Here is a 55,489-nt window from a genome sequence, read left to right on the forward strand (position 1 = left end):
AGCTACCAACGAGGTATTATCATCTCCCAATTGCATAACTTCGTTTTTGTTATTCTGAGCAAATGAAAGGTTTGCAGCGCAACATGCAGCTGCGGCAATCAGCATTATTCTTTTCATACTTCTTTAAATTTAGGTTTTCTAAAATGGACATAGGCAGAATTGCCAATACTTTGCAACACAAAAAATAAGCGCGAAAAAACGCTATGCCGGAAGTTCTGAAAAGTCTGAAAGGACAGGAAAACAGATCTGAAGGATTACAGTTTCAGGATTTACCTGTAAGATTTGAAAAAAAGGAACACCGGCAAACAAAATGTCTGCCGGTGTTCTTAAGTGGTTCCTTATAAAGGGTTCTTTTTAATTGCGGGTTTTTAGTTAGTCTGGTGAACAAAGCTGCCGTTACCATTGCCAATCTGCAGTACATTGCTAGAGTGGAAAGCACCTGTCTGAATTACTGCAGAACCGTTGCCATCGCCATACTGACCTACGCTAGACCAGTTGTCATAACCAGCCTGTAAAACCAGTGAGCCATTGTAGTTACCGTCCTGCTCAACGCGAGAGCCATTCTCCTCGCCCAGCTGAACAACTAACGATCCGTTACGACGGCCATCCTGCTCAACTCTAGACCAGTTATCATCACCTAACTGACCAACCAGGGAAAGGTTGTCGTGGCCATCCTGATAAACCCGAGATTCGTTATCATCGCCAACCTGAGCTACAGCAGACAAGTTATTCGAGCCATCTTGTTCTACGCGAGAAATGTTGTCCTCACCAAGTTGAATTACGAGAGATCCGTTAGCGTAACCATCCTGCTCAACATCAGATCTGTTGTCGTCACCAAACTGTGCTACGATCGATCCGTTGCCAAAACCTTTCTGATCTACATCAGAATCATGGCTGCTTCCAACCTGCACTACTAAAGATCCGTTGCCTGCACCGATCTGATCTACGTGAGATTCGTTTCGGGTACCGATCTGGGCAACCAGAGATTCGTTGAATCCGCCATATTGGCCTACAGTAGATTCATTGTCTTTTCCAGCCTGGAAAACTCTTGAGCCATTCAACAGGCCATGTTGATCAACCAGAGATGTGTTATCATCTCCATACTGCAACACATCGCTATCGTTTCCTTGAGCGAAAGATGTGTTTACTGCGAAGAACGCAACGGCGGCAGCTAGCATTACTTTTTTCATAATAGTTTTTGGTTTTTGGTTAGAAATAAAGATTTATATGGTCTTATACTTCTGACAACCTCGAAGGTTATATTTTTTTTTATATTTTTTTATGTTTTTGGACAATTTATTAACCTTTTATTTACATTTAAACAATATTTTATATGATATTAGTCATTATACATGAAAATTTTACAATATGTTTGCACTAAAAAACCCAAAAAATATTAGTATTTTTTTTATTAATAAATATTCTTATTCCAATTTTTAATTAAATTATGAATATATATTACACTTCATTGAGAAATTAATTAAGTTATATTTCACAATTTTATAGTTCACTTATAGCTAAAGCATTAATTAATATTAATAAAACTTTAAGTATGTGTTATTTTATTATCAACATTTACTTATTAATCTTTATCCAACCATCTCCGAAATTCGATAGCAAAAAAAAATGGCCTCTTAAGGAGGCCATTGAAACGTGTGTAGTAGTTAATCATCAACGGGGGGCAGATTTATTTTTATTTACGAAGAGAGGCCCCAAGTACCAGTTTATTCCGAACTTTCCGCTCCAGTAATAGTCGTTGTATTTTCCCTGCTCCAGCCCATCCAGATTATCGCTGAAGAGATAATGATTCTGGAGCGACAAATTTAACCCGAGCCGGTCTTTCACCAGGAATTCCAAACCAACGCCGGCATTTACCGAAGGGAACAATTCATAATTCGTGGCAGAAAGCAGATCCTCCTGCGTAGCAATAACGCCTAAACCACCAATTATATAAGGTGTATAGCGGTCTTTCGGGAAGAGCCGGTACAACATACCTACTTCTGCGAAAGAAAGATCAGCGTTAAAAGCATTGGTAGCAAAAAGTTTTCCCCGGCCCACTTTCATATAATAACCCAGGTAATTGCGGGTGTTTAAAGTCAGCATGAGATCGCCGATGGGCCTTATCTGGGAATTGGCAAAATCACCGTCGTAATCTACGCCGCCGGCATTAAAACCAATGCTCAATAAACTGCGACGATCTACCAGTAAACGGCCTAACTCATCGGTAAAGCGGTTCTCGTTTTTCTCGGCCATGTATTTACTGATAACCGATTTGTTGATTTCTGCCCGGATCTTCGTAGCATTTATGGTATCGCTTCCTAAAGATTTGGAGCGTTCACCTGCTTTAAATTGCCACATGCCTTCAATTACGCCTTCAATGATCAAACTTTGCACGGCTTTTTCAATTGCTTCTTTCACCGCCATTTCCGAAGGTTCGTTATACGTAAATCCTGTTTCGGTTTCAAGCAATCGTTTGAATTTTACGAACCGGAATAAACCAACATCTACCTGTTGCGAAAGTATCGTTTTAGAAGTGTAAACCGTTTTTAAGATCCGGCCATTGCTGGTTGAAATGGCACGTAAATAAATAGTTACCCGGTCTTCGCGATATTGCCCGGAAGCACCGGCACCAAAATACCGCAAACCGGCGCCACCCGTCAGCATGTTCGCATCGTAAGAAATAATGCCACCTTCCAGCACAATGCCGGCAAAAAGCAAGGGCGGTAGCATGGGTTCTTTTCTACCGGTTTGTTCCGCATATTCGGCGCGGCTGGAACGAATGATCTTGCGTTCGTTCAATAAGTTGCCCAGATTTTCGCGTTCTATAACGGTAAACCAACCAGATTCTTCCAGCGCCCGGAGTAAAACTGAAGTTGCGCCCTGTGTAACTGCCGTAGAAAAACTGGAGCCTGTGGGCGAAGGTTTATACTGGCCAGTCTGATCACGGAATTTATAAACTGCGGCCACGATCTTTTCTTCCGGAGCCGGCAGGTCTATTAAATTATCGTGGCCAGGAGCTTCCGCACCGATCCGGGCTTTTGATGTTTTTAAAGGCTGATGGAAATACGGCGCACAGCCAAAACTCAGGCCGGCCAGCGCTACAAAAAGAAACAGTTGCCGGAAGTAATTTCTATTTACGTTTTTCATTGGAGCAGCTTCGGAAGTTATCGGATCAGGATTAGGTTAGCAGGAATTTTATTTGAGAACTAATGCGAGTTTTCAGCCTAAAAAGGATACCATTTTCAACTGAAAGGAAGGCCATTTGGTAAAACAGCCTTCGGCAAACTTGCTTCAGAAAATACTCAGGGCATTTTAGGAATGGTAATAGTAGTCTGGTTGCCGGTTACAATATCCTGCACCACCACATTCACCCCATCGGAAGCCGAACTGATATCGATCTCATAATCACCGATCGCGAATTTACCGTCCTTTAAACCGGAATCGCCAAACTGCTGCGCAATAAGCCTTCTGGATAATTCGCTCAGTATCTGCTGGTTAAGCCGGTCCTGAAAACTTTTAAGCGGATCGTTATCTAAAAGATCTTTGAACTGACTATTCTCGTCTTCGAGCTTATTCTGGGCTGTGGCCGAACTTTGCAGCCATTGGTAATTGAAGGTGTTTCCACCGAAAGCCGGATTTTTGGGTTCGTACACAAAATCCTGGGCAGATACTTTTTGGGCGAGTAAAAAGAACCCGATCAGGCAGATCAGGATAAAAGCAAGCTTTTTCATAATTTCATTTTTCGGAAGATTAATTATCATAGTTAAGTATAGTTTTAATTAGTTTTCAGGCCTAAAAGCATAGCGTTTTTAAAACAGGCCGGTGCCTTGCTGGTCATCGCTATCTATCTGGTTTTTCAGGTTTTCGTAATTTAAAAGGTAACCCCGCGTAGATTCCACGGCATTTAAAGCGGCGGCTTCCAGCATATCGTAGCGGGGTTGCAGGTTTTCTTCAATGATCTCCACATCGTTAACCGCAACAATGATCTGAAATCCACGGCCGCGCAATGGACGTTCAATGATCCGGACGGTGTAATTGTTAACCTGTTCGGGTGCTTCCCAGCTGCTGTAAAAAATATCGTAGAAATCGTGGCCGGTTTTGGTGAGGGTTTCATCTATCAGCAAGCCGTCTATTTCAAAAATGAGAGCACTTTCGGCTTTCTGCTGCTTGTCTTTTAAAACTTCTTCGAAGATCTTTTTGAGTGCATCCGGGGCTGGTTGAATGGCTTTCTTCTTATTTTTATTCGTGGCCTGGGCTTTATTATTTTCGGATGCTTTAGGTTTTACGGTGTTGCCAGATTTCCCAACCGGGGCTGCCTGGGTTTTGGTTTTAGAAGGATTTTGTTTCGGAGCAGTTTTGGGAGGAATTTTGCTACCGTTTTGCTGACTGAATGCACAGAATGGCAGCAGCATAACCAATAGGCCGACAACGATAGCTTTGAAAGGAAACATAACAATCCGGAAGTTAAAAGCGCGTAATCTGAGAGTAAGTTCTGCGTATACGAACCTTACTTAATATTATGTTTCCAATATTATTTTTAACTTAATGGGTATTACTAAGATAATATGACGGTTAGCAGGCACATTCCGGACGTTCACCTGCACCGGCGGGTTCTATACAAAAAATGCAGTTATTTTTATTGCGAATTAAATTTGTTTACAAGCTCGAGAAAGGCGTTCCACAATTCATAAAACAAAAAAGCCTTTCCATTGCTGGAAAGGCTTTTTCATCTTAAAACGATAGCTTTATTAAACAAGCATCCGGATCGGATCTTCGAGCAGATTTTTAAAGGTTTGCAGGAAAGCAGAACCAACCGCACCATCTACCACGCGGTGATCGCAGCTCAAGGTTACTTTCATTACATTACCTACTACAATCTGACCGTTTCGTACCACCGGTTTCTGCGTGATCGCGCCAACTGCCATGATGCAGGCATCCGGCGGATTAATGATAGCGGTAAATTCTTCGATGCCGAACATGCCCAGGTTGGAAATGGTAAAGGTATTGCCTTCCCAATCTGATGGTTGTAGTTTTTTCGACTTTGCTTTTCCGCCCAGGTCTTTCACTTCGCCGGCGATCTGGCTCATGGTTTTAACGTCGGCGTTGCGCACAACCGGCACCAATAAACCTTCTTCTACGGCCACGGCTACACCAATATTGATCTGCTTGTTCAGACGAATCTTATCGCCGAGCCATGAAGAATTAACGTATGGATGTTGCTTTAAAGCAGCAGCAGCGGCCTTAATTACCATATCGTTGAAAGAGATCTTCACCGGTGAAATTTCGTTCAGGCTGGTGCGCGCAGCTACCGCTTTATCCATGTCAATTTCCATGGTGAGGTAGAAGTGCGGCGCAGAGAATTTGCTTTCGGCTAAACGCTTGGCAATGATCTTACGCATCTGGCTTACCGGAATTTCCTGACCTGGCTCACCTGCCGGAGCAGCTGCGGCTTGGGTTGGAGCAGCTTGCGGAGCTTTGGCAGCCGATGGCTGAAAGTTCTCGATATCGCGCAGCACAATTCTGCCGTTATCGCCGGAACCTTTAATTTCAGATAAGTTATAGCCTTTTTCTTTTGCTACTTTTTTAGCTAAAGGCGAAGCTTTTACGCGGCCGCCTTCTTCTGAAGTTGTTTGCTGTGCATTTCCGGCCGGAACAGATTTTGTTTCCTGGGTTTCAGCGCCTTTCTGCGTTTTGCTGTCAGTTTGCGCGTTTTCAGTTTCGGCTTCAGACTTAGAACCAGATTTAGCTTCAGTTTTTTCTTCCGAATCGCTACCGTTTCCGCCGTCTAACAATTGTTTGTAATCGGCACCTGCTTCGCCAATAATTGCTAAAACGCTGTCTATCGGAGCGGCATTTCCGGCTTCTACACCTATATATAATAAAGTGCCGTCTTCGTAGCTTTCCAGGTCCATGGTGGCTTTGTCGGTTTGCACCTCGGCCAGCACGTCGCCAGATTTTACTTTATCGCCTACTTTTTTATTCCAGCGCTCAATTACACCTTCCGTCATGGTGTCGCTCATTTTCGGCATCCGGATAACGGTGGCATTTACGTTCGCAGCAGCTTTCTTTTCAGCGGGTTTGCTTTCAGCTTTTTTCTCTTCTTTCGGAGCTTCTTCTATTGAAGTTTCTTCCTTAGAGGTTTCGTTTTTTGGTGCTTCTTCGGTTTTTGCAGCGGCTTTGCCGTTACCACCTTCTTTCAGCAAACCGGAAATATCTTCGCCTTTTTTGCCCACAATTGCCAGAATGCCGTCAACAGCAACCGCATCGCCTTCTTTGGGACCAATGTATAACAGGGTGCCGTCTTCGTAATTTTCCAGCTCCATCGTGGCTTTATCGGTTTGCACTTCCGCCAGAATATCGCCAGATTTTACGGTATCGCCCTCTTTTTTCAGCCAGGAAGAGATAACACCTTCGGTCATGGTGTCGCTCATCTTAGGCATTCTTATTATTTCGGCCATAAATTTTGTATCGCTTTTAAATCGCCCCAAAAATAGGCCGAAAATTAGTTTATTCAAACTTCCGGCCTGCTTTTGTTCAGCTTTAAGTTTTTCTGAAGGTTTACAGGAGTTTTTTGGTTGAAAAGGATAGTGTTTTTGGATCAGGATTAGTAAGATTTAACAGTTTCCAGCTATTAAAATGCTTCAGCCAATTTAAAATGGTAAGCTTGAGGCGGGAAATGATCAAATTCTTTAATTCGGATTTTTGCTTTGAAAATACTTGATAATTTTGAGATAGTATTCGGCTTCTTTCTCGGTTACACGTTTAAGCACGGGCTTTCCATCTCCTTTAACGCTCAGGTTACACTGTAAATATAAAACCTGACCTTGAACAGGCGTTATTTTCTGGCAAATTCTTTCATTGGCTTCTACGCAGATATTTTTCTCGGAAGACGAATTGTTAAAAATAAATTCGGAATATGCCCTGGTATTAATTTCCGCTGCCAGCGAATCGTTTATGTAGATGTTGAGTGGCTCCGGCTTTTCATGCTTAGAATTCCGGTATACCACAATTTTGCTGATTTTCGACTCATCGGTTTCATCCCTTGCTTTTGGAACCGGATTGATCATACCGGTTAAAGGATGTATGGAAAATTCAATTGCATGGGTATTTGCGGTTAAGCCTTGGGCTATTATTCCGCCGGCTACGCCACCAAGTGCACTACCAATTGCTACAGCTGTTTTATCGGTAGTAGTTACATTGGCAACAAACGTAAACTGGTCTTTTCGCTTTGTCAGAAATAAGAGGCTAGGCTTACCACCGAACCGGATATACGTTTTTTTACCATCAGAATAACCCCAGAAATCTTTGATCTTTTTACCGGAATAGGTTTCAAAGTAGTTCCCGAATTTGTTAAAAGTAACTTCCACCTCCGAATAACCCGGAGCATTATTTTTAAACTCCTGAAAATTCATAAAAACGCCGCTTTGAGGAGTTTTTGCTGCAAGCATGGGAATTGTTTGCGGATCAACTTTATTGTAGGTATTTACTTCCAGAAAGGAAGGCGGCACCTGTTTTTCGGCAGCGCATAAATCCGTAAAATTCAATTCGCTGAATTGGGTAAAACAATCTTCCAGAACCCTGGCCAGCAGATTGGCGTGGCCGCCCGCCTCGCTGGTTAATGTAGTGGTTTGCAGCGAACTACCGGTTTGCAAAAGCAGGCAATAAAGAGGCTGACCGGTTTCCTGCGCTAAAAACTCCAGGGCTACTTCTGCAGCCTTATATTCGATGTCGCCAATGTCGCTTTCGGTAATTGAAAATTTATTTACTTTAACAATAACCGGTACTTTTTTCCCTTCTTTAGCAGCATTCGTTATTAAAAACCATTTTAATTCTTCCTTTAACCCCGCCGCAAATTCTATCTGAATTCTTTTATTATTCAGCCCTTTCTGCACCCAGCCAATATTGGATTTATCATCTCGCACATCAATAACTTCTGCTATTTCTATGTTCTGAATAGGTTTTAAAGTACGCTGCCCTGCCAGGCTGATCATTTTGGTTTGGGCAACAACAGAAAAATTAAAAAGTACGCTTAAAAAGATTATTAAAGTAGGCTTCATCTTAAAGAACTAAGATTCAAAGATATGTTTTTCAGGTTATAATAGTTTTTGAATGGAAAACCCTACCGTTTTTAAGCGTACTTTTCTTCAAAATGCTCCAGGTTCAGATATTCCGCCACCCGGAAAAAACTGCCGGTATAATGCAGCACGTATAAGCCCAGGTTTTTATGTTCGAAGGTATCCATGCAGCGGAGCGGGTAATTTAAAATCTGCGCCAGGAAAACCCGCATCGCCCGGCCGTGCATACAAACCAGGACATTTTTTTCTTCCGGCCGGTTTTTAAGCATTTCTATAACCGATACCTGCCGCCGCGCCACATCTTCCGGACTTTCGCCGCCGGCTATTGGAATGTGCGTGTTGCCGGCCTGCCAGGTCGCGATCATATCGTGGTAATATTTATCTTCTTCCAGCGTAATTTTCGTGCCTTCGCGGCTGCCCCAGTTTATTTCGTTCAAGCCAACAAACGCTTCGTGCGGAATGCCATCGTTAATAAAACCGGCTACCGACTGCTGGGCGCGCTGCAAAACGGAAGTGTACACTTTATCGAAAGGAAAATCGCGGTAATGTTTATAGAATTGCTCGGCCTGCCAGTGTCCGGTGGCATTTAAAGGCGCATCTACCCCACTACCCTGCACAATGTTCTGCAGGTTGTAGTCGGTCTGGCCATGGCGGATCAGGTAAACTTTTTTAACAGTCAATTTTCTTCTACTTTTGTCTCAAACTACAATATTACGGTTTTTACGGCCCTACGCATGGAAAATTCAGCAAACACCCTGGAAAAAATTAACGCCTGGCGCAAAAATACCATGGTAGAACATTTAGGAATTGAGCTTACCGAAGTAGGCGAAGGCTACCTTTGCGGCAAAATGCCCGTGGACCACCGCACGCATCAGCCGATGGGTTTATTGCATGGCGGTGCTTCTGTAGCACTAGCCGAAACGTTAGGCAGCATTGGCGCGCAACTAGCCGTAGATCAAAGTAAATACGCCTGCGTGGGTCTGGAAATTAATGCGAACCATATTAAAGGTGTGCGCTCCGGGTTTGTATTTGGCAAGGCAACGGCTGTGCATATTGGCCGCAGCACGCAGGTTTGGGAAATTAAAATTACCAACGAAAAAGATGAACTGGTTTGCCTGAGCCGAATTACCATGGCCGTAATTGAGAAAAAATAAACACCGTGCCCAAGCTTTTAATCGAATCTTTTTATACCGAATTCTCTGTTTCAGAAATTATTGCGGCGCTTTTTAAAACGGCCGTTTCGAAACAGTTTTCTTTCTCCGCCTGGCGTTTGCCGCTTCAGGAAAACCTTCAGATCAGCATTACTTTTCAAACCGAAATTATTCCGGAAAACTTTCCGCTCGAAAATGCTCCGGCTGGTTTCATCATGCATCCGTTTTCGGTTTCAGAAAAAAATAAACCCTACTTTCTGAAAGCCGATCTTTTGTTTGAAGCCGATTTGAAAGCCGAAGAAATTTCCGGCGATGACCTAACTAGTTCTCCTCTGGCCGACGACTTTTTTTCGGCGCTGAAAGCTGCTTTACAAACCCCCGAAACAGACACGAAATGGCACATAGCCGATTCAGAAACAAATGCGACTCCACGCGCCGGTTTTGAAGAACTGGTTGAAAACGCTATCCATTTCATTAAAAAAAGTGAAACCGAAAAAATCGTTCCTTCGCGGGCCGCAGAGAAGCATTTACCGCCGCATTTTTCCCCGGTAAACGGTTTTCTGAAGCTCACGCAGCAATATCCGCTGGCTTTTGTTTCGCTGGTTTCGGCGCCGGAAATTGGTACGTGGCTGGGCGCTTCGCCGGAAATTCTGGTGCAGAAAGATCGCAACAATATTTTCAAAACCATGGCGCTGGCCGGCACGCAAAAACTGGTTTCCGGGCAGAATGCGGCCGATGCGATCTGGCGGCAAAAGGAAATTGAAGAGCAAAGCATGGTGGTGCGTTACATCATAAGTTGCTTTAAAAAGATCAGGCTGCGCGAATACGTGGAAACCGGCCCGCGCACGGCGGTAGCCGGTAATTTACTTCACCTGCGCTCCGACTTCTGCGTGAATCTGAACGAACAAACCGATTTCCCGACGCTTACTTCCGATATGCTGCATCTGCTCCATCCTACCTCGGCGGTTTGCGGGCAACCCAAAGCTGCAGCTTTAGCGTTTCTGAACAAACACGAAAATTACGACCGCAGGTATTACAGCGGTTATTTAGGTCCGGTAAATGTGAACGCGGAAACGGCTGTTTTCGTAAACCTGCGCTGCCTCGAACTGCGGCAAAACGAAGCCATTTTATATGCCGGCGCCGGCGTAACGCAAGATTCCGACCCGCAGAAAGAATGGCTGGAAACCGAACTGAAAATGCAAACTGTAGCCAAAGCGCTGCAAATTTTAACCATGCCCGATGATACTGCAACCGGTTACTGATATTGCTGAAATTTGCGCCCGCCTGGGTTTAAAAAACGTGGTGCTTTCGCCGGGTTCACGCTGCGCACCACTAACCATTGCCTTTGCCCGCCACCCGGAAATGCAGGTAAAGACCGTTTCCGATGAACGTGTAGCAGCTTTTACAGGCCTGGGAATGGCTCAAATTTCCGGGAAAGCTTCGGTGTTGGTTTGTACGTCCGGCACGGCTGCTTACAATTACGCACCCGCCGTGGCCGAAGCGTTTTACCAGCAAATTCCGCTGCTTGTTTTAACCGCCGACCGGCCGAATGAATGGGTAGATCAACAAGACGGACAAACAATACGGCAAACGAATATTTATCAGAATCACATCAAGCAAAGTTTCAATTTTCCGGCAGATCTTACGCACCCTGATGCTATCTGGCACGCGCACCGTTTGGTTTCTGAAGCTATCAACCTGGCGCATGCATTTCCTGCCGGGCCGGTACACATTAATATTCCGTTGCGCGAGCCTTTTTACCCGAAACCGGACGAAGTTTTTGGTTACACAAAGAATCTGAAAATCATTCAGGAAACGGAAAATGCGTTTAAGCTTTCAGATTTGCAAGCCGAAGTTTTAAAAGCGGAACTGCAGCAATTTTCCAGAATTCTAGTGGTGGCTGGTCAGCAGATGCCGGATGCAAAATTGCAGGAAGCGGTTGCGGGTTTTTGTACCCAAAACCATAGCGTTTTGGTAAGCGATGTGATCTCGAATTTTAATGCGGAAAATGCGATCAAGCACCAGGACGTTTTTCTGAATGCGAAAAATCCGGCGACGGAAAATCTGCATCCGGAATTGCTGATCACGTTTGGCAAATCGGTTATTTCAAAGAACCTGAAATTGTTTTTACGTAAGTCGCCCAACCTGCAGCACTGGCACATTCAACCTGCTGGACAAGTAGCCGATACGTTTCAGGCTTTAACGAAAATTATCCGTTGCGAACCTTTGAGTTTTTTCACCAAAATCGGTAGCGTTTCGGGCTTGAAAACTGCTCCGGAATTTGCCGAAAACTGGCAGAAACAAGAAAAACGGGCTGCTGATCATTTAGCCAGTTTCTTTCAAAATAAACCGTTCAACGAATTTTCAGCCTACTGGCTGACAATGCAGAATTTGCCCGAAAACAGCATTTTACACGTGGCTAACAGCATGGCGGTGCGTTACGCTAATTTAATTGGCTTACCAGCTGAAAAGAATATTAAGGTAATTGCCAACCGGGGCACCAGCGGCATAGACGGCTGCACCAGCACGGCTGTAGGAAATGCGTGGCAAAGTGGAAAATTAACTACCCTTTTCACCGGCGACCTGGCTTTCTTTTACGACCGTAACGGCTTGTGGCACAATTATCTGCCGGAAAATTTACGAATTATAGTTTTTAATAACCAGGGCGGCGGCATATTCCGGTTAATTGATGGGCCGGGAAGTCAACCGGAACTTGATGAATATTTCGAAACGCGGCAAATGCTGCAGGCCCAAAACACGGCTAAAGATTTCGGGTTACGGTATTTTAAGTGCGCAACCGAAGCAGAACTCTTACAGATCCTTACGGAATTTTATAAACAAAATGGCGCAACTATTCTGGAGATCATGACCGAAAATTTAGCCAATGCTGCTGTATTCAGGGAATTTAAAAACAGTTTCGAAACGAATTAATGTAGCTTTCAGAAAACGGTTTATTTTCAGAGAATCCGTTACTTTTTCATTTTAAAGAAACCTCACAATTTTGAATAAGTTGTGAGGTTTCTGATTTTTGAAGCAATTCCTTTCGCTTCTTTAAAATACTCTTTAACTAAAATTCCAATATTATTCCGGAAGTTTTTTAGAATGTCTCGTACACAATAGTCAGTAAATCATGGTTTTAAACTTAAATTTTATTGGTTATGCATGTTACAGACGATATCAACCACATGACCCGGAATATTGACAAATGGGCCGTAAAACACCATCCTTACGTGCTCGAATATTTACGCATTGCGCTCGGGGTATTCATATTTATTAAAGGCATCATGTTCGTTTCAGATTACCGCAGTCTGCAACACATGATCGAGATCAGCCAGTTTAAAGGGTATGCTAGCGGCATTGCTCACCTGATCGCTTTTGCACATTTGGCCGGCGGCCCGATGATCGCGCTTGGCCTGAAAACCCGTTTTGCGTGCCTGGTACAAATTCCTATTCTTATAGGCGCCGTACTTTTCACCAGCTTTGGTAAAGGAATTTACGCCGAAAATTACTACCTCGTAGAAGCAGCAATTACCCTTATTCTGCTGATCTTTTTCGCATTTTACGGCTCCGGATATTTATCTTTAGACCGCAAACTCCGCGATAATACTAAAGACATTTTATATTGAGCACTAAAACTGCTCTTCCCCGATAGCCCGGCCCCTAGGAACCGGGCTATTTTTTTGCCTTTTATCCAGTGGTTGTGAAAGCGCGGCAGAATTGCTTACTTTTGACGCTGAAATTTCTGTTTGCAGAACGGTAGCGTTTTGCAGCGAAAAACTCCGAACTTCAAAAAAATAAAGTATGGAAAGTAAATACAACTGGCAACCGCTCAAAGAATACAAGGAAATCCTGTTTTCGTATTACGAAGGCATTGCCAAGATCAGCATCAACCGTCCGGAAGTGCATAATGCTTTTACCCCGCGCACCGTTGCTGAAATGATCGATGCGATGGAACTGGCGCGCCAGAACCCGGATGTAGGCGTAATTATTTTAACCGGCGAAGGCGGCAAAGCGTTCTGCAGCGGCGGCGACCAAAGCGTTCGCGGCCACGGTGGTTACGTTGGCGAAGATACCGTTCCGCGTTTAAATGTACTTGACCTGCAAATGCAGATCCGTCGTATTCCGAAGCCGGTAATTGCGATGGTAGCAGGCTGGGCCATTGGTGGGGGCCACGTATTGCACGTAGTTTGCGACTTAACCATTGCCGCAGAAAATGCCCGTTTCGGCCAGACCGGACCTAAAGTTGGTTCTTTCGATGGTGGTTTTGGTGCTTCTTATTTAGCCCGCATCGTTGGTCAGAAAAAAGCCCGCGAGATCTGGTACCTTTGCGACCAGTACAATGCCGAAGAAGCGCTGGAAATGGGCCTGGTAAATAAAGTAGTGCCGCTGGTAAATCTGGAAGAAACAACCATGGAATGGTGCCGCAAAATGCTGGCAAAAAGCCCGCTTGCGCTCCGTATGCTGAAATCTTCTTTCAACGCCGAATTAGACGGACAAGCCGGAATCCAGCAATTAGCCGGCGATGCAACGCTATTATATTATTTATCGGATGAAGCCAAAGAAGGCAAAAATTCCTTTATGGAAAAACGCCAGCCTGACTTCTCGAAATACCCGAAATTCCCTTAATGGTTGTTGGTTGATAGTTGTTGGTTGTTGGAGATCAATAACTTCAATTTTCGAGTTACTATTTTTAAAAAGCAGCCGGTTTTTGGCTGCTTTTTTATTTTCCCGAAAAATGAAAACCGTCGTAACTTTACCGGTTAAATCTTTGTACCAACAACCAACAACCAACAACCAACAACCAACAACCAACAACCAACAACCAACAACCAACAACCAACAACCAACAACCAACAACCAACAACCAACAACCAACAACCAACAACCAACATGCAAAGCCTGCTGCTAAACGGAAAAGTTTTTTATTACGATGAAATTGCGGTGTATTCGTTTCGCAACAGTATTCCGCTTAACGGTTATGAATCTAAAACGCTGGAACTTTGCCGCGACTGGCTGAACGGCGTGCAGGAATTTGCGATCCAGACTTCGGGTTCTACCGGAGCGCCTAAAGTAATTACCCTCACGCGCCAGCAACTCGAAGCCAGCGCAAAAGCAACCATAAAAGCGTTACAAGTTCAGAAAAATGACCGCGCACTGGTTTGTTTAAATGCTGAAACGGTAGGCGGCTTGATGTTGCTCGTACGCGGTTTCTTAGGCGAAATGCAGCTTACCATTATTGAACCGACCGCTAATCCGCTCGCCGTTCTATCTCCGGAAAGTTCGTTTGAATATGCATCTTTTGTACCCATGCAGATGCAGGAAATGTTAGTTTTCAGCCCTGATAGCATAGCGTTTTTTAACCGTATAAAAGCCATTTTAGTGGGCGGCGCACCGGTTTCTTATAATTTGCAGCAACAAATTTCGCAGCTTGCCGTGCCGGTTTATCATACGTATGGCATGACGGAAACCGCTTCGCACGTTGCGCTAAAACGATTAAATGGTCCGGAAGCTTCGCCTTATTTTAAAACCTTGCCCGGCGTAGAAATTTCAACCGATAACCGTAATTGTTTGATCATTAAGGGTGCGCAGACCAATTTCGAAACGGTTACTACTAACGACCGCGTTAACATCATTGATCCTGAAACGTTTGAATGGCTCGGCCGCGCTGATTTCGTGATCAATTCCGGTGGGGTGAAAATTCAGGCTGAAAAAGTGGAAACGGTGCTGGAAACTGCTTTAGCGCAACTCGGAATTACCGCCAACAGTTTTATAACTTCGGTGCCCGACGAAAAATTAGGCGAAAAAGTAGTGGCAGTGTTAGAACTCAATTTCCTGGATCAGGTTCGGGAAGCACAGCTGAAAGAAAAACTACAGAATCTCCTCTCCCGCTACGAAATTCCCAAAACCTTTCTTTACCTTCCTGAATTCAAAAAAACTGCTTCCGGAAAATTAGACCGTAACCAAACCCTGAAACTTGCTTTAGCTTTCAGCAAAAATGCCCGGTATTAAAATTGGGTTACTTGGGAAATTTGTAGCTCTACCAGAAAATTTCAGAATAGCCAAATCGAGTTTTTTGATCGAAAAGGATACCGTTTTTACTAACAGTCTCAATCTTTCAATTCCAGTTTTCAAATATAGTCACTCAATTTCAGTCACTCAACCGCGGTCACTCAACCGCGGTCTGTGGCGCACAGACCGAAGCAGTACCTTTCCCGTTTTAAACCGCAATAAAACGGCTTTTCTATACAGTCGAAAGTAAAATTCTGCTTCAACATCAATCCAAAACGCTATCTTTTCAAGGCAGAAAACTCAAATCCCTTTCATTTCATTCTTCAATTTCCTCATGCTTCCATTCAATCATTTCAAATTCCTTCGCCCACTTTCGGACAAACGGCTGTAAAAACGGTATCGTTTCCGGACAAAAAAGTCAGAAATTCAGGTAGTCTTTGTATAATAAATATCAAAGTGTTTCATTTGTATAGTTAATAGAATTCTTCTGACTTAAAACAAAATATGAAGTTCACTAAAAATTCTGCTTCCGCGCTAATAATTGCAGGTATGCTTTTAGCCGGTTGCACCAAAGCTACTGCTCCTACGGCGTCCGAAACCACAAGAGTAGGTAAAGATCTGCGCATCGACGCAGCCGATAAACCGGAATCCCGGACAATTCAGATTGAAGAAGCATCTTTCGAATATATTGCTGACCAGTTTGCCGATCTGCGCGTTTTACGTTATCAGGTACCTGGTTTTGAGCAATTAGAGCCGCAACAGAAAGAAATGCTGTATTATTTATACGAAGCTGCTCTTTCGGGCCGCGATATTATTTACGACCAGAATTTCAAGCATAACCTGCGCATCCGCCGCACCTTAGATGCTATTGTAGAGAACTACAAAGGCGACCGCAATTCCGAAGATTTCAAGAAATTCATGACTTATACCAAACGGGTTTGGTTCTCGAACGGTATTCACCACCACTATTCTACCAACAAGTTTTTACCGGAATTCAGCCAGGCTTATTTTGCTGAACTGGTAAAAAATTCTTCAAACGCGAAATTCCCGCTGAAACAAGGCGAAACCGCCGACCAACTGGTAAAAACGCTTACGCCGATCATGTTCGATCCGAAAATTGCTGCCAAACGCGTAAACCAGGCCTCCGGTCAGGATCTTATCACGACTTCGGCCAACAATTTTTACGAAGGCGTAACGCAGAAAGAAGTGGAAGCTTTTTATGCGAAAAAAGAAAATAAAAACGATGCTACTCCGGTTTCGCACGGGCTGAACTCTAAACTGGTGAAAGAAGGCGGCGTCATAAAGGAAAAAGTATGGAAAGTAGGCGGCATGTACGATCCGGCTATCAGCAAAATTGTTTACTGGCTGGAAAAAGCACATGCTGTTGCAACCGATGAAGCTCAGAAAAAATCGCTGGCGCTGCTGATCCAGTATTACAAAACCGGCGACCTGAAAACCTGGGACGATTACAACATTGCCTGGGTGAACGATGTGAATTCGCCGATAGATGTGGTAAACGGTTTTATTGAAGTTTACGGCGACCCGCTGGGCATGCGTGCTTCTTACGAATCGGTGGTTTCTTTCAAAGACATGGAAGCAACCAAACGCATTAAAGCCATCGGCGATCAGGCACAGTGGTTCGAAGATAACTCGACTTTACTGCCGCAGCACAAAAAGAAGAACGTGAAAGGCATTACTGCCAAAGTTATTACCGTAGTAGTAGAAGCCGGTGATGCCGCTCCAACCACACCTATTGGTATTAACCTGCCAAACGCCAACTGGATCCGGAAAGATCACGGTTCTAAATCGGTTAACTTAGGCAACATTGTAAATGCTTATAACCAGGCTGCTTCTAAAGGAAGTGCGCTGAATGAGTTTGCCTGGAGCCCGGAAGAAGTTGAACGCGCTAAAAAATATAGCGGCCTGGCCGGCGATCTGCACACCGATATGCACGAAGTTATCGGTCACGCTTCCGGACAAATTAACGCTGGTGTTGGCACGCCAAAACAAACGCTGAAAAGCTACGCATCTTCCATTGAAGAAGGTCGCGCCGATTTAGTTGCTTTATATTACGTAATGGACCAGAAACTGGTGGATATTGGCGTAATGCCGAATCTGGAAGTTGGTAAAACCGAATACGATGGCTATATCCGCAACGGTATGATGACGCAGTTATCGCGTTTGGCACCGGGCGAAGATGTGGAAGAAGCGCACATGCGTAACCGCCAGATGATCGCCAAATGGGCTTTCGAAATGGGTAAAAAAGATAACGTAATCGAAAAGAAAACCCGCGATGGCAAAACCTATTTCGTAATTAACGACTACAACAAACTGCGCACAATTTTCGGAGAACAGCTGAAAGAACTGCAACGCGTAACTTCCGAAGGCGATTACAAACGTGCCGAATACCTGATCGAAACGTACGGCGTAAAAGTAGATCCGGAACTGCACAAAGAAGTATTGGCCCGTTACGAAAAACTGAACATTCCGCCTTATTCCGGTTTCATTCAGCCTAAATTAACGCCGGTTATGCAGAACGGTAAAATGGTAGATGTTAAAATCGAATATCCTGCCGATTTCACGCAGCAAATGATCGAGTTTGGTAAAAACTACTCGCACCTGCCAAACGTGAACTAAAAACGGTAGCTTTTTAAGCACTAAAACTAAAGCCCCGGAAGAATTTATCTTCCGGGGCTTTTTTATTTCGTAGCACTCTGAATTTCTTTCTAACCAGTACCAAAGCATTTATAATGTATCTTTTTTATTTAAAACTGTCCGCCAGAATGTTGATATCCTCCAAATTCTAATTCAACATTATATGTTACTGAAATTTAATATTCATTTAATACAATACTCATCTAAGTGAAGTAATTTTGAACAAATTAATTACGGTAATGGAAGGTTAACAATAAAATACCGGAGCAGACCAAATTTTGTCTATAAAAGCTTGATATTTAAAGAACAAAATTTTAATTTAAACCAAAATTCAGGAATTTCAATTTCTGTAAATACACTAAATCGGTGCTTTTACTCCGGGATTTATGCTATTGGCGTAAAAAATTTCCTGGTAAAATATAAAATAGCAACCTTTGCATGTGTAAAGTTTACGATTAAACCACGAACACCTGAATTGTTCTGAACCGATCTGCTGCTCTTTACTACTTTGAAAATGGATCTTAAAACTTTTGAATTTGTCGTGTATGGATATCAAGACCCAAAATCAAGCGGAAGTAAGCATCGTAAAATTAAGCGGCGAATTAGATGCCAGTAACGCTGTACTGGTAGATCACGAATTGGTGCGCCTTACGCAAAAGAAACCAAAACAGATCTGGATAGATGGCTCCGAGATCAGCTATATTTCGTCCGCTGGCCTGGGCGTATTTCTTTCGCATTTAAATAACTTTAAACTTTTAAACATAAACCTGCTTTTCTTCGGCCTGAACGCTAAGATCAGAAACGTATTTACCATTCTGGGCTTAGACGAACTGGTACGCATTGTGCCAAATTTAGAATCTGCCCTCGATCAGTACGCACAAGCTTAATAGTTTTTCAGCGAAAAAACGCTATGCTTTTCAGCTTAAAAAGTAAGGTTAATTACTCATCTAAATTTTAAACCTGTAACTGCTGCCTTCCGGTTATGTGTGCGTTTAATAAAATAAAAAAAGCTGTTCCAAATTAACGGAACAGCTTTTTTTTGTGTTAAAATGAAGCTTTAATCTACCAGCACCCGCCGGTCCTGAATCGTTTTAAAATTCTCTACCATTTTCACGGCTTCGCTTACATCGTCCGTAAATATTGAAATGAATGAGCCGCGGCGGGCATGTTCCAGACTGAAAGCAATAGCGCGCATTTCATTATCAATTTCGATCACTTTTTTGTTCGGATCAACGCTGAAAATGCCTTCTTTCAGCAAGCCGTTTATTTCTTCGCCGCTTCGCCCCCGCAGGTCGCGATCCTGACGGATAATGATCTCATCGAAAAGTTGTGCTGCCAGTTTACCAAGTTCACGGGTATCTTCGTCGCGCCGGTCTCCTATGCCGGAAATAACCCCAATCTTCTTATTGGCGTCCGTCCGTTTCAAAAATTCGCCAACAGCCTGTAAACCAGCAACGTTATGCGCATAATCTACCAACACTTCAAACGTAGGGAACTGGAATAAATTCATGCGGCCCGGCGTTTTAGTGGAAGATGGAATAAAGGTGCGCAAAGCCATTTTTATATCATCTATGCCGAACTTATTTACATAACCCGCCAGCACGGCTGCCAGCACGTTCTGAATATTGAAAGTAGCGCGACCGCCAAAAGTAAGCGGAATATCCGCAGCGCGGTCTATCCGGATCTTGTAGGTGTTTTTATAAATACTGATGTAACCATTCTCATAAACGGCAGCTAGACCACCTTTGGCAATATGGCGTAATATCCGCGGGTTCACTTCATCCATACTGAAAAAGGCAACTTTGCATTCCAGGTCTTCGGCCATTTTATAAGTATAATCATCATCGGCGTTCAGAATGGCGTAACCATCTTTGTGAACCGTGCGTGGAATTACAGATTTTACCAGCGCCATTTCCTCTACCGAATTGATACCGCCTAACCCCAGGTGATCGGAAGCCACATTGGTTACAATACCCACGTCGCAGGTCCGGAAACCGAGCCCGGAGCGCAGCATACCGCCGCGGGCGCATTCCAGCACCGCAAAATTTACACTCGGGTCGCGGAGCACAAATTCTGTACTTTTAGGGCCGGTAGTATCGCCTTTCACCAAACGCTTTTCCTGTATGTAAATACCATCGGTAGTGGTAAAACCAACCCGGAAACCCATGTATTTTACCATGTGCGCAATTAAACGGGAAGTGGTAGTTTTACCATTAGTACCGGTTATAGCTACAATCGGAATACTTGGTTTGCTGCCTGCCGGGAATAGCATATCAATAACCGGTTCGGCCACATTACGCGCTAACCCCTCGGTAGGCGAAATATGCATCCGGAAACCAGGCGCGGCATTCACTTCTATAACGGCACCGCCGGCTTCGTCTAAAGGTATGGCAATGTCCGAAGTCATCACGTCGATGCCGCAAATGTTCAGGCCAACAATTCCGGCAATGCGTTCGGCCATTAAAATGTTGTATTCATCGCAAAGGTCGGTTACATCGGTAGCCGTTCCACCGGTACTCAGGTTGGCCGTGGTCTTCAGATACAGCACTTCATCCTTTGCAAGCACACTTTCCAGCGTCAGGTTTTTATTTTCCAGAATGGTGTAAGTATCCTTATCTAAGTGTATCTGGGTCAGCTCCTTTTCGTGGCCAATGCCGCGGCGCGGATCTTTGTTTACTTCATCTATCAGCTCTTTGATCGTGGACTTTCCGTCGCCGGTAATAGCGGCCGGTGTGCGTTTGGCAGCAGCTACAAATTTGCCGTTTATAACCAGCATGCGGTAATCGAAGCCTTTAATGTATTTTTCTACAATCACGGCATCAGAAATTTTCTTTGCTTCATGAAAACCGGAGACCACATCTTTCCAATGGGTAACGTTAATGCTGGCGCCTTTTCCCTGGTTTCCATCTAAAGGCTTTGTTACCAACGGATAACCAATTTCTTCAACCGCTTCTTTCAATTCTTCTTCGGTATGAATAATTACGCCTTTCGGAACCGGAACACCTGCACTATCAAGCATGCGTTTGGTCAGGTCCTTATCGCCGGCAATGGCCACGGCAAATTCGCCGGTGCTGCAGGTCATGGTGCCTTTTATGCGCTTTTGGTTTACGCCGTAACCAAGTTGAATAATAGAAGTATCGGGAACGGTCAAGTATGGAATTCCACGACTAACAGCTTCGTCTACAATAGATTGCGTACTCGGCCCGAAGTGCTCCGATTCCCGGATCTCGTGCAATTCATGAATATCCAGGCTTACATCGTAGTCTTCATCTTTATAAAGGGCTTCGGTAATGCGCATGGCCGCTTTAGCAGCGTATTCTCCGGCCCGTTCTTCCTGGTAAGAAAAAATTACGGTATATATGCCATGAATATCGGTTTTACACGAACGGCCGAAACCACTGTCCATACCGGCCATGGTTTGTAGTTCCAGGGCCACGTGCTGAATTACTTTGCTGAAATCGGTGCCTTCGCGTACTTTTTTAAAGAAACCTCCTACCATTTCCTCGCTGGAGCGGTGCTTATACATGGCCGGAAACCAGGCTTCGAGGCGGTCGGCAAATCCAGGAATTTCGTTGGTTTTTACGTCTGCTAATTCCTCCAGATCAACTTTCAGAACAATGATTTTTGGGTGTTTAACCGACCAGTAGTTCGGTCCGCGCATAATGCGCAATTCTGCAACTTTCATGAAAGAGCGTTATGTAGAGTTTTTTTAAGATGTGTAGCGTTAGTAGCGTTTACTGCACCGCCGTACGGCAGTCCGGTAATCCGGGTTACAGGTTTTTGGGTCAAAAAAGATAGCGTTTTCGGGTAATAGAAGCATTGTTGATCAGTGTCAGATCAATAGGCGGCCTTTCTTTTTGGGTGGAAATTCTGGTAGAACTCAATAATGCCTATACGCAATAACCGGGGCATTTAGTTATACTTATTTCTTTCGGGCTGAATTTGCGGAACCGCAGAAAAAACGGTATGCTTTGTGAAGAAAAAAGTATTTCCGGGGATTTTCCAATATAAACGTTACCTTTGCAGTCCATAAGACAAACAGCAAACTTGTGGCTTCAAAATTCATCTTCGTAACCGGCGGCGTTACCTCCTCTTTAGGAAAAGGCATCATATCAGCATCCCTGGCTAAGCTTCTGCAAGCCAGAGGTTTTTCCGTAACCATTCAGAAATTCGACCCTTATATCAATATCGATCCGGGAACCCTGAACCCGTACGAACACGGCGAATGCTTTGTAACCGACGATGGTGCCGAGACCGATCTGGACCTGGGTCATTACGAACGTTTCCTGAATACTGCAACTTCGCAAGCCAATAACGTTACTACTGGCAAAATTTATCATCACGTAATTACTCAGGAACGTCAGGGTGCTTACCTGGGCAAAACCGTACAGGTGGTTCCGCATATTACCGACGAAATTAAACGCCGAATGTTGCTTTTGGGCCAGAGCGGGGAATTTGATGTGGTAATTACCGAAATTGGTGGCTGCGTAGGCGATATCGAATCGTTGCCTTTTATAGAATCGGTGCGTCAGCTGCGTTGGGAATTGCCTCCGAACGATTCCCTGGTAATTCACCTGACTTTATTGCCTTACCTGAAAGCTGCGGGTGAACTGAAAACCAAACCAACCCAGCATTCTGTGAAAGCGCTTTCGGAAGCCGGTGTTCAGCCCGATATTCTGGTTTGCCGTTCCGAATACGCCATTCCGATGGAAATGCGCAAGAAAATTGCCTTGTTCTGCAACGTGCAGATCAATTCGGTAATTGAAAGCTTAGACGCAGAAACCATTTATGACGTGCCGCTGCTCATGAAAAAAGAGAAGCTGGACGAACGCGTTATCAAAAAACTGAAACTTACCGGCGGAACTACAGATCCGGATCTGGATGCCTGGAAAGAATTCCTGGGCCGCCTGAAAAATCCTACCGAAGAAGTAACCATTGGTCTGGTAGGGAAATACGTGGAATTGCCGGATGCTTATAAATCGATCATCGAAGCGTTTATTCACGCAGGTGCACAAAACGAATGCAAGGTTAAACTGAAAACTTACCAATCAGAACATCTTGATCGTGAAACGGTAACTTCGCAGCTTAAAGATCTGGATGGCATTCTGGTTGCTCCGGGTTTTGGCCAGCGTGGTTTCGACGGTAAAATTGAAACCATCCGCTTCGCACGCGAAAACAACATTCCATTCTTCGGTATTTGCCTGGGTATGCAATGCGCAGCCATCGAATTTGCCCGCAACGTACTGAATATCAAAGACGCAACTTCCACCGAAATGGAACCGGAAAGTAAAAATCCGGTTATAGATATGATGGAAGACCAGAAACAGATCACCCAGATGGGCGGTACGATGCGTTTAGGTGCCTACGTTTGTGAACTGAAAAAAGGCTCAAAAGCGTTTGCTGCTTATGGCAAGCATAAAATTACCGAACGCCACCGCCACCGCTACGAATTCAACAACAAGTACTTAAAGGCTTTTGAAGACAACGGAATGGTTGCTTCGGGCATAAACCCTGAAACAGGCCTGGTAGAAGTGATCGAGTTGCAGAACCACCCGTGGTTTGTAGCGGCACAATACCACCCGGAACTGAAAAGTACGGTGCAAAATCCGCACCCGCTGTTCGTGAAATTTGTTCGGGCCGCTATACAATACGCCAAATCAAAAAAGAATATTGCTTAATTTTAAATTTAACTAATGGATCGTAACCAGGCAGTCGGATTATTTCTGATATCCGCGCTCTTACTAATTTACCTTTTTGTTTTTCCGCCCGATAAGGACGTAAAACCAAAAACTGAAACCAAAGCTCAGCCAACCGCTACTACTACTGCTACCACAGTACAGGAAACCGGCGCTCCGCTTGATTCAGCTACCATGGCACAACAACGGGCTGCTCTGGGCTCTTTTGGTGCGGCTGCAACCGGCGAAGCGAAAACGGTATTGCTTCAGAACGAAAATCTGCAGGTAACGCTTGCAACCAAAGGCGGCGCTGTAGAAGAAGTTTTACTGAAGAACTACAAAACCTTCGATAAAAAGCCGCTGATTCTATTCGACAAAATAAGCAGCCACACCGATGTTGCTTTCAAAACCCGCGATGGCAAGGAAATTAAATTATCAGATCTTTATTTTACAGCTGGTCCGGTAAATACCATTTCTGCAAAAGCCGGAAAAACGCAGGTACAGACTTTTCGTGCTACGTTGGGCGAAGGCCAGTACGTGGAGCAAACCTATAGCCTGACCGATGGTACTTTCCTGTTGGGTTATGAACTTACGTTTAAGGGCGTAGAGCAATTGCTGGCAGCCAACCAGCCACTGACCTTTACATGGAAAGATCGCCTGAAAAAACTGGAATTCGACCTGAGCCAGAACCGTAACCATTCTTCCCTGAACTTCATGACCATGGACGAAGACGTTACGAAACTGACCGGCAACAGCACCGAAGAAGAAGATTTGCAGGAGCCGGTAAAATGGATTGGTAACAAACAAAACTTTTTCACGGCTGGTATTATTGCCAAAAACCAGTTTGAGAACGGTAAATTCACCAGCTCTTTGAACGAAGCCGATTCTACCGAAGTAAAAACTTTTGCTTCCAGCGTTTCTATTCCACAAAAAGATGCTTTAAGTGGCGCCCAGTTCACGTATTATTTCGGCCCGAACGACTTTTCCATTTTAAAGCACGTTTCAGATAAGTTCGAGAAAAACCTGGAATTAGGCTGGGGTGTGTTTGGTTACATTAACCGCTTTGTGGTTATTCCGGTGTTCCATTTACTGGAAGATCACATTGCCAGCTACGGTATCATTATCGTGATCCTGGTTCTGCTTATTAAATTGATCCTGACGCCGCTTACTTACAAGTCTTACCTTTCAATGGCAAAAATGAAGGTGCTGAAACCGGAAATTGATGCCATTAAAGAAAAACACGGCGACGACATGCAGAAAACGCAGTCGGAAACCATGAAGCTTTACTCAAGCGTAGGTGTGAACCCGATGAGTGGCTGTATTCCAATGGTGTTGCAGATCCCGATCCTGTTCGCCATGTTCAGCTTCTTTCCGAACTCCATTGAGTTGCGCCAGGAAGCGTTTCTGTGGGCGCATGACCTTTCTACTTACGATGTATTTGCGCGTTTGCCATTCACCATTCCTTTCTATGGCAGCCACGTAAGTATGTTCACGTTGCTGATGACGGCTTCTACCATTCTTTATACCTGGGGCAATAACCAGGTAAGCACCATGCAGGGCCCGATGAAATTCTACAGCTACCTGATGCCGTTCATTTTCATGTTCATCATCAATACTATGCCGGCTGGCCTGAGTTTCTACTATTTCGTTTCTAACCTAGTAACGTTCGGGCAGCAGGCGGTTATCCGTAAGTTTGTAGATGACGATAAGATCCGGATGCGCCTGGAAGAAAACAAAACCAAGCTGAAAGACAAAAAGCCGGGTGGTTTTGCGGCCCGTATGCAGGAAGCCATGCGCGTAGCTGCTGAAAAAGAAGCAGAGAAAAACAAACAGAAAAAAGCGAAGAAATAGTTTTGCACTATTCCATTTTAAAAAAGCCTTCCTGAAAGTTCAGGAAGGCTTTTTTATTATTTTATTGTTTTGAGGTACAGTTTTTGCGACTAGTAGTATAGCGTTTTCCGAATAATTGATTTTATTTGTAAACTCACTCTTACTAAAACCTTACGCTATGAAACAGTTCCGGACCGGATTTGTAATGTTCACATTACTTTTCACCCTGCTCATCATCGGGAAAAACAGCAACATCAATGCGCAATCTTCCCGGAAACACAGTCCAGCCAAAACCTTAATCGTGTTCGAGAAAAAACCATGTTTTGGCTTCTGCCCTGTTTACCGCGCCGAGTTCATGACAGATGGCAATGTGCTGGTAACTGCGCAACCGGCCGCCAAACCTAAAGTAAAAAGCACGTTCCGCATCTCCCGAAAGGAAGCGCAGGAACTCTGGAAGCGCGGCGAACAACTGGGTTTCTTTAAACTGAAAGCCAACTACGAAACGCTTAAAACCGATTTCCCGGTTAGAGAAATTACGCTTTATAAAAACAATAAACCGAAAAAAGTAACTTACACCGAAGGCGGCCCGCAGGAATTTAATACCTATTTAACCGACCTGGCCCAATTAGTTGAAAAGAACCTGGATGTAAATTTCGGGCCGCCGGAAGAAGAATAAAACCCCAAAGTACACAATAAAAAAAAGCCACTCTAAAATGAGTGGCTTTTTCGTTTCTGACTTTTTAAGGCTTAAATCCTAGCGTTTTTTAACAGTTTCCAGTTTCAGCGTATTCATGGGGTTGGCGGTTAAGCCTTCAATATTATTTTGCGTCAACATGAGCACTTCGTCGTAGAACAACACAATAACCGGACATTCTTCCACCACGATCTTATCCATTTCCTGGTACAGTTTCCAGCGCTTTTGCAGATTTTGCTCTAACTTAGCTTTTTCGTAAAGTTCGTCGAAGCGGGCATTTTTAAAATGCGTTTTGTTCGGGCCGGCCGGCGAAAAATTCTTGCTGTAAAAAAGTGCCAGGTAGTTTTCTGCATCCGGATAATCTCCTAACCACGATTTCATGAAGAACGCAGAACGTCCGTTATCTACCTGTTCCTGGTGCGCCGGCGCTTGGTTTATCTCGATCTCACATTTTACACCCACGTCGCTCCATTTTTTCTGAAAATATTCGGCCAGTTCTTTGTGCTCGGCAACAGTACTCAGTTTTATTTCAAACGGATTACGGGCATCATACCCGGCGGCTTTCAGTAACTCGCGCGACTTTTTCGGGTCAAAACCATAGCCTTTTACAATACTGTCGTTAAAACTTGGCAGCGAAGGCGGCACCATACCCGAATTGCCCGGAATACCCAAACCGTTACGATAGTACCGGATCATTTCCTTTTTGTTGATGGCATAGTTCAAAGCCTGCCGCACGCGCTTATCCGAAACCGGTTTGGTTTTCAGATTGGCCTGGTCGAGCTGGAAACCGATGTATTCAGTATTTAAGTAAGGCGCTTTCTGAACGGTGAATTTGCCGGAGAAATCGGGTTGCAAACTGCCGTCGGGTTGCAGAATAATATCGCGGGTACCTTCTTTAATACCGGAAAGGAAATCGAGTTTCTTTTGCTGGAAATTGATGAACTCCATTTTCTTATCGGTGATAAAAGAAATATGCACCGCATCGAGATAAGGCAACTGATTTCCGGCTTTATCTTTTTTCCAGTAATTCGGGTTTTTATGAAAGACGAGTGCATTGCCTTCATCCCACATTTTAAACTGAAACGGCCCCGTACCAACCGGATGCTCCCGGAAATCTTTACCGTATTGCTGCACCGCTTCCTTCGGAATTACGAAAGCATACGGCATACTCAGGATCTCGGTAAACGCTATAAAAGGTTCGTTCAGGTAAACCAATAACGTACTGTCGTTTAAAGCCTTGAACGCCGTGTCTGAAACTATTCCTTTAGGTTTTTCCAGTACTTTCCCGTTAAAGATCCAGGCGCCGGTACTTGCTGTGGCGGGGTCTAATATACGGTTAAAGCTATATACGAAGTCCGGGGCAATAACCTTGCGGCCTTTGCCGTTGGGAAAAACGGGGCTGTCATGGAAATGAACATCCTGCCGTAAATGGAAGGTGTACCGCAAACCATCCGCCGAGATTTCCCAGCTTCGGGCAATGGCCGGCGCGGGTTTCAGGCTATCGTCGAGTTCGAGCAGGCCGTTGTAAAGCTGCGTGATGGCCCGGATGTTGGCCTGGTTACGGGCAAAAGCCGGATCGAGCGAACTAAGGGCTTCGGGTTGGTTGTAGCGGAAAACGCGTTTATCATCTTCGGCTTTTTTCTGGCTGTTACAAGCCGAAAAAGCGAGGAAAATGGCACCACTTAACAAGGTACTTATACCCCGTTTGTTGAAAACTTTTGTTGAAAACTTTACTTTCAATTGTCTTAACTTTGTGCAAGTTTAAAGCATATTCCCGTGATAACGGTGCATTAAAGCTAAATTTTTTATGGAACTAACGTACTACGGCCATTCCTGCTTTTTATTGAAAACCGGCGACACCGGAATTCTGTTCGACCCGTTCATTTCCCAAAACCCTTTGGCAAAAAACATCGACCTGAAAAGCATTAAAGCCGACTATATTCTGCTTTCGCACGCGCATGGCGATCATTTAGCCGATGCTGCAACGATCGCAAACCAAAACAACGCCAAAATTGTAGCCCAGCCTGAAATTACGGATTGGTATGCGAAGCAGGATATTACCGATACCATTCAGATGAACATTGGTGGCACGGTTAAAATCGGCGCTGCAACAGCTAAAATGGTAGTTGCCATTCATTCCAGTTCGTTGCCAGATGGCACCTATGGCGGTCACCCGGCAGGTTACGTAGTGCAGGTGGAAGGTAAAACTCTTTACTTTGCCGGCGATACAGCCCTGACTTATGACATGAAAATTATCGGGGAGCAGTTTGCGGTAAATTATGCGTTGCTGCCAGTTGGCGGCCATTACACCATGGATGCTCAGGATGCATTGGTCGCTGCCGATTGGGTGAAAGCCCAACAGGTTATTGCCATGCATTACGATTCTTTCCCGCCCATTAAAATTGAAAAGGAAACGGTATCGGAAATGGCGAAAAAGTCGGGCAAGGATCTGAAATTCATGGAGATCGGCCAGACCATTACACTATAAATCAAAGCGAGAAGAACGATTAAGATGGGAAAAATAATTGCTGTAGCGAACCAGAAAGGTGGTGTTGGCAAGACAACTTCAGCTATAAACTTAGCCGCCAGCCTGGCCGCTTTAGAATTTAAAACATTACTCGTAGACGCCGATCCACAGGCAAATGCCACTTCGGGTATAGGTTACGATCCCGGCGATATTTCCAAAAGCATTTACGAATGCATGGTAGATGGCATAAAAATAGAAGATATCATCGTAAAATCGAATATCGATTATTTAGACCTCGTACCGTCGCATATTGACCTGGTAGGTGCCGAAGTTGAAATGATAAACCTGCCGAACCGGGAGGAAAAAATGCGGGAAGTATTGCGAAGTGTAGCTGATAATTATGATTTTATCATCATAGACTGCTCTCCTTCCCTTGGTTTGATCACGGTGAACGCTTTAACGGCCGCCAATTCGGTAATTATTCCGGTGCAGTGCGAGTATTTTGCGCTGGAAGGTTTAGGTAAGTTACTGAACACCATTAAGATCATTCAATCGCGTTTAAACCCGCAGCTGGAGATTGAAGGCATTTTGCTGACCATGTACGATGTGCGTCTGCGTTTGAGCAACCAAGTAGTGGAAGAAGTAAAACTGCATTTCCAGCAGATGGTTTTCGATACCATTATTCCGCGGAACGTAAAATTAAGCGAATCGCCGAGCTTTGGCTTGCCAGCCATTATGCACGATGCTGACAGTAAAGGTGCCATCAGTTACCTGAACCTGGCCCGCGAAATTGCCGAGAAAAACGCCGTTCTGGCGAAGTAAATTTAATGGTTAAATGGTTGAATTGTTAAATGGTTAAAATTTGTTAACCTAAAAACAATTAAGCCATTTGACCATTTAACAATTTAAATAAATGTCTGAGAACAAGATTCAAGTTAAGAAAAAAGGCGGCCTGGGCCGGGGTTTGAACGCCCTGATCGAAGGCAGTTACGATAAAAAAGTAGATCCGCAAATCCTTCACGAAGTAAATACCATCGCAGAGATCAAATTAACCCAGATCGAAACGAACCCGTTTCAGCCCCGCTCCCACTTCGACCAGACAGCTTTAGAAGAACTGGCCGAATCTATTAAGGTTCAGGGCATTATCCAACCGATCACTGTGCGTCAGTTAGACGTTAATACTTTCCAGCTGATTTCCGGGGAACGCCGTTTTCAGGCTTCGAAACTTGCTGGCTTAGAAACTATTCCGGCTTACATCCGCAAGGCCGACGACCAGCAAATGCTGGAAATGGCCCTGATCGAAAACATTCAGCGCGAGCAGTTAAATGCCATCGAAATAGCCTTGAGCTACCAGCGTTTGCTTTCGGAGTGTAATCTGAAACAGGAAGAACTTGGCGACCGCGTGGGCAAAAAACGGACAACCGTAACCAATTACCTGCGCCTGTTAAAACTTCCGCCGGATATTCAGATCGGTTTGCGCGACCAGCAGATCTCGATGGGTCATGCACGGGCTTTGATCAACATCGATAATATTGAGTTGCAGCTGGAAGTTTACAACAAAACCGTAGCGGAAGAACTTTCAGTGCGTAAAGTGGAAGAGCTGGTGCGTAACCTCTCCAAGCCGAAAAAGGAAACTGTTGACCGCGCGGATATTCCGGCTGAACATCAGGCAGAATTAAAAAAGGTAGAATCGCGGCTTTCCAGTCACTTTGGAACCAAAATTTACGTTAAAACCTCTAACGCCGGCAAAGGCGAAATTAAGATTCCGTTCGTATCTACCGATGACCTGAACCGGATCCTGGAGCTTTTAAACTACTAAGAATTTATGCGGCTGAAAGCAGTACTGTTTGGTTTTATTACTTTTTGCGGCTTAAACTATAGCGTTTTTGTTTCCGCCCAAACCGTTACTGCCCGCACAGATTCAACCGTTGTAGCTACTCCTAACCCCGACCCCAATAAAGACCGCATTGTAAAAACGGAGAAAGACAAAGGCCTGAGTAAACCGGGCCGGGCGGCTTTGTTTTCGGCAGTTCTTCCAGGTCTGGGGCAAGTTTATAACGGGCATTATTGGAAAGTACCGGTAATTTATGCCGTTGGCGGTACCCTGGGTTATTTTTACTACACCAATAACCAGAATTACCAGGATTACCGCACTGCCTACGAAAACGAAATTGACGGAGATCCGAATACGGTTCAGCAAATAAAGAATAACGATGGGCAGGTTGTAACGTTAAGTGTTAACGCTTTACGAAACAATCGGGATTTTTACCGCCGCAACCGCGATCTTACCGTTATATTTTCGGTGCTGGCTTACGGCCTGAATATTATGGAAGCCAACGTTGGTGCACATTTAAATGAATTCGATATTTCCGATGACCTGAGCATGCACTGGCAACCATCGGTACAATTTGCATCTTTTGGTGCGCAGCCGGCTCCCGGCCTTTCGCTTCACTTCAGACTAAAAAACTAATGAAAATTCTGCTTATCGGCTATGGCAAAATGGGTAAAACCATTGAGCAATTAGCTTTAGCCAAAGGCCACGAGATCGTCGGCAAATTAGACCATACTTCGGCGTCGCAGCTTACTTCTTTTAACGCTCAAAACACCGACGTAGCCATTGAATTCACTCATCCGGAGGCGGCTTTCAGTAATATTTCCTATTGCCTGGAAAACGGTATTCCGGTGGTTTCGGGTTCTACGGGCTGGCAGGAGCGCATGCAGGAAGCCAGAGAACTTTGCGAGAAAAACGCAGGAAGTTTTATGTATGCTTCAAATTTCAGCATCGGGGTTAACCTGTTTTTTCATTTTAATGAATATATTGCTTCGCGAATGCAGCAATACCCGGAATATGCTGTTGGCATTCGGGAAATTCACCATACTCAGAAAGTAGATCACCCAAGCGGCACAGCAATTACAACCGCTGAAGGCATTCTGCAAAGCTACCAGAACCTGGATGGCTGGGTGAATGAAGCTCCCGAAACCGAAGGGAAATTACCGATTGTTTCGGAACGTACCGACGATGTAATAGGAACGCACATTGTGCGTTATGCTTCTGCCATTGACGAAATTGAACTGAGCCACGTAGCGCATTCCAGAACCGGTTTTGCGGCCGGCGCTTTAATGGCTGCGGAATGGCTGCCAGGCAAAAAAGGGGTTTTCGGTATGAAAGACCTGATGAACTTATAACAAACTACTGAAACTATGAGCGTAACTTTTTGGAAGAAAAAAGAAACCAGACCACAGGAAAAAAAAGGCTTCTTCCGGGAATGGGGCGATGCCATTATGTTTGCCGTGGTGGCTGCTACGCTTATCCGCTGGGCTACGTTTGAGGCTTATACTATTCCAACGCCATCCATGGAAAGTTCGCTTTTGGTAGGAGATTACCTTTTTGTAAGCAAACTGCATTACGGCCCACGCACCCCGATCACACCTTTGCAGGTTCCTTTAACCCACCAAACCATCTGGGGCACCAGCATTCCTTCTTATTCCGACTTAATTCAGTTAAAACAATACCGTTTACCGGGTTTTACCAGTGTAAAGAATAACGATGTTGTGGTATTTAACGTGCCTTTCGAAGACCAGCATCCGGCGGACCTGAGAACGAATTATATTAAGCGTTGCGTGGGAATTGCCGGTGATGTGCTGGAATTACGCGATATGCAGGTTTATATTAACGGCAAACCAGCAGAAAATCCGGAAGGCATGCAGAACCGCTACCTGTTAGAAACCAGCTCAATGCTGGACGCTGATTTTTTCCGGAACCTGGGCATTAGTCTTGCCGGCATTCAGCCGATACAGGGTGGTTACGTGGTAGATTGTACGCCGGAACAGGCTGAAAAATTCAAGAGCATGGACTTTATTAAAACCGTGCATTTAGACAAAGATGTTCCCGGCCGGGCCGATGCTGAAGTTTACCCGCATGCGCCAAGCCTGCTGAAATGGAACCGCGATAATTACGGCCCTATCATGATTCCGAAAGAAGGCCAGACCATTAAACTAACCGCTGAAACGACTCCGATCTACGAGCCGGTGATCCGGAAATATGAAGGCAATAAAAATGTAGGCTATGAAAACGGGATTATCTCGGTAGATGGCAAACCAATTACAGAATATACTTTCAAACAGGATTATTACTTTATGATGGGTGATAACCGCCACAATTCCGCTGACTCACGTTATTGGGGTTTTGTACCGGAAGATCATGTGGTTGGCAAGGCTGTTTTAGTCTGGATGTCGATGGATCCGAATGGCGGTGTATCAGGTAAAATTCGCTGGAACCGTTTGTTTAACCTTATTGATTAAGTTAAATTGTTAATTGAATAAAAAAAGCGCTGGAGAAATTCAGCGCTTTTTTTATTGAGTTTTGGTGGCTAAAAGGGTACCGTTTTTTGAGGAATTCTTTCTTTTGTAGCGTAGGGTTTAAATCCTACGCTACGGAAAAAATACTTTAACCAACAATTTAACAATTAACTATCAAACCTACCAGTCAATTTCCTTTTTGCCGTGGGCTTTTAAATAGGCGTTGGCTTTGCTGAAATGGTGCGTACCGAAAAAACCTTTATCGGCGGCAAAGGGAGATGGATGCGCTGCTTTTAAAACGAGGTGTTTAGTATCGTCGATAATGGCGCCTTTCTTTTGCGCGTAAGCACCCCAAAGCAGGAAAACCACGTTCTTTTTCTCGTCGGAAATTTTCTTAATTACGGCATCTGTAAACGTTTCCCAACCTTTATTCTGGTGCGAACCTGCAGTATTGGCCCGAACCGTAAGCGTAGCATTCAGCAATAAAACGCCTTGCTCCGCCCAACGTTCCAGGTTTCCGCTTGCCGGAATTTCTTTACCCAGGTCGTCTTTAATTTCTTTAAAAATATTGCGCAGCGAAGGCGGGGTTCTGATGCCTTCGTTCACAGAAAAAGCTAAACCATTCGCCTGACCCGGACCGTGATAAGGATCCTGGCCCAGGATCACCACTTCTACTTTATCGAAAGGGCATTCTTCAAACGCGTGAAAGATCTGTTTACCGGGCGGAAATATCTGCTGCGTGGCGTATTCCTGCTTTACAAACGCAATAAGATCCTTAAAATATTGCTTTTCAAATTCCTGGTGTAATACTTTTTGCCAGCTTTCTTCTATCTTTACATGCATAAGCAGTTTTACTTTTTCGGATTAAAAGGATACCATTTATTTTTTTCGCGCGTAATAATACGTAAACTTATCACGGGCAATAGCTGTTTATAAAACAAATATACGCTGCTTTTTTATATGGATACCCAGACAACTCAAGGCGTTCAAGTAACGGTTACTACTAATTATCTTCCCGATTATTCGAGCCCGGGTCAGCAGCACTATGTTTTTGCCTATAAGATCAATATTCAGAACAACAGCGAATTTACCGTAAAACTGCTGCGCCGCTACTGGCAGATCTTCGATTCTAACGGTACGGTGCGGGAAGTGGAAGGTGAAGGTGTAGTGGGTCAGCAACCAACGTTAGAGCCCGGCGAATCGCATCAATACGTTTCGGGTTGTAATTTAAAGACCGGAATTGGTAAAATGACCGGCTTTTATACCATGGAACGTCTGGTAGATGGCCGCGAATTTAAAGTTGAAATTCCGGAATTTGTTTTGATCGTACCTTATAAACTGAATTAAAATTTCGTGTTTCCACTTCGGCTTGCTGCAAAATATGCGCAACATTTAACCCGCTCTTTCCGCCTGCATGGCATTCATTCGCCGTTCGTTTTCAATCTGCAACACCAGGTTATAGACCACAAAGGTACGTTTGCCGCTTACCTTTTAATTGAAGACCTGCGCCATGTATTACTGGAAGATAACCGGAAAATTACGATCAAAGATTTCGGGGCTGGTTCTAAAACCAATGCCGGCCGCACCCGCAAAGTAAAAGACATTGCCAGAATTTCGGCAAAAGCTCCAAAACATGCACAGCTTTTATTCCGGCTGGTTAACCATTTTGCACCGGAAACCATTTTTGATCTCGGGACTTCGCTTGGTTTAACTACAGCTTATTTAGCTTCCGCACGCCGCAGCAGCACCGTTTATACCTTCGAAGGTTGCCCGGAAACGGCTGCTATTGCCCGCGAGAATTTCAAAAGCCTGAAGCTTGGCAATATTCACTTAGTAGAAGGAAACCTGGACGAAACGCTATCAGAAACGCTTAAAAAAGTCGATAAAGTAGATTTCGTTTTCTTCGATGGGAATCACCGTTACGAACCAACCATGCGGTATTTCCGGCAGTGTTTAGCCAAAGCACACGAAGATACCGTTTTTGTAATTGATGATATTTACTGGAGCGCTGAAATGGAACGCGCCTGGAAAGAAATTGCCGCCATGCCGGAAGTTACGGTTGCGTTAGACCTATTTCAAATCGGTATCGTTTTCTTCCGAAAAAGTCAGGTGAAAGAATATTTTACGATCAGGTATTAACGATTGTAGAGACGCTATACTTTGCGTCTTTTTTATGCCCGATCATTTCCGGAATAATAAATTTTAAAATAAAAAAGAGACGCAAATTATTGCGTCTCTACAAAAGGGTTTACAACAGTTTTTCATTTACCGAATGGCCTGCCGGATTTTCACCAGCTTCGTCAGCAACATTTCCAGGTTATCGAGCGCCAGCATATTCGCGCCATCCGATTTTGCTGTAGCAGGCGTTGGATGCGTTTCAATGAACAAACCTTCGGCGCCCACCGCAATAGCAGCTTTGGCAATCGTTTCAATTAAAGCTGGTTGGCCACCGGTTACGCCGGAAGTCTGGTTTGGCTGCTGCAAAGAATGCGTTACATCCATCACTACCGGAACGCCAAAGCTTTGCATGATCGGTAAATTCCGGAAATCTACTACCATATCTGAATAGCCAAAAGAGTTACCGCGGTCAGTCAGAATAATATTTTCGTTACCGGAATCGCGAAGTTTTCCAACGGCAAATTGCATGGCTTCGCCGGAAAGGAATTGGCCTTTTTTCACGTTCACCGTTTTACCGGTTTTGGCTGCAGCAACCAACAGATCGGTCTGGCGGCAAAGAAAAGCCGGGATCTGCAGCACATCCACGTATTCAGCCGCCATAGCCGCTTCCGCACTTTCGTGGATATCCGTTACGGTTGGAATGTTGAAGGTCTCTCCCACTTTCCGCAGAATTTTCAGGGCTTTTTCATCGCCAATGCCAGTAAAAGAATCGAGGCGCGAACGGTTGGCTTTGCGGTAAGAACCTTTAAAAATGAACGGAATCTGCAGGCGGTCGGTAATGGCTTTAATGCGTTCCGCAATTTCCAGCGCCATTTCTTCCCCTTCTATGGCACAAGGCCCGGCCATTAAAAAGAAATTGCCGGATTCTGTATTTCGTAAATTAGGAATATTCATTTGAGTGATTAATATTTAGTGATGAATGAATAGTGAATAGTTTTCAGAATAATTAAATCTGAAAACGCTATAGTTTTGGCCTTGGAAAGTCAAAAAAGCAAATTAATACGGGTCTTGATTCCAGTATAATTCTCAATTCTCTTTCCGTTCCAGAATCATAAACAATTCGCGGCCGGCTCGTGGCTTTACCGAGTTGTAAGCTGGTGCAAAGGTACGGAAATGAAAGTAAGGCTCGAAATAAACGCGGTATTCTTCGGCACTGCCACCAAAGGGCGGACCAGGATTTTCAAAAGTAGTATTAAACAGTAAACCCACCAGTTTTCCGCCTGGTTTTAGCAATTCAGCGCATTTTTTGGCATAAGCAGGCCGCAGCTCCGGGTTTATGGCGCAGAAAAAAGTTTGCTCCAGAATCAGATCGAAAGTATCCTGGATTTCAAAAAAATTCTGGTGCAGTAAATGCTCAGCTGGAAAATCCGGAACGCGTTGTTTTAATGCTTGTAAAGGCGATTCCGCAATGTCGGCCACGTACACTTCCGTAAATCCCAACTGGTGCAGATACTCGGCTTCGTAGGCATTTCCGGCTCCTGGAATCAGGATCTTCAATTTCTGGCTCGATAATTGGTGAGTGTAGGCCTTCAATGGAGGTGAAACCGCACCCAGATCCCAACCGGTTTGGGCGTTCTTATATCGGGTCTGCCAATAATCAGGACTCAAATTCGTTTCCATTTTATATTTTTTTTGCAAGCTAAGTAATTTTAACGGCACGTTTGCAATAGCGGCATATAACCGTATTTTTGCAAACTGCGTAACCGCAGATTGACCAATGAAAACCCTAAAAGAAACACCCATGAGTGAAACCAATTCTGAACGCGACGGCAACCGTAAACTTCTGGTAGTCGGTTTAATTATTGTTCTGCTGAGTATTAACGGTATTCTGTTTTACATGCAGCATCAAACCAAAAAGAAAATCGACCAGCAGGACGAAACCATCCGGCTGAAAAACACTGAACTCGAAGACAGGATCAAACAATATGAAGCCCTAAAAGCTGATTTTGAACGCCAGAGCCAGGAATTACAAGGCATGGGCCTTACCAACGATTCTTTACAAAGTAAATTAGAGGCTTTAAATGCCGATCTTAAGAAACTTCGTTCTTTCCGGAATACCAGCTTCAGCCTGGCAGATCAGCGTAAATTTAAACAGCGCGCTGCCAATTTCGAAGCCCAACTAAAGAAAAAAGACGAAGAAATTGCCCGCCTGAAAGAAGATAACGAAGCCCTTTACGGTGAAAACACCAACTTAAAAACGGCGCAAAACCAACTGAACGACACCATTATTACGGTGAAACGCAACAACCAGGCGCTGTCGCAGAAAGTAGCAATTGCCTCGCGCTTAGAGGCTCAGAATATTAAGGTTACCACAATTAACCAGAAAGGCAAAGAACGCGAAGACAGCGACGAAGAATTCCGGGCAAAACGCGTAGATAAAATTAAAGTAGCTTTCCGTTTAGCGAAAAATGAAGTAGCCGAAAAAGAGAACAAAGAGATCATGATGCGTTTGATCGAACCGGATGGCGCGGCTCTGTATAACCTTTCTACCGGTTCTGGTACCTTTATGGTAAACGGCCAGGAAACCTTCTACACCGCCAAACGCGATCTTTTATTCGATAATTCTGGTCAGGAAGTATCGTTTATTTACTCGAAAGGCGCTCCTTATAAAATCGGTCAGCACACCATTGAGCTTTACGCCGAAGGCCACCTTATCGGTAAAACTACTTTTACACTGAAATAAAACGGTATCGTTTAAAGGCGAAAAAGCCGCAGCTGAAATTCAGTTGCGGCTTTTTTTATGGGAAAAATGGTATGGTTTAGGTTGAAAAAAGTCAGGAAATATTCTAACCTTAGTTACGATTCCAGCGTCTTCCGAACTTTAATTTAAGATATACAAAGCTTTCATGTTGTTCATTATAAAAACTATCCGGATCTAAATTGAAGCAGAAGCCCGGGTTTATAGCCAACATAAATTTCTCCGATAATGCATGATGAACTTCCAGGCCTGCATGCAAATAATGCGCCTGCCAAACAGAATGAAAGTCTGTAAACCCCTTGCTAATTGCTCCGGAATGGAGATTCGTTGTTTTCCGATAAATTAACCTACTATAATTATAGCCAAACAAAAGATATGGTTTCCAGGCTTGCGTTTCCCTGAAATTAAAATTAACCATTAAATTTAACGGAAGATCCAGGTAAGTATATTTTAATACATTCTCACCATGAAAAGGTGAGTAATCAAAAAACCTATAATCTCTATTCTCCTCGAAGGTTCGCACTTGTAAACCTGTGCTTATTCCAAGCCTTTTGCTAAGCGCAATATCGTAAAAAACACCGCCCAGAGGGAAAACTTTGGTTTCATATTTATCTTTAACACCAACCTGTTTTACTTTTGATGCATTAGCCCCAAATTGAATTCCTAAAGTATGTTCGCCTTTTTGAGAAAAGGCGAACTCGGCAGAAAAAACACCGAGAATTATAAGTACAGCTTTTTTCATTGTAATTATAATTATTGATCTAAACTTCTAAACTCCAAAATTGAACAATGTTAGCAAATAAAACCCAAAATCGCTAAGCTTTCCGGCTTAAAAAACAAAAAGCCCTGCATAATTACTTACACAGGGCTTTTGTAAATCTCAGAGGTGACGAGCGGATTCGAACCGCTGTAGCAGCTTTTGCAGAGCTGAGCCTAGCCACTCGGCCACGTCACCGTTTTGATGATGCAAACATACGCCTATTACGCAATATTTCAAATATTCGGGCCGAAATTTTCGCACATTTTTACTAAAACGCTCGCGTTCAGGCATAAAAAAACCCGACCTTTTGGCCGGGTTTTTTCTATTATCAGAATTTCAGGAATTAACCTTCAGTTTCTTCAGAAGCAGCTTCTTCGTTAGAAGCATCTTTTTTCGCTTTCGCGGCAGCTTCCAGTTTCTGAACACCAGCTTCTTTTTCGTTGCTCATCATTTTGTCTTTCAACGCAGATAAAGCATCTAAGTCACCAAGAGTTGATTTCTCAACTTCTTTCGTTTTCTTCTCAGCTTTAGGCTCTTTTTTCTCACCGGCAGCAGGCTTCTTCTTTGCGAATTTATCGGCTTTAGAAGTATCTTCTTTCGGATCTGAATAAACGTTTGTGTGGCTCAGGATGATCTTACGATCTTCTTTCGAGAATTCCATTACTTTGAAATCCAGCTGCTCGCCAACCTCAGCGTTCGAACCATCTTCTTTCACTAAAGATTTAGGGAAAGCAAAACCTTCGATACCGTAAGGTAATTCAAGCACGGCACCACGATCAGATTTCTCGATGATAGTAGCTTTGTGCGTTGAACCTGGCGTGAAAACTGACTGGAAAGTATCCCAAGGGTTTTCTTCCAGTTGTTTGTGGCCTAACGCTAAACGACGGTTCGGAACATCTAATTCCAGAACAACTACGTCTAAGTTTTCGCCAACTTTTACGAACTCAGATGGGTGTTTGATCTTCTTGGTCCAAGAAAGATCAGAAACGTGAACTAAACCGTCAACACCTTCTTCAAGCTCGATGAACAGACCGAAGTTAGTTAAGTTACGAACAACACCAGTGTGTTTCGTGCCTACACCATATTTCGTCAGAACATCTTCTTTTGTCCAAGGATCTTCGGTTAATTGCTTAATGCCTAAAGACATTTTGCGCTCTTCGCGATCCAGCGTTAACACAACCGCTTCAATTTCGTCACCTTGTTTGATGAAGTCTTGCGGGTTGCGTAAATGCTGTGACCAGCTCATTTCAGAAACGTGAATCAGACCTTCTACACCTGGCAGAATTTCTAAGAACGCACCGTAATCAGCTACGTTTACAATTTTACCTTTAACGCGTGAACCAACTTCGATGTCAGTTGACAAAGCATCCCAAGGGTGAGGAGTTAATTGCTTCATACCCAAAGAAATACGCTTCTTGTCGTCGTCGAAATCCAGAACTACTACGTTTACTTTCTGGTCTAATTCTAATACCTCTGAAGGGTGGTTTATGCGGCCCCAAGAGATATCGGTGATGTGTAACAGACCGTCTACGCCACCAAGGTCGATGAACACACCGAAGTTTGTCATGTTCTTGATAACGCCTTCCAGAACCTGACCTTTTTCCAGGTTGTTCAGAATAGCAGAACGCTGCTGCTCCAGATCTTTCTCGATCAGAACTTTGTGCGATACTACTACATTGTCGAAAGCGGCGTTGATTTTCACAACTTTCACTTCCATTTTCTTACCAACGAAGATATCGAAATCGCGGATCGGCTTCACGTCGATCTGTGAACCTGGTAAGAACGCTTCAACACCGTGCAGGTCCATGATAAGACCACCTTTGGTACGACGTTTAACCAGACCTTCAAGGATTGTATCTTCTTCCAGGGCTTTGTAAATAGTATCCCAGGCTTTAACGATTTTCGCTTTTTTGCGGGAAAGGATCAGCTGACCGTTTGGATCTTCCTGATCTTCGATGAATACCTCAACTTCGTCGCCAACTTTAAGGTCTGGCATGTCGCGGAATTCAGAGATCGGAACAAGGCCGTCTGATTTGAAACCGATGTTCAGGATCACGTCACGATCGGTGATACCAACAACTGTTCCTTTAATGACTTCTTCTTCCTGAACGGTAGTTAATGTATCGCCGTACATTTTTTCCATTTCAGCTTTCTCAGCTTTGGAATAACCACCGCCGAAACCTTGGGATTCAAACTTATCCCAATCGAAATCTTCTACTTGATTGCTCATATTATAGCATTTGCTTCTGTTAAACACCGGCAACCGAAGCGCTTTACCGGCCTATAGTTATACAATCTGGCCAAAACCAGAACCGCTCACCCGAACGGTGCGCGAAATTAATCATTTATATCTTAAAAGTAAAACTTAAACCCGGAAATTACTGGTAATCAGAAAATTCAGCGCCTTTAGTTTTTAGTGCCAAAACAATAGCGTATTTCTTCTTCTATTATTCGGGCTGTAAAACAAACGAAGCCGTAAATAACTTTAAGGAATTGAAAAATTATGGAATTAGATATTAAAGTTTTTTTGAGCCGGCTTAACGAACAAAAAGCCAAGGGTAAAACTGAAGCGGAACTGGTAGATTTCATTCACAAAGAAGTGCGGCTGACCGAAATCACAAAGGCGAGTTTAATGGATGAAATGAACGATAAAACCGCTGATTTTCTGAAAGATGCCGCCATTCGTTTCGATAATTACTTGTTTCAGCTGCAGGAGATCGAGAAAAGTATAAGGCCGCAGGCTTTAAGTTTCGACCAACAGGTTGCTTTGGAAGATACTGCAGTGCGCGAACAAATTGAAAGCCAGATCAAAACCATTCATGAAATTGATCCGGAAAAGTATCAGAATAAAGACAACACCAATCCGCCCGAAAATTCTGCGGAATAAGCTTGAATACTCACGACTTTTAAAGCTAAAAACCCTACCGTTTCAGATAAAAACGGTAGGGTTTTTCATGTAAAAACTCGCGTGCGGCTTAAGATTTAGTAATTGCTAAAAAGCCCAGCCAATATTAAACCCCGAAGAGAATTTCAGGGCGCTGCCTTTTTCCATGCGTTTCAGAAAATTATCCTGGTCATCCAGAATGTCGCGGCGATTGTTGCGGTAACCTAATCCGGTAAAAATATCAACTACGAAATGCTTGCCCAGCACTTCCTGGTAGCCGAATAAAAGATTGTAACTTTCGTTCTTCGCCTTCACCTTGAATTTAATTTCAAAATCGTTCATTTCTACGTTGTAATCGGTTTTGGCGTAAGAATAATGCGGCGACAGATACCAACCTTCCGGTGCCATTTTATTGCTGCTCAGGTAGCGCTTATACTGAAACTGATAACGGTAACCGGTCGCCTGAATATCGGTTTCGGTCCAGACAATGGCGACTTTGCCGGGTTTACCATATAAAACGATCGCGCTCGTAAGCGTGGCACTTAAAGCGGCGCTGCCAATAAAACCAAACGGATAATTAGTGCCCAGATACGAATAACTGCCTGCCACGCTGCTCTGCTTGCCAATCACGCGTTCATACCCGATCCGCGATTCTGCGGTAAACGGCATTTGTCCGTGAATAAAAGCAAAAGGCGCAATTTTAATTACATTTTTTGGAGTTTCGGAAGGAGTTGGATCTTGCGCAAAAACGATATGCGTTGCGAACAAAAAAGTTAGGCCCAGAATTACTTTTCTAAAGGGAGATTTAAATTGCATAGCAGATGAAAGAAGTTTGCAAAAGTAGCCGTTTTCCGGCATAACACCGCAGCCTTTTGCCGAAGACAAATAAAATCCGCTTCTCCCCTAGCCTGAACAAAAATTTATACTGCTTCCGCTTTCAGATAATGCGCCCAGCTTTGATCCATATTGGTGGCATGCAGCCGCAGAAAAGCTACCAAGGTTGGTTTTTTAGGTTGTTGTTTCAGTACGAAACCGGCTTCTTCGGGGGTGCGGTCGCCTTTGCGGGTGTTGCAGCGGTTGCAGGCCGTAAGTAAATTGGTCCAGGTAGATTTTCCGCCCCGCGACCTTGGAAATAAATGATCGAGGGTCAGGTTTTTATTGGAACCGCAATACTGGCACTGAAAATGGTCGCGCTTCATGATGTTGTGGCGGCTGAGCGCAATGCCTTTGTACGGAATGTGCACATAACGCGACAACCGTATAACCGACGGCTTGGGATACGTGGCTGATATGCTGCGCAGAAAACTGTTCTCGTATTTTTCCAGCATTTCGGCTTTTTCTAAATAAATGAGACTGAACGCTTTTTGTACGCTGCACAACGAAATTGCCGAATAATCCTGATTCAGAATAAGTACCTTATGATCCATGGCGCGTTGCTTTACAATTCCGAAAATATACAAAATATTCTCAGGAAGTGCAATATTCAAGCCATGAAGAAATTGTAATGAATACAGGTACTTTGAGCCAGACCAACTAGAATGAACTCGAATGGCAGGTGTTTAAGCTCAGCGGAACAGAAAAATGCAGCAAGAAAACGCTATGCTTTCAGCCTGAAAAACTCAAAGAAAACAGGAAAATTACTTTACCGGAAACAGGCGTTTGATAAGCCGCAGTTTATGCGAATACCGTTTGCGCTGCTGGTTGTAAATGCCGTAATGATCCAATTGATCGATGCGAACTTCGCCGTGCGCATGAATGATCTGCTGGTTATCGAGCATAATGCCCACGTGAATAATGCGGCTTTCGTCGTTATCAAAAAAAGCAAGATCGCCGGTACGCGCTAAACTTACAAAATGCACTTCTTCGCCCAAAGCAACTTGCTGATACGCATCGCGCGGTAATTGCACGCCGCAAATGCCCATTACCTGTTGCGTAAATCCCGAACAATCGATGCCAAAAATGGATTTACCACCCCAAACGTAAGGCGCTTTCAAAAACGTGGTAGCAATTTTAGCCAGAAAAGCCGGACGATATTCAGTGCTTAAATTGGAGGCGCGTCCGTTGTAAAGCAATTTCTCATGCCCCAGCCGCAGATTTATGCCATCGAAAAACGGTAGGATGCTGCCCATTAAAACCGGCGTTACCGCATTGGCTGAACTTACGGTCTGCACAATATCTAAACTGCGCGGGTGCGACGTAGCTTTCCACTCCAGAAAATATTCGTCGGTTACAGCAAAATGCTGCTTAAAATCGATCCAGCCAATGTAATTATCAGAAGCAATTTGTATCTGGAACCAGTTGCCTTCTTTTTGCAAAACCTGGTAGCATTCACCGAAAAATAATTGTGTTACTAGTTCCGCTTTATCCGAAGGTTCGCTTCTGACCGGTACATTGCTCAGGCTGCAGATTCCGTAGTCCACGTGTTAAATTTGGAGATTTGTAAATTTGAAGTTTTGAAAGCGCAAAGGTAAGGAATTTGAAGTTTTTAAATTTGGAATTTGTTTTATGAAAAATTTGGATGGATAACGGCTGGGCTTTGCGGCGGGCGGGGAAATTGCCTGCAGGTCCGTTACCCACCGGTTTTTGGTTTTTGAAAGTTAACAGAATTGCACTTGGCACGGAAACCCGCCTGACGTAAAGCTTTGGTTATAAGTTGTTTTTCTTTCTACAGTTATTGTTTTGTTGCCTGCCTAAAGCTTCTTTTAATATAATATTCATAAGCCCAGTTCCCAATTAGTCCAAGCAAACCAATACTCAGGATTAAAATTCTAATTTCAAAAAGTTCGATATAAGCTTTGCCAAAAAAGTATATTAGCAATAATAAACCGCAGACAACATTTATGGTATTCACTAACCAAAGTTTTTGACCGTAAGTTGAGTAATTTAGCCAATTTTTAAAGCTATCATTTTTGGGGTCGGTAGTTGTTAAATATTTGTATATAGGAGTTGAAGTTTTATAATCCCTAAGACGGTAGGCTGCCATTCCTTTGAAATGTAAAATTCCGTTATACCAATCGTCTTTTAGGTCATCAGCATATAGTCTGCTTATTTCGCTGTCAATAAGTTTTAAATTTTTGTCAGCAAAATCAACAGTTTCGTTAAAACGGTCTTTTTGGTAAATAGCATTTAAATATTGCCAAGTCATTTCAATAAAAACCTTAAGCTCATTTTTGTCATTAATTGTATTAATGTTGTTTAGAAGCAAGCTGTTATTTACAAAAAAGTCAATTACAAAGTCTGGTTTGTTTTCAAAGGTCGACCTGAAATCACCATATATTCTTTCAAGGTTACTTGTCATATTTTTGTTTTAACCTAAAATGGCTTATAACGTACTAGGCTATGCGGCGGCGAAGCTGCCGTATAGGTGTGGTTAGCTAATTTTCTTTTATCTCTCTTTCAGTTCTTTAGGCACAAGATTTTCGAAGATATACTCATTTCTATCAACAGGGTAATTTTGATTATGGACCAGAAAATTAAGATTATCCTCAAAATACAAGTTAATACCAAAACTCAATGATTCATTATTTTTTAAAACTATCTCTTTATAACCCAATAGCTGTTTCCCGATGTATTTTCTAAATTCTGGGAAATAAAAATCGATGTGCTCAATTGGATATTTAAACTCATCGTCACCGTAAAATTCAACTTGACCAAACGAATCCTCTTCTTTTGAAATTTGTGTCATTTCATCAGTTGACATAATACGAATCCATTTGTCGAATTTAAGAAAGGTCACATTAATCCTATCGACAAGTTCTCCTTTTAAAAGGAACGATTGTAGTTTGCCTTCTTTTAATTTTTGGCCAATAGCAGATTGAATAAGTTCTTCTCCTTTCATTTGAATATTTGCTAACTACTGGATATAAAACACTACTACGGTTATCTGCAATATATCTGTAGGTTTCTTACCCGATTTTGCTACCGTTTTGATATCTAACCTTTCACAAACGGGTTTCATACTCAAATTTAACAAAGATTTTCAGATACCCAACAGGCAAGTAAAGCATTCTGGTTTCAGTACTTTTTCCGCTCATACATATCGTTAACCCAGCGCGCTCCGCACTATTGGGGTTAAAATCTCCTGATTGGCTTTTAACAATTTATTTCACAAAATTTGATAGCACAGTTTCGGCAATTTCTCTGTTTTTTCTTGTTTCAGGTTTTACGCCTATCGGGAAATTGGCTTTCCGGAAAATGCGTGAAGCACTGCGCTAACTTTATGCATAACTGAGTTTCAAAATTAGCTTGAGCACATTAAAAAATCAGCACATTAATACCCACTCCTATCCATTTCCCGCTTCTGATCCTTTGCTTTAATGTCTTCGCGTTTATCGAACAGTTTTTTACCTCGCGCCAGCGCAATTTCTACTTTGGCAAAACCGCGTTCGCTTATAAAGATCCGGATAGGAATAATGGTTAAACCCTGCTCCTGGCTTTTCTTTTCCAGCTGGTTCAGCTCGCGCTTATTAAGCAAGAGTTTGCGCTCGCGCATCGGTTCGTGGTTGTTGTAAGTGCCTTCGGTAAATTTGGCAATGTGCATCTGGTGTACCCACAAACCATCGTTATGAAACGTACAAAATGCATCGCCCATATTCACGTTCCCTTCCCGGATGGATTTTATTTCGGTGCCTTTCAGCATGATGCCCGCCGTGTATTTTACAAGGAACTGGTACTCGAAACTGGCGCGGCGGTTTACAATGTTTACGTGTTTCTGGATCCGGTCTTTATCTTTCGCTTTGGCCATCGGTTTCGGAAGGTTTTTGTAATATTTTCTGTAATTTTTCTTTCTTCAATATCTTTTGTCCGGTTTCGCCGGTAGCTACCAGCCGCTCACCCACTTTCGCTTCGTAGCTGCAGATCAGTTCGTTACGTTCCAACGATTTAACGGTAGCCGTAATTGTAATGGTTTCACCAGCAAATGCCGGACTTTTATGTTCTATGGTAAGCAGCGTACCAATTCCTTCCTCGTCCTCGTCTTTCATTTCGAGCACAAACAAGCGCGAAGCCCATTCTACGGCCTGCGCCAGCGAAAAGGTTGCGCAAACCGGGTGTACCAAACCGGTTTCGAACTGTGCAAAATCAGCTTCTGAAACGGTTTTCTGGTACGTTTTAATATCGCCGGGCCGGAACAGGTTTTTCATGACAAAAGCATAGCGTTTTTGAAGAACCGGCAAGTTAAACAGGTTTTACCAATTCCAATACAGTTTTTTATTTCTCATGAATACCGATCATTTTTATCACAAAGTTTAACAGCTGTCTTCACCCCAAAACGGTATCCTTTCCGCCCCAAAAACTCAAATTTTTTTTCTGAAGCTATTTAATAAATACGCTTGTCATCCTGAACACAATTGAGCGCGGGAGCGCGAAGATTGCGAGCGTAGCGCTGAAGGACCTTATCGGCGGTAAGCAAAAAGCCAGAAATAACATGACTAACAGCCGCCGACAAGTTGTTTCGCTATGGCTCAACATGACAAAAATTTAATGGATATTTTTTAAATCATTCTCTCATTCAACAATTCTCTAATTCAGTCATTCAAAAAAACGCTATGCTTTCGGCCCTAAAAAGTCATAAAACCAGCCTCATCGAAAGTATTCTAAAATTAAAATATTAAAAAATGAAAATATAAACCGGAAAAGCCGTAAAAGAACAAAAGGTAATAAAACTGCATGAAAAGTATTTCGCTTTACCGGCTTAATGCCATTATCCTACTCGGAATTTTGTTCGTAATGGCCATGTATTACGGCCGTGTATTTTTCATTCCGCTTTCGTTTGGCATTATTCTATCTATGCTTATGCTGCCGGTTAGCCGGAAGCTGGAACAGTGGGGCATGAACCGCTTTTGGGCAACTATGGTCTGCGTACTGATCATTCTGCTTTTAGTGGCGGGATTTATTATGATCATTGCGGCGCAGGCTACCAGTTTTTCCGAAGACATGCCCCAGATCCAGGAAAAGCTGCACGAATTGATGAATCAGATCCAGACTTGGATCGAGCAGCAATTTGGCGTATCGCCACAAAAACAGTTAGCCTTTATAAAATCGCAGATCGCTAAATTTTCAGCTTCGGCCAACCGGTTTTTTACTTCCGTTTTACAAGGCACCGTTGGCATTGTAACGGCTTTTGTACTGGTAATTCTCTACATGTTTTTCCTGATGTGGAAACGCGAAAAATACAAGACCTTTATTCTGCAACTCGTTTCATCCGAAAACCAGACCAAAGCCAAAAAAACGCTGGAACAGATCACCAAAGTTTCGGGGCAATATTTAACCGGCCGCCTTATTTCTATGCTTTTTGTGGCGGTTTTCTACAGCATCGCATTCACCATTCTCGGGCTTAAAAATGCCATTCTGATAAGCGTTATTGCCGTTATTCCGAATTTAATTCCTTACGTAGGCGCATTTGTAGGTGCATTTTTCCCGCTTATCATGACACTGATCAGCGGCTCTACGGGCATGTTCATTCCTACGGTCGTGATCTTAATTTCGGGGCAGGCTATCGACAACAATATTATTGAGCCGCTGGTAATGGGTGCCCAACTCAGTCTCAGCCCTATTATGACCATTTTTGCGATCGTGATCGGTGAACTGATCTGGGGAATTCCGGGCATGATCCTTTTCGAGCCGCTTTTTGCAATTATCCGCATTGTTTGCAGCCATATTCCGGAGCTAAACCCGTTCAGTTATGTAATGGGCGATGATTCGGAATTTGAGAAAAAACCGGAATGGATCGCTAAAATCAAAAGAGCCTTTTCAGGTAAATAATCCACTGCAAAGGCTCTTTCCGAATTGATTAAATGTAAAAAAATTACTCTTCTTTCCAGATCGCAACGTAAGTTACTTCATCGTTCTTCCGGCTTCCGCGGAACATTAAATTCGTTTCGAACTGAAACACGATATTGCCTTCTTTATTCAACGCGATCAGGTTGCGGTCGCCGGTAATTTTATCTTTATAGTCCTGACAGGCCTGCACAACTGCATCGTGAAGATTCAGGCTTTTATATTTTACTAAAGCGTGCACATTAAAAGCCACGTTGGCCCGCATAATGCATTCACCATCGCCGGTGCAGGAAATGGCGCAGGTTTCGTTGTTTGCATAAACTCCGGCACCTACCAGCGGCGAATCACCAACCCGGCCTACGTGCTGACCAGCCAGCCCGCCGGTAGAAGTTGCTGCCGCCAGATTTCCGTGTTTATCTAAAGCCACCGCGCCTACCGTATCTTTCATAATAATACTTTTGTCGGGCTCCTTTTTGGCTTTTCAGCCATTGCTTTTTCGTATTCATCTTCCTGCTGGTGCGTTTTAAAATATTCTTCCGGCCGAAATTCTAATCACTGTTCCCGGGCAAATTTTTCGGCGCCTTCAGCCACCAGTAAACAATGCTCCGATCTATCTTTAACGGTTTTAGCCAAGCTGATCGGGTTTTTCACATTTTTAACCGCCGCCACCGCGCCAAGTTTCAGCGAATTCCCGTCCATAATGGAAGCATCAAAAGCAATTCCTTTTTCCTCATCAAAAGCGCCGCCTTTTCCGGCATTGAACAAATAACTGTTTTCCAAGCAACGCACAGCAGCTTCCACAGCATCTACAGCTGTTCCTCCGGTTTCCAGAATTTCATGCCCGGCCTGCAGCGCTTTTTCTATTCCATTGCGGAACGCCGCTTCTTTTTCCGGAGTAATTTCATCGCGGCCTTTATTTTCGGCTCCGCCATGCACTACAATTACAAAATCTGACATGTAGCAGTAGTTCTTAATTTGATATTCTTTTTAATAATAAATGTTGGTTCTGTTAAAAAGCACTCTTATTACCGGCATTACGCGAAAGTCTGCTGCCGCCGGTTCAGGTTGTAGGTTTGCCCCCGCGACAGGAAATGGACTTTCATATCGCACATGGTTATCGGTTCCCCATCCTTAATTTCAGCTAAGTTGGTGTAAGACATCGGGTGGCCATCTATTACAGTTACAATACCACTGCCAATTACTTCCATATTCATGCCATTGGTAACCACTACGGCGGTATCTTCTTCCAGCCCGATGCCAATAGCACCCGGATTTAAGGCAATGATATGGGCCATTCGCACAATGCGACCGCGGGCAATAAAATGCGTGTCTACGGCCACATCTTTCAGAAATTCCAAACCGGTTGCCATGCGTACTTCCCCTTTCAGGTAACCCGAATCGTTGGCGCCGCCCTGGTAGATCATAGGCGTAGAAAGCGCCATTGCGCCGGCACTGGTTCCCGCAATTACAATTGCTTCCCGGGTAAACCGGTCTTTCAAAATATCGAGGAATTCGGTACCACCCAGAAAAGAGGTAATGCGCAGCTGGTCGCCGCCGGTAAAAATAACCCCCCTGGCATTTCTGGCCATTTCCAGATACAATTCTTTGTTGGAGTCTTCCCTGCTCCGGATATCAGCTATCTGTACATTCGTGAATTTTAAATGCTTGAATACTTTTATATAATCCTGCGCGGCTTGTTCCGGTTCTTGCGAAGCCGTAGGAATCACAACCACCGAAGGTTCGCCATTGCCTTTAATTTCATCTATGAACCGCTGCAGAATGGCGTATTTTTCAAAGTTTTCGTTTTCATCCTGGTTAGAACCTATTTCCGGTTCACCGCCTTTACTTTCGCTGCCGCCAATCGCGATCAACTTTCCTTTTGGTTCCGGAAGCTTGCTTTTACTATTGTGGTGTTTATGCGTATGTTCGGTAAACATCACATCACTTTTATCGTCAGCATTTTTCTGGTTAACTGATTTCGATTTTGTACTCATAATTTAATTCAGTTAAGAGAGGAAGTAAAATACTTTGTTAAGGAAATATTGATTATACGGTATCCTTTATATAAGTTTTTTATTTATATGGTATTCATCCATTGCTTCAAACCGCATATATAACCTCATTATTTAAGCCGGAAAAACTCAACGAACGTATGCGTTTACGATTAAATAAAGCCTGAATATTGAAGTGCTATCTGAATAAAAACCCTGCTCAATACGGAGGGAATTTAAATCATTCCGACCTGAATTTTAAACAAAAAATTGGCAATGCCGCCACCCGGAACTTTATGAAACCCGTAGGCAGTTTTGATAGAACACGTCAGAAAAAAAATCTGCCATAGAACTTTACTTTTACTTCAGAAATGTTAATGTTTTTAAGTATACTTTTTCATATCCAAACCATAGCGTTTTCAGGCGGTAATAACCTGAAAATTGCAGCTCCAGAAGCGAAAGTTTATAGGACCAAAAATGTAATTGTAGTTGTAGTAGATGGTCCGCGATATTCGGAAACCTGGGGAAGTAAAAACCAGGAACACATTCCCAGAATGGCGCATGATCTGGCAAAAGCAGGTGTAATAAATACCGCATTTTACAATACCGGGCCAACCTATACCAATGCCGGCCACGCAGCTATAACCACTGGCTTTTATCAGCAGATAAATAATGCGGGCCGTGAACTGCCCCGTAATCCGAACTTTATGCAGCTCTGGTTGCAGCATAGAGGTAACTCAAACAATAAAGCCTGGATCGTTACCAGCAAAGACAAACTCCATATTCTGGCCGATACCAGAAACAAAACCTATCACGGAAAATTTTTGCCTATGATCAATTGCGGCATAAACGGTCCTGGGTCCGGTTACCGGACCGATTCGGTAACGTTACGAATCAGCAGGCAGATCTTGCAACAGGAGAAACCGAATTTGCTGCTTGTGAATTTTAAAGAACCCGATTCGCGGGCGCATAGCAACGATTGGGAAGGCTATTTGCAAGGCATAAAAACCACCGACGAATATGTTTACCAGCTGTGGAAATTTCTGGAAGAAGATGAGCATTATCGGGGCACAACAACTTTAATTGTAACGAACGACCACGGCCGGCATCCGGACGGCCATGCCGATGGTTTTGTGTCGCACGGAGATAAATGCCAGGGTTGCCGCCACCTGAATTTTTACGCTTCCGGACCCGATTTTAAAAAGAATACGATCCTGAAAACTTCTTATAACCAAACCGATATTCCCGTTACCATTGCCGAATTGCTCGGCTTCCGGATCCCGAAAAGCAAAGGAAAAATTATGTGGGAATTATTTTCGGAAAAACCCTGAACCACAGGTTTAAAAACGGTATGCTTTTAAAGCAAAAAACCCCGCAAAGTTGCGGGGTTTTTCTTTTCATATTCCAAATGTTCTACAACCGGAAATTCCGGGAATCGAAGAAATCTTCATCGTGGTGGTTTGGTCCGGCATTGTGCCAGCCGGCGCCGTGACGGCGGCTTTCCTGTTCAATTTGCCGGCGGCGCATTTCATCTTCCCGACGTTCTTCCTCACGAATAGCGCGCTGGCTTCTGTCTTCGGCGCTCGGGTAGTTTTCTGCATTTGGCCAGTGGCGCAGTTCGTTTCTATGCATTCTTTCCCGACGATGGGCTTCATAACGTTCTCTTTCATGCCGCGGATGAACCAAGTTATTCCAACCTTCCCGGATTCCCTCGCCAAGGTGTTCAATAAAACTTTCGGGGTGGCGGCGGTGCGGATGGCGGTTTGCTTCGTATTTATCGTCGTAATCTTCGTGCCAGAAATTGCGGTGCCCACTGCGGTAGCGGTAATCGCTGTCTTTATAATCGTTGCGCTCCGACCAGATCCGGTCGTCGTGGTGGCGCCAGGCCGGGTCATTGGCCGGGTAATCCTGGTGCGAACCGGCGTAAAATGATGGTTCATTGCCATATGCAGATCTATTGTAATACTGATCGCTGCGGCTTGGGTAATCTGACCGGTAACCTGGATGGCTGTGGTGGCGGCCCTGATAAGTGCGCTCCGGGTCGTAAGTTTCGTTCCAGGGGCGCGGATTATTTTCGGCTAACTGACGGCCAATGCGCTGATTATCTGCAAACTGGTCGTTCTCATTTTCAAAACTATTGCTTCCAAAACGGTTCATAATAAATAAGTTAAGTGATGAACACAAATACTATATAGTATTTAATAGAAAGTACGAAATTTGAGAACGCAGGTTTATTACTGCTTCTTACATCGTTCCCAAAGCACCGCGATCAGGGTTTTGGCATCTTCGAATGGCGTATTATAGAGTTTTTCGCGCGAAAAGGATACCGTTTTCAGATCTTCGTGTTCGGAAGCTACGCCCCCGCCTTCTGAAATTTTATGGCTTACTTCGGCATAATAAAGCCAGATCTTTTCGGCAAAGCTGCCCGGTGTAGAGTAATACGTGCTGATATACTGCAACTTATCTACGGCATAACCAACTTCCTCTTCAATCTCGCGGACAATGGTATCTTCCGGCTTTTCACCTTCCTTATCGAGCAGGCCGGCCACTATTTCCACCAGCGGTTTTTCGGCTACCAGCCGGTATTGTTCGGTTAAAATAAATTGTTGTTGCACTGTATCGTAAACCAAAGCGGCTACCCCGTTTTTGGGAGTTACCAGGTCGCGGTCTATCAGTTTTCCGTTGTGCTCCAAGGTTACATTTTCTACTTTAAAAAATCCGTTGTAAACTGTTTTGCGTGTTTTAATTCTCACTTATTTTATGCTATATTTAAGGAATTGGCAATTACGAAATGCACACCTTTTAGTATATTGCAATTTCAATATATTACCTTAATCGAAATACTACCTACTGCAAAATTACTACGAAGGTTTATTATGAAAGAGATTTATTACGAAACCGGGCATGTTTGCATCTGGTACGATCTAAGTCAGAGTTTAGGCAGCGCCTCCTGGTTCGGAAGTTTAAGCAGTGCCGATTTTCGCGAAGCTTTTCTGAAATGCACGGAACTGATAACCGAAAAACGCCTGAAAAACTGGCTGGCCGATAACCGTAAAATGGAAATGATGAGCCAGGAAGACCAGAGCTGGGTGGCTTTAATGGCGCCTACCATCTTAAATTCCGGACTAAAAAAAATGGCCACCGTTGTTTCGGAAGACATTTTCCACCACATGGCCATTGTAGATCTTTTCGATAAGGCTAGCGGCGAACTTACGTTTCAGAATCATTATTTTCAGAATCCGAATGAAGCGCTGAAATGGCTGGACTGCGAAATACCGGTCAATGAAAAGCAACAGTTCCTTCAGTTTTAACAGCAAAACGGTATGAAAAAGCATAAAAAAACCCGCAGCGCACTGCGGGTTTTTATTTTTTAAAATGATCTGGTTAGTATAGATCATCGTAACTGCTGCGGCTGCCTCTTTCCGGGTTAGAGCCATAACTGTTGCCTCTCCGGTTGTAAGGCGAACTTTCGTACCAGCTATTTCTGGAAGATTGGTTGTAGCCGCCTTCCGGATTATAATTGCTGCCGTAACCTCCGCTTCTGGAGCCGTATTCGCCTTGCGAACCGTAACGCATGGAGCTGGAGCTGCCATACTGGTTTCTTCCCATATCTGAGCTGCGATAATCGCTTCTTTCGCTGTAATCCTGGGTGCCAAATCTGCCCTGCGAACTCAAATCCGGATTGTAGCCACTGCGTGAACTTCTATTTGGGTCGAAACCTCTTTGCGAGCCATAGTTACCGCTCATAGGTTCAGCATTATAGTCGCTCCGAGAGCTGTAGTTGCCCTGAGAAGAACCGTAACCGCCGGAAGAACCATAACCGCCGGAAGAGCCATAATTACCCGGTGAATAATTGCCGCTTCGGGCGGTGCTGTGGCCTCCGCGGTCAGCTTGCGAACCACGGGAACCGTAGCTGCCATAGCCGCTTTGTGAGCCATAACCCGTATTGTATCCGGAATCGGAACCACGACCGCCGTAACCACCTTGCCATGACTGGCCTTGCGAACCGCGGGCCGAAGAGCCGCTGTATCCAAAATCGCCGCCCATAGAAGGTGAATCGCCGTAGTTGCTTGAAGAACCATAGCTATTGCCATAATTACTACGCGGCGCATTATAATCGTTTTCCAAAGAACTGCCCCAGTTGTTGCGCGACGAGCCTTGCGAACCATAGCCACCCTGCCAGGATGATTGCGGCTCATCGTCGTAATTGCGCATGTTGCGAGAAGAACCGTAATTAGATTGTGAACCCTGATTTCTGCCTTGATTGTACTGATTGTCTCTCATGTTTTGTTAAAGGTTAAGGGTTGGAAATAATTTAAGAAAGATGAATTTGGTAAGCTCTTAAACGGCCTTTCAAAATTTATGTTCAATGATATAAATCATGCAAACCCAACTGTATTCTTAAATTTTCTAAAATCAACAAAAGACAAATTCCTGCCGGAAAGAGCACTAGTTTTCAAGCCAAAAACGGTACCATTTTCGGTATAAAAAGTAAAGGAAAGGGAACGGATTAAAGGAAGCGGCTTTTAAGTTCCGGGGAAGGCAACCAGCAACTTTCCTGTTTGCCAAACCAGCGGTAACGGTTTCGGGCAATAAAATTATAAGTGGCATTACGCAGAAAAGCGGGCAACACAATTCCGGCATAAAATAATTTCCAGCTACCGGGTAACTTTTTCAGAATCCGTAACGCGGCCGTAGACTGGGTATAGCATTTCCCGTTTTCAAATAAAACTACGGAAGCAAGTTGTTCGCCGGAAATATTGCAGCGCTCTAAATAAGGCTTTGCTGCTTCCGATTGTAAAGAGGCAAACTGAAAATATCCTTCCGGGTCGCGCGCAATTACGAACTGCACAAACCCATTGCAAAGGTTGCATACGCCGTCGAAAAAAATGATCGCGTGGTTTCCGGACATTTCAATTTAGTTTTTTGGCCTTTTTTACTACCGTTTTTACGCAGTCAGGGTTTGCTTCGGAAGGTAATATTTTATGAGCTCTTCATAAAGCTTTTGGCTAAAATACGAAAAATAAAAGAGCCGTTCTCAGAGTGTGTTTATTTACTTTTTCCGCTTCAAAGCATAGCATTTTTAAGAGTGAAAGTTGTTTAGAGACTCCTGTAAACAAACTCCAATAAAATCCAATTTCCTGAAAATCAAATAATATTCGCAACACTGCATTACCGGGAGCGTAAAACTGCGCTGTTATTTCTCACCACTAAAATTAAGAAACTGTTTTAAAAGTGAATTAGCGGGATAAAAAAAGTACCCACTTTGGTTAAGAAAGTTATTCGACCAACTATTCAAAACCTCGGTGAGTACCCATCAAAAGAAAGAAAAACGGAAGAGATATC

The 55,489-nt window shown here is 43.8% G+C and carries 54 protein-coding genes and 1 tRNA gene (1 of these 55 running past the window's edge); 25 read left to right on the top strand and 30 right to left on the bottom strand.

The annotated features are described in order from the left end of the window. The 8 genes from ACFPIB_RS07280 to ACFPIB_RS07315 form a co-directional block, all read right to left on the bottom strand. Positions 1–117, bottom strand: partial view of a hypothetical protein gene (locus tag ACFPIB_RS07280; protein ID WP_378016774.1) — the 5' end (the start) only. 672 nt of this gene lie to the left of the window's left edge; the window shows 117 of its 789 coding nt (coding positions 1–117); it begins with the start codon at positions 115–117; its stop codon lies beyond the left edge, outside the window. Between the two features lie 251 nt (positions 118–368). Further along, the gene (locus ACFPIB_RS07285) at positions 369–1,190 is read right to left on the bottom strand and encodes a hypothetical protein (RefSeq protein WP_378016775.1); all 822 of its coding nucleotides are present in this window, start codon (positions 1,188–1,190) and stop codon (positions 369–371) included. Between the two features lie 481 nt (positions 1,191–1,671). Beyond that, the gene (locus ACFPIB_RS07290) at positions 1,672–3,147 is read right to left on the bottom strand and encodes a CsgG/HfaB family protein (RefSeq protein ID WP_378016776.1); all 1,476 of its coding nucleotides are present in this window, start codon (positions 3,145–3,147) and stop codon (positions 1,672–1,674) included. A gap of 155 nt (positions 3,148–3,302) precedes the next feature. Then, positions 3,303–3,761, bottom strand: a complete 459-nt coding sequence (locus tag ACFPIB_RS07295) for a curli production assembly/transport component CsgF (RefSeq protein ID WP_378016777.1) — start codon at positions 3,759–3,761, stop codon at positions 3,303–3,305. 48 nt (positions 3,762–3,809) lie between these two features. After that, on the bottom strand, positions 3,810–4,412 hold the full coding sequence (locus ACFPIB_RS07300; RefSeq protein WP_378016778.1) for a CsgE family curli-type amyloid fiber assembly protein: 603 nt from the start codon (positions 4,410–4,412) through the stop codon (positions 3,810–3,812). A gap of 336 nt (positions 4,413–4,748) precedes the next feature. Next, positions 4,749–6,458, bottom strand: a complete 1,710-nt coding sequence (locus tag ACFPIB_RS07305) for a pyruvate dehydrogenase complex dihydrolipoamide acetyltransferase (protein WP_378016779.1) — start codon at positions 6,456–6,458, stop codon at positions 4,749–4,751. Positions 6,459–6,689: 231 nt separating this feature from the next. Beyond that, on the bottom strand, positions 6,690–8,057 hold the full coding sequence (locus ACFPIB_RS07310) for a hypothetical protein (RefSeq protein ID WP_378016780.1): 1,368 nt from the start codon (positions 8,055–8,057) through the stop codon (positions 6,690–6,692). A gap of 71 nt (positions 8,058–8,128) precedes the next feature. After that, positions 8,129–8,755: a histidine phosphatase family protein gene (locus tag ACFPIB_RS07315; protein WP_378016781.1), complete on the bottom strand. Its 627-nt coding sequence runs from the start codon at positions 8,753–8,755 to the stop codon at positions 8,129–8,131. A 54-nt stretch (positions 8,756–8,809) separates the two neighbouring features. On the opposite strand from ACFPIB_RS07315, the gene ACFPIB_RS07320 reads away from it, so the two are divergent. From ACFPIB_RS07320 to ACFPIB_RS07360, 9 genes are all read left to right on the top strand, one after another. Then, complete coding sequence (locus ACFPIB_RS07320) at positions 8,810–9,229, top strand: hotdog fold thioesterase (RefSeq protein ID WP_378016782.1); 420 nt, start codon at positions 8,810–8,812, stop codon at positions 9,227–9,229. 5 nt (positions 9,230–9,234) lie between these two features. Then, positions 9,235–10,488 (top strand): chorismate-binding protein, encoded by a 1,254-nt coding sequence (locus ACFPIB_RS07325; RefSeq protein ID WP_378016783.1) that lies wholly within the window; start codon positions 9,235–9,237, stop codon positions 10,486–10,488. Beyond that, positions 10,466–12,157, top strand: a complete 1,692-nt coding sequence (menD, locus tag ACFPIB_RS07330) for a 2-succinyl-5-enolpyruvyl-6-hydroxy-3-cyclohexene-1-carboxylic-acid synthase (RefSeq protein ID WP_378016784.1) — start codon at positions 10,466–10,468, stop codon at positions 12,155–12,157. The genes ACFPIB_RS07325 and menD overlap by 23 nt, the downstream gene beginning before the upstream one ends. 227 nt (positions 12,158–12,384) lie before the next feature. Further along, positions 12,385–12,852 carry a DoxX family protein gene (locus ACFPIB_RS07335; RefSeq protein WP_378016785.1) on the top strand — a complete coding sequence of 156 codons (468 nt, stop codon included), beginning with the start codon at positions 12,385–12,387 and terminating at the stop codon, positions 12,850–12,852. 175 nt (positions 12,853–13,027) lie between these two features. Beyond that, the gene (gene menB / locus ACFPIB_RS07340; RefSeq protein WP_378016786.1) at positions 13,028–13,852 is read left to right on the top strand and encodes a 1,4-dihydroxy-2-naphthoyl-CoA synthase; all 825 of its coding nucleotides are present in this window, start codon (positions 13,028–13,030) and stop codon (positions 13,850–13,852) included. A 109-nt stretch (positions 13,853–13,961) separates the two neighbouring features. Further along, positions 13,962–14,135, top strand: coding sequence for a hypothetical protein (locus ACFPIB_RS07345; protein ID WP_378016787.1), 174 nt, complete (start codon positions 13,962–13,964; stop codon positions 14,133–14,135). Further along, positions 14,117–15,235 (top strand): AMP-binding protein, encoded by a 1,119-nt coding sequence (locus ACFPIB_RS07350; RefSeq protein ID WP_378016788.1) that lies wholly within the window; start codon positions 14,117–14,119, stop codon positions 15,233–15,235. Before ACFPIB_RS07345 ends, ACFPIB_RS07350 begins: the two co-directional genes overlap by 19 nt. Before the next feature lie 504 nt (positions 15,236–15,739). Then, on the top strand, positions 15,740–17,872 hold the full coding sequence (locus ACFPIB_RS07355) for a dipeptidyl-peptidase 3 family protein (RefSeq protein ID WP_378016789.1): 2,133 nt from the start codon (positions 15,740–15,742) through the stop codon (positions 17,870–17,872). Positions 17,873–18,435: 563 nt separating this feature from the next. Next, complete coding sequence (locus tag ACFPIB_RS07360; protein WP_378016790.1) at positions 18,436–18,777, top strand: STAS domain-containing protein; 342 nt, start codon at positions 18,436–18,438, stop codon at positions 18,775–18,777. A gap of 170 nt (positions 18,778–18,947) precedes the next feature. Here ACFPIB_RS07360 and cphA read toward each other — a convergent pair whose 3' ends face one another. After that, entirely contained in the window at positions 18,948–21,575 is a 2,628-nt protein-coding gene (gene cphA, locus ACFPIB_RS07365) for a cyanophycin synthetase (RefSeq protein WP_378016791.1), read from the bottom strand. 364 nt (positions 21,576–21,939) lie between these two features. Here cphA and ACFPIB_RS07370 point away from each other — a divergent pair, with 364 nt between their 5' ends. From ACFPIB_RS07370 to ACFPIB_RS07380, 3 genes are all read left to right on the top strand, one after another. Further along, entirely contained in the window at positions 21,940–23,568 is a 1,629-nt protein-coding gene (locus ACFPIB_RS07370) for a CTP synthase (RefSeq protein WP_378016792.1), read from the top strand. A gap of 15 nt (positions 23,569–23,583) precedes the next feature. After that, positions 23,584–25,416, top strand: a complete 1,833-nt coding sequence (gene yidC / locus ACFPIB_RS07375) for a membrane protein insertase YidC (RefSeq protein ID WP_378016793.1) — start codon at positions 23,584–23,586, stop codon at positions 25,414–25,416. A 157-nt stretch (positions 25,417–25,573) separates the two neighbouring features. Then, on the top strand, positions 25,574–26,071 hold the full coding sequence (locus tag ACFPIB_RS07380) for a DUF6438 domain-containing protein (protein ID WP_378016794.1): 498 nt from the start codon (positions 25,574–25,576) through the stop codon (positions 26,069–26,071). 78 nt (positions 26,072–26,149) lie between these two features. On the opposite strand, the gene ACFPIB_RS07385 is transcribed toward ACFPIB_RS07380, so the two are convergent. Then, complete coding sequence (locus ACFPIB_RS07385) at positions 26,150–27,829, bottom strand: ABC transporter substrate-binding protein (RefSeq protein WP_378016795.1); 1,680 nt, start codon at positions 27,827–27,829, stop codon at positions 26,150–26,152. A 67-nt stretch (positions 27,830–27,896) separates the two neighbouring features. Between ACFPIB_RS07385 and ACFPIB_RS07390 the strand changes: the two genes are divergently transcribed. The 6 genes from ACFPIB_RS07390 (at position 27,897) to lepB (ending at position 32,858) form a co-directional block, all read left to right on the top strand. Beyond that, positions 27,897–28,577, top strand: a complete 681-nt coding sequence (locus tag ACFPIB_RS07390) for a metal-dependent hydrolase (protein ID WP_378016796.1) — start codon at positions 27,897–27,899, stop codon at positions 28,575–28,577. Positions 28,578–28,601: 24 nt separating this feature from the next. Continuing rightward, positions 28,602–29,378 (top strand): ParA family protein, encoded by a 777-nt coding sequence (locus ACFPIB_RS07395; protein WP_378016797.1) that lies wholly within the window; start codon positions 28,602–28,604, stop codon positions 29,376–29,378. A gap of 91 nt (positions 29,379–29,469) precedes the next feature. After that, positions 29,470–30,375, top strand: coding sequence for a ParB/RepB/Spo0J family partition protein (locus ACFPIB_RS07400; protein WP_378016798.1), 906 nt, complete (start codon positions 29,470–29,472; stop codon positions 30,373–30,375). Between the two features lie 6 nt (positions 30,376–30,381). After that, positions 30,382–31,026, top strand: a complete 645-nt coding sequence (locus ACFPIB_RS07405; protein ID WP_378016799.1) for a DUF5683 domain-containing protein — start codon at positions 30,382–30,384, stop codon at positions 31,024–31,026. Continuing rightward, complete coding sequence (gene dapB / locus ACFPIB_RS07410; RefSeq protein WP_378016800.1) at positions 31,026–31,742, top strand: 4-hydroxy-tetrahydrodipicolinate reductase; 717 nt, start codon at positions 31,026–31,028, stop codon at positions 31,740–31,742. The genes ACFPIB_RS07405 and dapB overlap by 1 nt, the downstream gene beginning before the upstream one ends. Before the next feature lie 15 nt (positions 31,743–31,757). Then, positions 31,758–32,858 (top strand): signal peptidase I, encoded by a 1,101-nt coding sequence (lepB, locus tag ACFPIB_RS07415; RefSeq protein ID WP_378016801.1) that lies wholly within the window; start codon positions 31,758–31,760, stop codon positions 32,856–32,858. 177 nt (positions 32,859–33,035) lie between these two features. Here lepB and ung read toward each other — a convergent pair whose 3' ends face one another. Then, a complete protein-coding gene (gene ung, locus ACFPIB_RS07420) occupies positions 33,036–33,698 on the bottom strand; it encodes a uracil-DNA glycosylase (protein WP_378016802.1) in 663 nt (220 codons plus the stop codon). 117 nt (positions 33,699–33,815) lie between these two features. Here ung and apaG point away from each other — a divergent pair, with 117 nt between their 5' ends. Both apaG and ACFPIB_RS07430 read left to right on the top strand, forming a co-directional pair. Next, entirely contained in the window at positions 33,816–34,202 is a 387-nt protein-coding gene (apaG, locus tag ACFPIB_RS07425; protein WP_378016803.1) for a Co2+/Mg2+ efflux protein ApaG, read from the top strand. A 6-nt stretch (positions 34,203–34,208) separates the two neighbouring features. Further along, positions 34,209–34,994, top strand: coding sequence for an O-methyltransferase (locus ACFPIB_RS07430; RefSeq protein WP_378016804.1), 786 nt, complete (start codon positions 34,209–34,211; stop codon positions 34,992–34,994). Positions 34,995–35,120: 126 nt separating this feature from the next. Here ACFPIB_RS07430 and kdsA read toward each other — a convergent pair whose 3' ends face one another. Further along, positions 35,121–35,927, bottom strand: coding sequence for a 3-deoxy-8-phosphooctulonate synthase (kdsA, locus tag ACFPIB_RS07435; RefSeq protein ID WP_378016805.1), 807 nt, complete (start codon positions 35,925–35,927; stop codon positions 35,121–35,123). Positions 35,928–36,059: 132 nt separating this feature from the next. Next, complete coding sequence (locus ACFPIB_RS07440) at positions 36,060–36,653, bottom strand: methyltransferase (RefSeq protein WP_378016806.1); 594 nt, start codon at positions 36,651–36,653, stop codon at positions 36,060–36,062. A gap of 97 nt (positions 36,654–36,750) precedes the next feature. Between ACFPIB_RS07440 and ACFPIB_RS07445 the strand changes: the two genes are divergently transcribed. Beyond that, entirely contained in the window at positions 36,751–37,716 is a 966-nt protein-coding gene (locus ACFPIB_RS07445) for a hypothetical protein (protein ID WP_378016807.1), read from the top strand. Positions 37,717–37,825: 109 nt separating this feature from the next. On the opposite strand, the gene ACFPIB_RS07450 is transcribed toward ACFPIB_RS07445, so the two are convergent. The 3 genes from ACFPIB_RS07450 to rpsA all read right to left on the bottom strand — a co-directional run bounded on the left by ACFPIB_RS07450 (position 37,826) and on the right by rpsA (position 40,721). Further along, positions 37,826–38,473 carry an outer membrane beta-barrel protein gene (locus tag ACFPIB_RS07450; RefSeq protein ID WP_378016808.1) on the bottom strand — a complete coding sequence of 216 codons (648 nt, stop codon included), beginning with the start codon at positions 38,471–38,473 and terminating at the stop codon, positions 37,826–37,828. 142 nt (positions 38,474–38,615) lie between these two features. Further along, positions 38,616–38,686: transfer RNA gene (locus ACFPIB_RS07455), tRNA-Cys, on the bottom strand. Positions 38,687–38,834: 148 nt separating this feature from the next. Next, on the bottom strand, positions 38,835–40,721 hold the full coding sequence (gene rpsA / locus ACFPIB_RS07460) for a 30S ribosomal protein S1 (protein WP_378016809.1): 1,887 nt from the start codon (positions 40,719–40,721) through the stop codon (positions 38,835–38,837). 273 nt (positions 40,722–40,994) lie between these two features. Between rpsA and ACFPIB_RS07465 the strand changes: the two genes are divergently transcribed. Continuing rightward, positions 40,995–41,378 carry a hypothetical protein gene (locus ACFPIB_RS07465; protein WP_378016810.1) on the top strand — a complete coding sequence of 128 codons (384 nt, stop codon included), beginning with the start codon at positions 40,995–40,997 and terminating at the stop codon, positions 41,376–41,378. Positions 41,379–41,483: 105 nt separating this feature from the next. On the opposite strand, the gene ACFPIB_RS07470 is transcribed toward ACFPIB_RS07465, so the two are convergent. The 7 genes from ACFPIB_RS07470 to ACFPIB_RS07500 all read right to left on the bottom strand — a co-directional run bounded on the left by ACFPIB_RS07470 (position 41,484) and on the right by ACFPIB_RS07500 (position 46,516). Then, the gene (locus tag ACFPIB_RS07470; protein WP_378016811.1) at positions 41,484–42,143 is read right to left on the bottom strand and encodes a hypothetical protein; all 660 of its coding nucleotides are present in this window, start codon (positions 42,141–42,143) and stop codon (positions 41,484–41,486) included. A 152-nt stretch (positions 42,144–42,295) separates the two neighbouring features. After that, positions 42,296–42,802 (bottom strand): HNH endonuclease, encoded by a 507-nt coding sequence (locus tag ACFPIB_RS07475; protein WP_378016829.1) that lies wholly within the window; start codon positions 42,800–42,802, stop codon positions 42,296–42,298. A gap of 210 nt (positions 42,803–43,012) precedes the next feature. After that, positions 43,013–43,795 (bottom strand): C40 family peptidase, encoded by a 783-nt coding sequence (locus ACFPIB_RS07480; protein WP_378016812.1) that lies wholly within the window; start codon positions 43,793–43,795, stop codon positions 43,013–43,015. A gap of 251 nt (positions 43,796–44,046) precedes the next feature. Next, positions 44,047–44,673, bottom strand: a complete 627-nt coding sequence (locus ACFPIB_RS07485) for a hypothetical protein (protein ID WP_378016813.1) — start codon at positions 44,671–44,673, stop codon at positions 44,047–44,049. 87 nt (positions 44,674–44,760) lie between these two features. Beyond that, positions 44,761–45,213 carry a hypothetical protein gene (locus tag ACFPIB_RS07490; RefSeq protein WP_378016814.1) on the bottom strand — a complete coding sequence of 151 codons (453 nt, stop codon included), beginning with the start codon at positions 45,211–45,213 and terminating at the stop codon, positions 44,761–44,763. A gap of 432 nt (positions 45,214–45,645) precedes the next feature. After that, positions 45,646–46,119, bottom strand: coding sequence for an SsrA-binding protein SmpB (smpB, locus tag ACFPIB_RS07495; RefSeq protein ID WP_378016815.1), 474 nt, complete (start codon positions 46,117–46,119; stop codon positions 45,646–45,648). Continuing rightward, positions 46,100–46,516, bottom strand: coding sequence for a thioesterase family protein (locus ACFPIB_RS07500; RefSeq protein ID WP_378016816.1), 417 nt, complete (start codon positions 46,514–46,516; stop codon positions 46,100–46,102). Before ACFPIB_RS07500 ends, smpB begins: the two co-directional genes overlap by 20 nt. Positions 46,517–47,042: 526 nt before the next feature. Between ACFPIB_RS07500 and ACFPIB_RS07505 the strand changes: the two genes are divergently transcribed. Further along, on the top strand, positions 47,043–48,137 hold the full coding sequence (locus ACFPIB_RS07505) for an AI-2E family transporter (protein WP_378016817.1): 1,095 nt from the start codon (positions 47,043–47,045) through the stop codon (positions 48,135–48,137). A 43-nt stretch (positions 48,138–48,180) separates the two neighbouring features. On the opposite strand, the gene ACFPIB_RS07510 is transcribed toward ACFPIB_RS07505, so the two are convergent. From ACFPIB_RS07510 to ACFPIB_RS07520, 3 genes are all read right to left on the bottom strand, one after another. Then, on the bottom strand, positions 48,181–48,600 hold the full coding sequence (locus ACFPIB_RS07510) for an isoaspartyl peptidase/L-asparaginase (protein ID WP_378016818.1): 420 nt from the start codon (positions 48,598–48,600) through the stop codon (positions 48,181–48,183). A 104-nt stretch (positions 48,601–48,704) separates the two neighbouring features. Then, positions 48,705–49,109: an isoaspartyl peptidase/L-asparaginase gene (locus tag ACFPIB_RS07515; RefSeq protein ID WP_378016819.1), complete on the bottom strand. Its 405-nt coding sequence runs from the start codon at positions 49,107–49,109 to the stop codon at positions 48,705–48,707. Positions 49,110–49,186: 77 nt separating this feature from the next. Further along, positions 49,187–50,146 (bottom strand): cyanophycinase, encoded by a 960-nt coding sequence (locus ACFPIB_RS07520; RefSeq protein ID WP_378016820.1) that lies wholly within the window; start codon positions 50,144–50,146, stop codon positions 49,187–49,189. A gap of 374 nt (positions 50,147–50,520) precedes the next feature. On the opposite strand from ACFPIB_RS07520, the gene ACFPIB_RS07525 reads away from it, so the two are divergent. Then, on the top strand, positions 50,521–51,474 hold the full coding sequence (locus tag ACFPIB_RS07525) for an alkaline phosphatase family protein (RefSeq protein ID WP_378016821.1): 954 nt from the start codon (positions 50,521–50,523) through the stop codon (positions 51,472–51,474). 82 nt (positions 51,475–51,556) lie between these two features. Here ACFPIB_RS07525 and ACFPIB_RS07530 read toward each other — a convergent pair whose 3' ends face one another. Both ACFPIB_RS07530 and ACFPIB_RS07535 read right to left on the bottom strand, forming a co-directional pair. Beyond that, complete coding sequence (locus tag ACFPIB_RS07530; RefSeq protein WP_378016822.1) at positions 51,557–52,300, bottom strand: hypothetical protein; 744 nt, start codon at positions 52,298–52,300, stop codon at positions 51,557–51,559. Between the two features lie 77 nt (positions 52,301–52,377). Next, positions 52,378–52,896, bottom strand: a complete 519-nt coding sequence (locus tag ACFPIB_RS07535; RefSeq protein WP_378016823.1) for an NUDIX domain-containing protein — start codon at positions 52,894–52,896, stop codon at positions 52,378–52,380. Positions 52,897–53,019: 123 nt separating this feature from the next. Between ACFPIB_RS07535 and ACFPIB_RS07540 the strand changes: the two genes are divergently transcribed. Then, complete coding sequence (locus ACFPIB_RS07540) at positions 53,020–53,454, top strand: hypothetical protein (RefSeq protein ID WP_378016824.1); 435 nt, start codon at positions 53,020–53,022, stop codon at positions 53,452–53,454. 73 nt (positions 53,455–53,527) lie between these two features. Here the strand turns inward: ACFPIB_RS07540 and ACFPIB_RS07545 are convergent, their stop codons facing one another. Together ACFPIB_RS07545 and ACFPIB_RS07550 are read right to left on the bottom strand one after the other, a co-directional pair. Next, positions 53,528–54,427, bottom strand: a complete 900-nt coding sequence (locus ACFPIB_RS07545; protein ID WP_378016825.1) for a hypothetical protein — start codon at positions 54,425–54,427, stop codon at positions 53,528–53,530. A 226-nt stretch (positions 54,428–54,653) separates the two neighbouring features. Beyond that, positions 54,654–55,055 carry a thiol-disulfide oxidoreductase DCC family protein gene (locus tag ACFPIB_RS07550; protein WP_378016826.1) on the bottom strand — a complete coding sequence of 134 codons (402 nt, stop codon included), beginning with the start codon at positions 55,053–55,055 and terminating at the stop codon, positions 54,654–54,656. Positions 55,056–55,489 lie beyond the last annotated feature (434 nt).

The sequence above is a fragment of the Adhaeribacter terreus genome, from assembly GCF_042657365.1.
In the GTDB taxonomy this organism is placed as follows: domain Bacteria; phylum Bacteroidota; class Bacteroidia; order Cytophagales; family Hymenobacteraceae; genus Adhaeribacter_A; species Adhaeribacter_A terreus.

Excerpts from the sequence above, each read along its gene's own strand:
- menD (WP_378016784.1), top strand. The coding sequence starts at position 10,466 with ATGATACTGCAACCGGTTACTGATATTGCTGAAATTTGCGCCCGCCTG.
- ACFPIB_RS07530 (WP_378016822.1), bottom strand. The coding sequence starts at position 52,300 with ATGAACCGTTTTGGAAGCAATAGTTTTGAAAATGAGAACGACCAGTTT.
- ACFPIB_RS07445 (WP_378016807.1), top strand. The coding sequence starts at position 36,751 with ATGAAAACCCTAAAAGAAACACCCATGAGTGAAACCAATTCTGAACGC.
- ACFPIB_RS07405 (WP_378016799.1), top strand. The coding sequence starts at position 30,382 with ATGCGGCTGAAAGCAGTACTGTTTGGTTTTATTACTTTTTGCGGCTTA.
- menB (WP_378016786.1), top strand. The coding sequence starts at position 13,028 with ATGGAAAGTAAATACAACTGGCAACCGCTCAAAGAATACAAGGAAATC.
- apaG (WP_378016803.1), top strand. The coding sequence starts at position 33,816 with ATGGATACCCAGACAACTCAAGGCGTTCAAGTAACGGTTACTACTAAT.
- ACFPIB_RS07345 (WP_378016787.1), top strand. The coding sequence starts at position 13,962 with ATGAAAACCGTCGTAACTTTACCGGTTAAATCTTTGTACCAACAACCA.
- ACFPIB_RS07300 (WP_378016778.1), bottom strand. The coding sequence starts at position 4,412 with ATGCTGCTGCCATTCTGTGCATTCAGTCAGCAAAACGGTAGCAAAATT.
- ACFPIB_RS07335 (WP_378016785.1), top strand. The coding sequence starts at position 12,385 with ATGCATGTTACAGACGATATCAACCACATGACCCGGAATATTGACAAA.
- ACFPIB_RS07520 (WP_378016820.1), bottom strand. The coding sequence starts at position 50,146 with ATGAGTACAAAATCGAAATCAGTTAACCAGAAAAATGCTGACGATAAA.
- ACFPIB_RS07450 (WP_378016808.1), bottom strand. The coding sequence starts at position 38,473 with ATGAAAAAAGCTGTACTTATAATTCTCGGTGTTTTTTCTGCCGAGTTC.
- ACFPIB_RS07305 (WP_378016779.1), bottom strand. The coding sequence starts at position 6,458 with ATGGCCGAAATAATAAGAATGCCTAAGATGAGCGACACCATGACCGAA.
- ACFPIB_RS07465 (WP_378016810.1), top strand. The coding sequence starts at position 40,995 with ATGGAATTAGATATTAAAGTTTTTTTGAGCCGGCTTAACGAACAAAAA.
- ACFPIB_RS07490 (WP_378016814.1), bottom strand. The coding sequence starts at position 45,213 with ATGAAAGGAGAAGAACTTATTCAATCTGCTATTGGCCAAAAATTAAAA.
- ACFPIB_RS07525 (WP_378016821.1), top strand. The coding sequence starts at position 50,521 with ATGTTTTTAAGTATACTTTTTCATATCCAAACCATAGCGTTTTCAGGC.
- cphA (WP_378016791.1), bottom strand. The coding sequence starts at position 21,575 with ATGAAAGTTGCAGAATTGCGCATTATGCGCGGACCGAACTACTGGTCG.
- rpsA (WP_378016809.1), bottom strand. The coding sequence starts at position 40,721 with ATGAGCAATCAAGTAGAAGATTTCGATTGGGATAAGTTTGAATCCCAA.
- ACFPIB_RS07500 (WP_378016816.1), bottom strand. The coding sequence starts at position 46,516 with ATGAAAAACCTGTTCCGGCCCGGCGATATTAAAACGTACCAGAAAACC.
- ACFPIB_RS07395 (WP_378016797.1), top strand. The coding sequence starts at position 28,602 with ATGGGAAAAATAATTGCTGTAGCGAACCAGAAAGGTGGTGTTGGCAAG.
- ACFPIB_RS07485 (WP_378016813.1), bottom strand. The coding sequence starts at position 44,673 with ATGACAAGTAACCTTGAAAGAATATATGGTGATTTCAGGTCGACCTTT.
- ACFPIB_RS07290 (WP_378016776.1), bottom strand. The coding sequence starts at position 3,147 with ATGAAAAACGTAAATAGAAATTACTTCCGGCAACTGTTTCTTTTTGTA.
- dapB (WP_378016800.1), top strand. The coding sequence starts at position 31,026 with ATGAAAATTCTGCTTATCGGCTATGGCAAAATGGGTAAAACCATTGAG.
- ACFPIB_RS07510 (WP_378016818.1), bottom strand. The coding sequence starts at position 48,600 with ATGAAAGATACGGTAGGCGCGGTGGCTTTAGATAAACACGGAAATCTG.
- ung (WP_378016802.1), bottom strand. The coding sequence starts at position 33,698 with ATGCATGTAAAGATAGAAGAAAGCTGGCAAAAAGTATTACACCAGGAA.
- ACFPIB_RS07320 (WP_378016782.1), top strand. The coding sequence starts at position 8,810 with ATGGAAAATTCAGCAAACACCCTGGAAAAAATTAACGCCTGGCGCAAA.
- ACFPIB_RS07350 (WP_378016788.1), top strand. The coding sequence starts at position 14,117 with ATGCAAAGCCTGCTGCTAAACGGAAAAGTTTTTTATTACGATGAAATT.
- ACFPIB_RS07400 (WP_378016798.1), top strand. The coding sequence starts at position 29,470 with ATGTCTGAGAACAAGATTCAAGTTAAGAAAAAAGGCGGCCTGGGCCGG.
- ACFPIB_RS07360 (WP_378016790.1), top strand. The coding sequence starts at position 18,436 with ATGGATATCAAGACCCAAAATCAAGCGGAAGTAAGCATCGTAAAATTA.
- ACFPIB_RS07390 (WP_378016796.1), top strand. The coding sequence starts at position 27,897 with ATGGAACTAACGTACTACGGCCATTCCTGCTTTTTATTGAAAACCGGC.
- ACFPIB_RS07505 (WP_378016817.1), top strand. The coding sequence starts at position 47,043 with ATGAAAAGTATTTCGCTTTACCGGCTTAATGCCATTATCCTACTCGGA.
- ACFPIB_RS07440 (WP_378016806.1), bottom strand. The coding sequence starts at position 36,653 with ATGGAAACGAATTTGAGTCCTGATTATTGGCAGACCCGATATAAGAAC.
- ACFPIB_RS07355 (WP_378016789.1), top strand. The coding sequence starts at position 15,740 with ATGAAGTTCACTAAAAATTCTGCTTCCGCGCTAATAATTGCAGGTATG.
- ACFPIB_RS07310 (WP_378016780.1), bottom strand. The coding sequence starts at position 8,057 with ATGAAGCCTACTTTAATAATCTTTTTAAGCGTACTTTTTAATTTTTCT.
- ACFPIB_RS07545 (WP_378016825.1), bottom strand. The coding sequence starts at position 54,427 with ATGAGAGACAATCAGTACAATCAAGGCAGAAATCAGGGTTCACAATCT.
- ACFPIB_RS07380 (WP_378016794.1), top strand. The coding sequence starts at position 25,574 with ATGAAACAGTTCCGGACCGGATTTGTAATGTTCACATTACTTTTCACC.
- smpB (WP_378016815.1), bottom strand. The coding sequence starts at position 46,119 with ATGGCCAAAGCGAAAGATAAAGACCGGATCCAGAAACACGTAAACATT.
- ACFPIB_RS07475 (WP_378016829.1), bottom strand. The coding sequence starts at position 42,802 with ATGGATCATAAGGTACTTATTCTGAATCAGGATTATTCGGCAATTTCG.
- ACFPIB_RS07285 (WP_378016775.1), bottom strand. The coding sequence starts at position 1,190 with ATGAAAAAAGTAATGCTAGCTGCCGCCGTTGCGTTCTTCGCAGTAAAC.
- ACFPIB_RS07550 (WP_378016826.1), bottom strand. The coding sequence starts at position 55,055 with ATGTCCGGAAACCACGCGATCATTTTTTTCGACGGCGTATGCAACCTT.
- kdsA (WP_378016805.1), bottom strand. The coding sequence starts at position 35,927 with ATGAATATTCCTAATTTACGAAATACAGAATCCGGCAATTTCTTTTTA.
- ACFPIB_RS07515 (WP_378016819.1), bottom strand. The coding sequence starts at position 49,109 with ATGTCAGATTTTGTAATTGTAGTGCATGGCGGAGCCGAAAATAAAGGC.
- yidC (WP_378016793.1), top strand. The coding sequence starts at position 23,584 with ATGGATCGTAACCAGGCAGTCGGATTATTTCTGATATCCGCGCTCTTA.
- ACFPIB_RS07540 (WP_378016824.1), top strand. The coding sequence starts at position 53,020 with ATGAAAGAGATTTATTACGAAACCGGGCATGTTTGCATCTGGTACGAT.
- ACFPIB_RS07295 (WP_378016777.1), bottom strand. The coding sequence starts at position 3,761 with ATGATAATTAATCTTCCGAAAAATGAAATTATGAAAAAGCTTGCTTTT.
- lepB (WP_378016801.1), top strand. The coding sequence starts at position 31,758 with ATGAGCGTAACTTTTTGGAAGAAAAAAGAAACCAGACCACAGGAAAAA.